This window comes from Nostoc mirabile CHAB5784, from assembly GCF_020829645.1.
Classification (GTDB): Bacteria; Cyanobacteriota; Cyanobacteriia; order Cyanobacteriales; family Nostocaceae; genus Nostoc; species Nostoc mirabile.
Window position 1 is genome coordinate 1,536 of the sequence record NZ_JAIVFS010000068.1, and the last position, 43,825, is coordinate 45,360.

Genomic DNA, 43,825 nt, shown 5'->3' on the forward strand with positions numbered 1-43,825 from the left:
AGGGACAATTACCAAAGCTGATGGATTTGGAACAGACCAAATCTTCCAAATAGAAACAGTTATTGCTGATGCCAGTGTTGCTAACAATACCATAGATGCCTCCGAATCTTTGGCTGGCGTATCTATCACCGCTGACCTAGAAGCCGAAAGTATCTCTGCCAATAACGTTCCCGAACTTGAGACATTGACATTTAATGTACTCAACTTTGTGAATGTCATCGGCACCAATGAAAGTGACATCATTGCTGGCGACGACCAAAATAACCAATTATTCGGTAATGATGGCGATGACTCCATCATTGGTGGACAAGATAACGATATTCTTACAGGTGGCTTTGGTGCAGATAAGTTTATTTTCAACAGTGTTAACGAGGGTCTTGACATCATCAAAGATTACAACTTTGCTGAGAGCGACGTAATCCAAGTTTCTAAAGTAGGGTTTGGTACTACTAACTTTAGCGACTTTTTCTACGACGCCTCTAGCGGTAACTTGTCTTTCTTAGGAAATGAATTCGCCTTCCTTGAAAATCTCTCATCGAATGTGAATATTCAGTTGGTGTAAAATTACTACGAGTCACAACTCCATGACAAGTTAAAGCTTTTTGCAGTTTGTTCCTGGTGTAAAAGTTTTGTTGCAAAAAAACAGGTGGGGCTGATAAAAGTATAAATTATATCAGCTCTTACCAGTTAGCCCTCAAAAAGTTTTTGCAACATAACCATTGAACACAACAATTGCTTTAACTCTCTCGATCAGAGCAACGCACTGCCTAATCCTGGGTATTGAATTATTCTATTTTGATGATATTATTCTACAAAATTAAGGAGTAAACCTTGTGGCATTTACGATCAATCAGTTATTGAAGTTATCTGTTAAGTATTTACCAGCAATTACAGCCATAATAACGGTTCTTTCATTACCAGTTCAAGCAGCTACGTTTTTAGTAAATGAACGCGCTCTTTTAGGAGGTAATGATGAAGTTGATTGGGGAAGTTTAGGTAAAGTATTCAATCCCTCTGCGCCTGACTTTTCTGTTTTTTTACCTAACTCTTTTTTCGCAACATCCCAAGGTGGTTTAGGCTTAGATGTAAATATAACTCCAACTAATAATCCTCAGATTACTCCACCGTTTATCTTTCAAACGTTACCTCCACCTGGCATTCGGACTAACTTCGCCCAAGGAGACTTTATTCTCTTCGGAGGTATAAACCCAACAGGATTTCAACCTCTTCCTCCTGGTTCTCCTGATCCTCGTACTCAGGGTAACGGAGGCCCTTTGAGCATTAGTTTTGCCCAGCCTGTTTATGGCGCTGGTACTCAGATAGCTGTAGATATTAGTAATTTAGAAGTTGAAACTTTTATCAACGCTTTTGATAGTAGCAATAACTTGTTGGGTAGTTTCTCAGTTCTCAGTACTTCGTCGCTAGCATTAGATAACTCAGCAGTATTCTTGGGGGTTCGTAGTGACACTCCAAACATCTCACGACTCGTTTTTAGCAGTTCTAATCCAGAATACGGCTTGGCTATTAATAAGGTAAGTATTGTTGCAGCTCCTGAACCAACTTTTACCCTAGCGATATTAGCTTTTGGTATTTCAGGTGCTGTTTTAAAACTACGCCAACGCTCTTCGCCAAATAATTGCTAATTCGTAATACTCACCTCCAGCGAGAAGCAAGCTAGCTAATTCGTAATTGAAGAGGGTACAGCAGCCCATACATACCAAAATCTCTGAATTGGGTGGTCTGGAAAACGCTCTCTACGACGCTCTGGCTAGCAAGATTGTCGTAGGGGTACGCAAACTTGCTTTTTCGTTAGGCAGGGAGTAGGGAGTAGGGAGTAGGAAATCAGACTTTTCAAGTTGAGGGCGAGTTTTTTTAAGCAATCAAATAAAAATCCTATATCAAATAATTTATTTTCCGGAAATCGCCTAACAGTGATTGTAGTTAACAATTACTTAGCTTGTTTTTCGCCAGAGGCGAGTATTATCACTGACGAATTATTTCGACACCCCCACAGCGAGTGTCGAAATAATTCGTCATTGAATAAATTTGAGGTTTCGGGCATACTCAAACTTCTGTCAAACCTAAGCTCAACATAATTTTTATCTTTAACAATATTAAAGACAATGTCATACAAAGAATTAGAACACATTATAGACACTAAGATACAAAAAGCTATACGGAAACACGAAGTCATAGTTGCTTCTATTAGTAGTATTATTGGCTTGATTTTTATAGTGGGTTTGTTCCATGCTATTTTGCTCAACCACACTCAAATTCAATCATATTGCTTAAGATGATTACTGGTTGCGTTTAATGGGTCTTGATTATCGAGCATTCCCTAATGTCCATAAAATTAATCCAAGTTATACCAATTCTCTAAGAAGCTGCATAAAATCAGGCTTGGTTAGACTTGAGGCTTAAGCTCCTGGTAATCGATATTACATATATTTTGATAAAAGTGAATTGCACTATGGAGAGTAAAAATAATAGTAGGGCTATGTTCGTCTTATTTTTGACTGTATTTATAGACTTGCTCGGCTTCGGAATTATCCTGCCGATACTGCCTTTGTATGCTGAACAATTCGGCGCAAACCCTAATGAAGCGACACTACTTGTAGCTATTTATTCTTTAATGCAGTTCTTATTTGCACCATTATGGGGCAAGTTTAGCGATCGCTACGGTCGTCGTCCAATTTTATTGCTTACTTTATTAGGTTCTGTAATTGCATACGCAGGGTTAGGCTTTGCCAACTCATTATGGATTTTGTTTATTGCTCGTAGTCTTGCTGGGATTATGGCAGGGAATATTAGTACTGCTCAGGCGTACATAGCAGATATTACCACGCCAGCTAATCGAGCTCGTGGCATGGGCATAATCGGAGCAGCTTTTGGTCTTGGCTTCATTCTCGGCCCAGCTATTGGCGGTCTTCTGATCGGGTCTGATCCGAACAATGCTAACTTTCATCTACCGTCATTGTTCGCAGCCGGATTATCTTTATTAGCATTGCTTTGTGCTTTAATGTTACTTCCAGAATCTCTAAATTCTGAGACTAAAGCTAAAATTCAAGTTCATCGCCACCGTCAGCGACGGCTGAACTTGCTACAGCTGTCACAACGTCCACAGTTTTGCTTGCTTGTTGGCATCTACTTTTTTGTTACCTTTGCTGTTGCGGCTATGGACTCTACGTTGGCTTTATGGTCAAAGCAACAATTAAACTGGGGCCCTCAACAAACTAGTTATCTTTTTGCCTTCATGGGGATTGTCAGCACAATCATTCAAGGAGGACTCATCGGATTCCTCAAGAAATATTTCGGTGAAATAAAGTTACTTATTTTGGGGATATTAGGGTTAGGTTTAGGATTACTGCTAATTGGATTGTCACAAAGCTTAATTTTATTGTTGGTTGCCACCACGCTTGTAGCATGGGGAATTAGTGTTAGCCAACCAATATTGAACAGCCTGATTTCCCAAATGACAACCCCAGAAGAACAAGGACAAATATTAGGTATTGCGAGTTCTTGCTCTGCGTTGGCACGCATCGGTGGGCCAACGTGGGCAGGGGTTAGTTTTATGAAATTTGGGAGTTATGCTCCTTTTTTGAGTGGCTCTTTAGTAATGCTAATAGCTTTGACTCTAAGTTTGCGAGTAACTACAAGCGCATCTGAACAAAAGACAGAACGTATCGCCTGACAATCTAAGTCTTCGAGGATCTTTTAAAAGTGATGGCTGATGTATCCAAAACTTTAGATCCTCCGATAAATTGGAGGACTTTGAGAAGGTTATTCCCCCCTTTTTATTACGAATTACGAATTACGAATTACGAATTACGAATTACGAATTACGAATTAATATGACAGGTCGCCGAGTATTGTTTTTAGGCATCTTTGTAAGCATCCTCCTCACCTATGCAATTTGGGTAGGTGGGAGCATTCCTGCAAGCATCATTAAACTTCCTGACCAAGGATTAAACTGGTATTACTGGAAGCTTCCCCAACCAACCTTTTGGAGTCGAGCGACGGCTTGGGGTATGTACCTTGGGCATCAGTTTAGCATTTGGGGGTGTATCTGGTGGGCGCAGCGATCGCAGTTGAAATACAAATCAGCGTTGCACCCGATTAATTACCTCATGCTTGCTATTAATGGTGCATTCATCGCTTTACACTTCCTCCAGACCTATATTTGGTACGATGCTCTAGCTCAAGATACCTCAATTTGGGCTTCTCAAGGTGCGGTTGTCCTCCTACTGGTCTTCGTACTAATTTTGGAAACGCCTCGACGCGGTTTGTTTTTTGGCAATTCTGTTCCATTCCATCAACAGTTTTTGCAAATTATCAAGCTGTACCACGGCTACTTTTTCTCCTTTGCCGCTATCTACACCTTTTGGTATCATCCAATGGAAGCGACTTTGGGGCACTTGATTGGTTTTCTCTATATGTTCTTGCTTCTCCTTCAATCGTCATTGATCTTTAACCGCACCCATGTAAATCGCTGGTGGACATTTACTTTAGAGATTTCAGTGTTATTACATAGTGTTATTGTATCGGTCATGCTAGGACAAAGCAAGTGGCCAACATTTCTCTTTGGTTTTCTTGGCATTTTAGTACTTACTCAACTCCACGGTCTACCTGTGAATATCTTGACTAAACGTACTATCTACGGAGCCTTTTTAGTAAGTGTAATGGCCGTTTATGGACTGACTGAACGCGGTTTGGGCAAAATTTACGAGGTAACCTATATTCCTCTGATTGAGTTTGGCCTAGTTGGCGTAATTTACTTAATCTTCCTGCTCATCTTATGGACAATTTCTCGTTTACCTGTCAAGAGGTAATATCAAGTCCGGGTAATTAATTATGATTCCCACAGTTATTGCATCCCTCCCCGCCTGCGGCTATCCATTACCCACATCTTTCTTAACATGGCTGTAAAGCTTGGCAGGTAGCCAATGCCATATTTATGCGACGAGCAGTTTCCAGTTGTAATTTTTCAATTCCACAACCACTTTTTAAGGCATAGGGATAGCGCTCTATCAACCAACGATATGTGTACCATACGTACAAGGCGCTTGTTTCTCCTCGCATCGCCTAAATCGGCTTGTTTTAAGTAGTAGGACAAAAATATTTACAGTCATTGCGAGCGAACGCAAGTGCGTCTCTAAGAGTTGCGAACGCGAGTGCGTCTCGTTGGCGCTGGCCTAAGAAGAGAAGCAATCGCTTGGGCATCGCTTGGGCTGGGATTGCTTCATTCCGCTTCCCTTCATTCGCAATGACATTGTGTAATTAATTCTGTCTGACTACTTAATTCTGCCTCTGCCCACTTTTGCATGTCCACCATTACTTACAACTATACTTTTCCCTCAAAACTATACCTATCAACCGTTTCAGTCTTATTTTAAGTATTTTGTATATTTGTTAAGAAAGATCCGAGTAATGAATAGCGAAGAGCGGGGTGGGGTTCTTTTATTATGGGTAATTTGGCGGACATGATATTAGTGGTCTTTTCATTCAGCTAATTAGATAGACACCACATCATCCGTCGAATTCATGTTAAATCAGGTTGCAGTCAGCGCCTGAAATAGATATGCGTAATACACATTATGGTTATTTCCTACATTGCGTAAATTCTAAATGTAATATACATTTGAGCAAAAACTTGGGTATTATTACTGAAGATTACTCAGTGTTTTCACTATATTATCTTCAATTACAGAGCCAAATAGATGGATAGTTAAGAAAACATAAAGGTATGGATTAATACGTATAACTTAGATTAAAACATCCATTAAATCAATCAAAATTTAAGAGATACAGAGATATGTCAAATAAAGTTGCTAAAGACTTGGCAGATTTTTTGGTGCAAATAGAACAGCGATCGCAGTTTCATGCAGGCTATCCATATAATTTAAGTTGTGATTACAGTGCGATCGCAAAATTTTTCAATCATCTGTTAAATAATGCTGGAGATCCTTATGTAGAGCCAGATTTTGGTCTTCATTCTCGTAAGTTTGAGCAAGAAGTCTTATCTTTTTTTGCTCACCTCTATAAAATTCCAGAAGATCAGTTTTGGGGTTATGTTACTGCTGGCGGAACTGAAGGTAATTTATATGGAATGTTCTTAGCAAGAGAAATCTACCCTAATGGCATTCTTTACTCTTCACAAGACTCTCATTATTCAATTCCCAAAGCAGCCAAATTATTCCGCATCCAACATAATGTTGTTAATTCGCAAATTAATGGAGAAATAAATTATGAACATTTTGAACAACTAATTAGCGAAAATCGTAGTTATCCAGCCATCATAAATTTAAATATTGGCACTACTGTCAAAGGTGCAATTGATAACTTAGACAAAGTTCTAGAAATTTTAGAGCGCAATCAGATTAAAGATTACTACATTCATTGTGATGCTGCACTTTCAGGATTAATATTACCGTTTTTAGATGGCGCTCCGCAAGTTAACTTTCAAAAACCCATAGATAGTATAGCTATTTCTGCTAAATTCATTGGTTCTCCGTTACCTTGTGGTGTAGTTTTAACTAAGAAAAAATGGGTAAAAGAAGTTGAAACAGAAATTGAATATATTGGTTCATCAGATACAACAATCCTAGGATCTAGAAACGGTCATACTCCTTTGATTCTCTGGTATGCACTGCAAACAAGAGGTTATGATGGATTAGCTAGAGAAGCAAATACCTGTATTGATAACGCCCAATATCTTTTCCAACAACTTCAAATCAGAGAATATCCATGCATGTTAAATAATTTTTCCAATACAGTAGTGTTTCAAAAACCTTCTCAAAGGTTAATTAAAAAGTGGCAGTTAGCAGTTCTTGAAGATTGGGCACACATTATAGTCATGCAGAATATTAATCGGAAGAAAATCGATATTTTTATTAATGAACTTTTGCAACAAGAAGGGTTACTTGATAACGCCGAGGATTTCCAGCTACAGCCAGCACTACACTAATGTAGACTATCAAGTGATAAGCTGTTACGCATTTAACTTGTACATTTACCTGATGACTGTTGACCGTTGACTGATGACCGATAACCGTTAACCGTCAACCGTCAACCGTCAACGATTATAAAGAATATTTATATATTTATATACAGCGTCTCCAATAGTTGGGGCTGACTCCTGTTTTATCTCTTTAAAAAGTTTTTATAACACAAGTTAGCAGCAAGTAGTGTTTCTACTTCTGCACCTTCCATAGCTGGTAAGAAAAAATACCCTTGTCCATAATCACATTGTAAAGCCTTCAGTTGTGCTAATTGCTCTACAGTTTCTATCCCTTCTGCTGTTACAGACATATTTAAATTATGAGCTAATGTTACAATAGCTCGAACAATTTCTAAATTTTCTCCTCGACTACCTATATTGTTGACGAAAGAACGGTCAATCTTAAGGGTTTTGATTGGTAGGCGGTGCAGATAATTCAAGGATGAATAGCCAGTACCAAAATCATCCATGTGCATCTCGACATTCAGCGCTGCTAACTGGGAAAGTACGGTAATAGCTAATTCAAAATTATCCATCAAGAAGGTTTCAGTAATCTCCAATTTCAAACTGCATGGCTTCAGCCCAGTTTCTTGCAAAATATGTTTAACTTGTTTAAACACATCAGGTTGAGTGATTTGTTTCCCAGAAAAATTAACGCTAATTGTCAGAGGTAATGAGCTAGGAAATTGTTTATGCCATTTGTGCATTTGGTGACAGGCTTCATAAAGCACCCATTGCCCGATACTAACAATCATTCCAGTTTCTTCCGCCAGGGGAATAAAATCTTGAGGAGAAATGAGTCCTCGTTCTGGATGATGCCAACGTATTAGTGCCTCAAATCCAATAAGTTTGCCAGTTGTCAGTGAAATAATGGGCTGGTAATCAAGGCGAAATTCTTCTTGTTTGAGCAGTGCATTTCGCAGAGCAGTTTCTAACTCCAAGAGTAAAGATGCACCCTCGTGCATTTTTCGGTCAAAGACCTCATAGCGTGCCTTACCAAGTGATTTGGCGCAGTACATTGCCACATCGGCATCGCGTAGAATCTGCCCTGCTTGCTCATAATCTGCTTTACTTAAAGCGATGCCAATACTAGCATTAGTAAACACCCTATGCTCATTTAATTGAAATGGTAAAGCTAGCACTTTTTTAATTCGCTCGGCTACCTGTATGGCGGTGCTAATATCCTCAATTTCCTCAATTAAGATTGTGAACTCGTCTCCGCCAAAACGGGCAACTATGTCTCCAACTCGCAGAACTGATTTTAGCCGATGAGAAATTTCAATTAAAAGTTGATTTCCCAGTAAATGTCCAAGGCTGTCATTAACAACTTTAAAGCGGTCTAAGTCTAAGAAAAGTACGGCAAATAAATATTTATTTTGCTCTTTAGTACGTTCTATTGCCCCCTGCACTCGCTCCAAAAATAATCGTTGATTAGGTAATCCGGTTAGCCCGTCATGAAGACTATTGTGCAGTAATTGCTCTTGTGCTTGTTGACGCTTGATAATGTCTTGCTCAAGTTGTTGATTCACTCTAATAAGTTCAATGGTGCGTTCTAGAACCATCTGCTCAAGCTGATGACGATACTGAACTAATTCTTTTTCTACTAACTTACGCTTAGTGATGTCACGGATAATAACAATATACTCTCGTAGCTGGGAATTAAATGGCTGTGAAATAGTAGATTCAACAATTCGTACACCTTGGTTTATTTTTAAGGTTTGCTCACTTCTAATAGACCATTGCTCCGGTTTGCCGCGATAGCTGATTAAGAGTTGATTCAACTTTTTCCCAAGTAACTGCTGAACATTTGTTTGAAATAATTCTTCAGCAGCGGTATTTGTCTGGCAAATTTTCCCGTTTTCATCTAAGACTAAAACAGTATCGGGGACAGTATCGAGAGTAGTAATAAATAGGCTTTTTGCTTGTTTGCGTGCGTTATCAATAGCAACGATTTGTGGTAGAGTTGTCCAACAAGCGATCGCAACCCCTGCAAAAGAAAGTGTCACTAACAGAATAGCTAGCAATGAGTTATGAATATTCTGATAATTTGTGTCTAATAAATCGCGGATAACCCAACTACTTGTGGCAGTAATACAAATTAATGATACTAGGACAATCACCTGTAGTACCACAAAATCTTGGTTGTTTTTACCAGACCTAACGTCGTAATTCTGTGTCCACCATTTTAGGTGTAATGGTGAGAATTTTAAGCGACGTAGGGCTACATCTCCTATCATCAGAAGAATGGGTAATAATAAACCCACTAAAAAATCTATCCAATTCCAAGCTAAACCTCCTACTATTAGAACTACCGCTTCTACACAGAAAAAACCAAGTGACCACCAAGGCCATAACACCTGTGGTTTGCCCCGACACAGCCATAATCCCAGATGTAGACCCATAATCGACACAAGATAACAAGTGCCTGCTACCGTGACAAGTTGAGGTACATTTCCCAAATTCAGACAAAGCAGACTGAGTAGAAAGGTAACTAAGATAGCGGGCCCAAGGACACCTTGGGGGGAAACTGATGCAAATAGAGGAGAAAGCTCACCGTCTAAAGCAAGTTGGTATAATATCCGAGGAGAGTTAGAAACTGCCGTAGCAGCACTTAAAAGGCAGGATATAGTAATGAGAAGTGTGACTATAAAAGAGGCAGATTCACCCCAAAAAGGCTTAGAAGCCTCCACCAGATTTAAAAACACATCGTCATCTATTGTTGGATTTGGAGCCGAACACATTAATACCCAAGAACCACCTAAAAACACCGCAGGTATTAGCCAAGCAGCTACGGTTAAGAACCTCAAAGTTTTATGTGGGTGGCGGCTATCAGCAACAAAAGAAGAAGTGGTTTCACAAGCATAAATTGAATAGCTAGCCAGAAAAAACCACTTTGCCCATTCTCCAAAGCTCAGGCTATCTGTGCTAGTTAGGATAAGTTTAAAACTAGTGGTTGAGAAGGCTGACCATACTACGCCTTGAATACAAAACAAAAGTAGTAATAAAATGGCTGGGAATACAAAAAATAAATGCAAGAGCGCTAAAGCACGGGTGCCACTAAAAGCCAAAATAAAAGGAATTGCTGTAAAAAGAACTTTTAAAAAAGTTTCTGGACAAGAAATACCTAATGCTTCAAAATTGACTTTAATTAGGTTTGTAAGAATAATCGCATACAGTGCTGGTGCTGCTGCCCAGCTAAAAAAGTATCCTAAAGCTACGTAACGGCCCAAGCCAGGAAAGTTCTTTAGTAGCCTTGTGGTATAGCTTGGTGTTCCTCCGGCGACATCTGGCCAATGTCTACCTAGACTTTGTACCTGCAAGTTGAGTAGAAAGGAGATGATTGTGCCAAATAACCAAACTAAGATAGCTTTAGACCCTAACGCTGCATGAATAATGGGAGCAGTACCAATCCATCCCACGTGACCCGTTAAGCCAAAGCCCCAGGTTTCGAGATAACTCAGAGTCTGTGGTAGGCGCATTACCAAGCGTTGATTTTTCTCTGCCTGTACAAAATTTTTAGTAAGCATTGTTTCTTAGCGAGATTTACTGGCCTTTTCACTCAATAGCCGAATATTGCTGTACTTAGCTTCAGTATAAACGCTGAACTTATCGGAAAAATCACTTAATTATTACCACCTTTTATCGAGGAAGGCAGGAGGGAGAGGGCAGTTCTTGATGGGGTGATTTCCCCCAAGCTTTTAGCCCCCTTCGCCCTGCCTCTTCGTTGAACTCAACACTTCTGGAGTTATAGCTATAGCTTTTGCAACAACTCCTGAGTTAACTGAAAGAACGCTTTTGAACCAGCTGATTGGGGAGCATTTAAAACAGCTGGCATAAAACTATCAACAGCCTTAGCAACGTTGACATCAACTGGTATTTGTACTTTACAAATTTTTTCTACACCGAAATCTTCAACAACGCGGTGCATCACTTGTTTATAGTATCTGCCAGTAAGAAGATTAGCGCTGGACATGCTAAATACAATTCCCAGCATTTTTATATCTATTTTGGTTTCATGCCCGTGACTGTCTTTTAATTGTGCAATACGTCTTTCAAGCAGTTGAATACCTACTACAGATAAGGGTTCGGGTTTAGCAGGAAGTATGTAAAAATCACTGGCAGCTAAAGCGCTACGAGTCAATAAATTATATCCAGGCGCACAATCCAAGAGGATAAAATCATATTCTTGACGTACAGGTTTTAAAATCTTATTGATCAAGACTCTTTCAAAGCGATTCCAAATTGTTTCAAAGTCCTGTTCACCCAAAGCAGTTGCTTGCTGATGCAACATCTCTGACACAACAAATTCATCATATAAGTCGATATCTCCTGGCAATAAATCCAGTCCGGGAAGATTACAAACCTGGGATTGAATGATATCTTGAAGTGTCAATTTTGCTTCTGGTTCGGGATTGATAACTTGGTCTATCAGATACCTAAATGTCTTACTTTGTTTACGACGCTTGGCAAAATCTAAAGGCGACATCAAACTGAGTGTGGCGCTAATTTGGCTGTCTAAATCAAGAACAAGCACTCGCTTGCCATGATTTTTAGCTAAACAGGTAGCTAAGTTTACGGTGAGGGTGGTTTGTTACCCTAAGCCAATTTGTCACCAAATTGACTCGGCTTCAAAACCGTGCTTGAGACTTTCGCCTCACACGGCTCCTCAACAATGCGGCTCTTGTTACGAGTACCTCTTTCATGGTTATGCACCATGTTTTTGGTCATGGCAGTGTCCGTGGAGTGCTTGTAAATTGGAAGTACGTTTATTATTCCGATTCAAGTCGAAGTGGTCAACTTCGATTAAATCTTCTAATCGGAAATGTAGACCACAGTAAACACATTTACCCTTTTGGGTTTTCAAGAGTTTACCTACTATAGGTCTTGTACCAGGATAGGTAAATATCCTGGTACACCAGTAAATCCAATCTCCATCAAATGGGCTGCGAATATCTTTGACATTAACGTGAATTTCAATAGGTGTGAGTCGATGTTGAGATAAAGATGTCTCCTCATCCGAGAAATCCCATTTATTTTTCTCGTCTACGTGCCAATATTTATTAACAATCCAATTCATTGGCTTCATAGGATGCCTACGTTTAACCCATCTCATTAGCTTTTCCCATAGCCAATGGTCAATATCTCCAAAGATTTCCTTGGAGTTAACTGAACAATAGTAATTTGCCCAACCTTGAATAACCGGGTTAAGTTCCCGAATTAATCTGGATTGAGGGGCAGTTTTTAGCCCATCTACTGTTTGGCTTAGTTTGGTTTTATGCCGGAGTATAGCTTCTTTTGTAGGTGTAATGATGGTCTTAAACTGTTTGTCCCAACTCCACGTTTGTTCATAACGGCTACCTCCTTTCATGGTTCTTCTATTTCGTTTGCCCAGTGGATACTGTCGAATAGAAAAGCCAAGGAAGTCAAAGCCAGGTTCATGTTCTTCATGAGGCATGAATGTATGAACAATTTTGGTTTTTGTGGGACTAAGTTCTAAACCCATTTTGCTCAACCATTCTGCTGCTAGAGCTTGAGCATTTTTGACCACATCTAGGTTGCGGTGCATGATAATGAAGTCATCAGCATATCTAACAATTTGGAGGTTCCAGGCAGTATTTGTACCGTTAACCATCTTTTGTTTTGGTACTGATTTAACTAGGTGTTCCTCAAGTCCGTGTAATGCTATATTCGCCAAAAGCGGCGAAATCACACCACCTTGGGGCGTACCTTCTTTTGTGGGGAATAATTTTCCCCCCTCCATAACACCTGCTTTGAGCCAAGCTTTAATTGCCCTTCTCATCACGGGAAAGGTGCCAAGCTTAGAGAGCAGCATTTTGTGATTGATTTTGTCAAAACATTTTTTGATATCAGCATCCAGGACGTATTTATCCTTTCTACAAATACCGAGAAAAATGTACTTGATTGCGTCATGGGCTGACCTTCCAGGTCTAAAGCCGTATGAATGGGCTTCAAATTTAGCTTCCCATTCTGGCTCAAGAGCAAGCTTTACGAGAGCTTGTGCTGCTCTGTCTCGCATGATAGGTATTCCCAAAGGTCGCTTTTCCTGTTTTCCTGGTTTGGGAATCCAAACCCTTCTTATCGGAGTTGCTTTATTTGGGATAGCCAGGTCTTTGGCTAGGGCTAACCTTTGTTTGGGGGTGAGTGATTTTACCCCGTCAATTCCGGCTGTACGTTTGCCGCGATTATCCTGAGTTACCTTTCTGGCACAGAGCAGTTTTGCTGCCCTGGATTTGATTAGAAGCCTTTGAAGTTTACGCACTCCTTTGACATCACCACGAGCTGAGGCTTGATAAATTCTTTTTTGGAGCTTGAAGACTTGTACCTCTAGCTTACGCCAAGGTATGTCCTTCCATTCATACATCGTCACAGACGTGTTCATGACTTTTTGACTCCTACTGGGTCTTTTATCTTCCGCATTATCGTGCTTCTGTCGGCGTATCCCTGGTATTACCCAGGGCATTAGCTTTTGAAGCAATCCCACCCAACGTGTCCATGCGCCTGACTGGCTGCTCAGTTATCGACTATACCTGAGAGGTACACGTGGGTTACTTCGTTCCTAGCGTTCGTTTGACGGTGGGTTTAGGTTCCTACTATCCTCCGGGCTGTTTGTGGGTGATAAACCCACTCTGGAGTGATTGCAAGAAACAGGAAACTTTCTTGCACCTTCAGCCGTGTCATTTTGACTCAAGCTCGTAAAATCGGGTGAGCTTGTTGGCGGTAACGGAGGTTCAGACGTAGATTTGCTTTCGCTAACCATATCCACCCAGTTGGCGGGGATTTCATACCGATTTTCTGATTACCCGCTTTACATCCCGCTTCACTGTGTGGGTTGTCAAGCCACCCAGTGGGGATGTTACTATCCCCTATCACTTAGGGGGTAGGGAATTGAATTTGTCCTTATAAGGTCATTTTCTCGCCCTACATCGACCGCTAAGTTGTCAAGGTTTGTAAGGTTTACTTACACAAACCTTGCCTCTCGTCCCCCTGGGAGAAGGCTCCCAGGTTTAGAGAGAACGAATCGCACTTCCTACGCCACCTTTCATATTTGCAGTAGCAATTACATATCCCATTGGTTGAGTCCTCTGTTGACGCATTCCCATGTAGGTAGCGTACACCTGTCTCGATCTATTAAATCTTCCATTAAATTTAATATTTTCGGAATCTCAACGAAGAGGCAGAGGACAGGGAGCAGGGAGCAGGGGGAAATGACTTTTGACTTCCCCGAACGCAAATTTATCTCCAAGAGTTGGGGCTGACCTGTTCCTCGTGCAATACGGTTCGGTTAAGGCAAGAGACGCGATTTATCGCGTCTTTGCGATTAGCGGCGTGTCATCAAAAAACCTTATCCGAACCGTATTGCTTCCTCGTAGCGTGGGTGGATTTACGCGGTGCTGTATTAGTAAAATTGCTGTCACTTTGGTTGAAAGCTAGATACCATTAGATTCGGCGTGTTTACTGTTCGGGAGTGCCAAAATGTCTAAACAGCTGGGTCAAAAAATCGCACCTACACCTATATCAAATGATATCAATGTGGTGGATTTGATTGATCAATACTTTACCGCTTACAACTCAGCGCGGTTGCGGGAAATCTGCCAACTACTGAGTCGTGATGTGCTAACGGAAGGTGTTACGGTGGGAGTTAGCCTTTCCGGTGCGATGACGCCAGCAGGATTCGGGGTTTCAGCGCTTGCACCCTTAATTCGCAACGGCTTTATTGATTGGATGATTAGCACTGGTGCAAATCTTTACCACGATATGCACTACGGTTTGGGTTTTGAACTTTTTGCTGGTAATCCGTTTTTGGATGATGTGAAACTGCGCCAGGAAGGCACTATTCGCATTTATGATATTATCTTTGGTTACGATGTGCTACTAGAAACTGATGCATTCATCCGCAAGATTCTGCAAGGGGAAGCGTTTCAGAAGCGGATGGGAACTGCTGAGTTTCACTATTTACTGGGTAAGTATGTTCGAGAAGTAGAAAAGCAACTGGGTGTACAGCATTCCTGCTTGCTTGCTACAGCTTATGAGTATGGCGTGCCTATATATACGTCTTCTCCAGGAGATAGTTCAATTGGGATGAACGTGGCGGCTTTGGCTTTGGAAGGTTCGCAGTTGGTATTAGATCCATCAATTGACGTAAATGAAACGGCTGCGATCGCATATAATGCCCGTGAATCTGGAGGTAAAAGTGCGGCTGTAATTCTGGGTGGCGGTAGTCCCAAAAACTTTTTGCTCCAAACCCAACCGCAACTTCACGAAGTATTGGGGCTAGAAGAACGAGGACACGATTACTTTGTGCAGTTTACCGATGCGCGTCCAGATACAGGCGGTTTGTCTGGAGCAACCCCATCGGAAGCTGTCAGTTGGGGTAAGATTGACCCGGAAGAGTTACCTAACACTATTGTTTGTTATACCGATAGCACGATCGCTCTACCACTGGTAACAGCATACGTCTTGAACAAATGCCAGCCTCGTCCCCTGAAGCGTGTGTACGACAGGCGAGAAGCTATTTTGGATAAACTGCAAAAAGACTATCTAGCAGCCAAAACCCAACCATCTGATCAGGTTCCAGCAGCAGTGGCTGACAGTGCCCAAAAGCAAACAGCGACTTATCCTTGTGGGCGGTTGATTCCGAATATGTAGGGAGTGGGGAGTGGGGAGTGGGGAGTAGGGAGTGGGGAAGAAGCAGGGGAGAAAAATTTTCCCCTCTGCAAGAGCAACACCCCGCCCCTCTGCCCCTCATCTCTTGCGTCCAATCAACAAATAAGTGGTCATTTTCCCTTTGCCTTGAACTTCGATTTCGCCCCGCTTTTCAAATAAAAATTCATCACACAAAGACTTATAAGTATCTTCTGTAACTTGGATTTTACCAACAATACCTTGGGATTCCATGCATCTAGCGATGTTTACCGTGTTTCCCCAGAGATCATAAGTAAATTTGTTGAAGTCAATTACTCCTGCGACTACGGAACCGCGATGGATACCGATACGGATGCTGAAGTTTTGGTTATTCTCAGTATTAAATAGAGCGATCGCAGTTTGCATCTGGAGTGCAATTTGAGCGATCGCTTGAGCATGATCCCGGCGGCGTGTGGGCAAACCACCAATTACTATATAAGCATCGCCAATGGTTTTGATTCTTTGTAAACCATGTTGTTTGGTGAGGCGATCAAAAGTTGAGAAAATCGAGTTGAGTAAGTTTACCAGTTGAATTGCACTTATAGAAGCAGCAATTTCGCTAAAGCCGACAATATCTGCAAATAGAACTGTGACATCAGCAACGTCTTCGACAATGTTAGCTTCTTCTTTCAAGGGTTTGGAGATTGCTGCTGGCAAACTATTTAGCAATAAACGTTCGGTTTCTTCCTGCTGATGGCGCAGCGCTTCTTCTGCTGTTAGTCGCTGGGTGACAGTGCGAAAAATGCCGCGAGTCGCAACTGGATAACCTTCGACAAATTTACAGTTAATATTACCTTCTAGAAAGATTGTTTGACCGTCTTTAGTAACAAATGCAGCTTTGACTTGCCCGATCTTTTCTCCTGACAGCACCCGATAAAACCTTTGCAAACAGTCTTGTTTAAACTCTAAATGTATAATATCAAAAATGTTCATATTCACAATTTCAGCTTCGCTATATCCCAAAGCTTCTCGCCATGCACGATTGACATACAAAAAACGACCATAGGCATTGACGCATAGAATCAAATCATTAGCATTTTCAAATAAATCTCGATATCGTTCTTCACTTTCTACAAGAGCATCTTCTGCTTGTTTGCGTTTGATAAACTGGGCGATTTGACTACCAATAGAACCCACCATTTGCAATAATTCTTTATCCTTTGGTTGTACATCCCGGCTAAAGAAAACCATTACTCCTAAGATTTCACTATCGTCTAAGATGGGGAAGCCAAAAGCTGCGTGCAATCCAGCCTCAGCAGCAGGTTGCGATCGCCTTTGGTCTCCATCTTCTGTGATATCTTGAATCCACAGGGGCAAACGTCTGATCCAAATTCGACCAGGTAAGCCAACACCGGGTGTATAGGTAGTTTGCCAGGTGATTGCTTTAAACTCTCGCGCCGAAATTACTCGACTTGACCAAATTTCTACACACCTTAGTACTGCATTGAGGCTATGTTCCTGTACCGAAGTGCCAATATATTGACTTGGTGTCCAAAGTTCGCCTAAATCCCATCCCAAGTTTTGACAAATCGACTGCAAAATTTGTGGAATTACCTGTTTTACAGTTTGGGATTCTGATAATATACGAGTGATAGCATACTGGGCACTTGTACGTTGTTCCCGTTGCTGCCGAGCAGTAATATCCCGACCAATGTAGACAATCTCTTCTAATCCTTTTATTGTTTTCGGAATTACTGAACAAGAAAAAGCAATCAACCGCTTTTCTCTAGTCTTGGTTCGGCAAACTACCTCTAAATTCTGAAGATTTTTCTGAAAAAAAGAATGCTGGTGAATGGCTTCTATTAAGACTTGCTCATCATCAATTATCAGTGATATTGGTTTATTAATTAATTCTTCTTCACTAAAACCAAATAATTCTTGAGCTGCACGATTTACTTTTTTTATTCTCCCTAAATTACTGGTTATAAACAAAGCATCTGCCATTGCAGTAATTACTTGATCCATGTAGTTTTTGTATTAAATTAAAGCAGAGGAACAGAGAAAATTTCAAGGTATAGTATAGAAACCTTTTAATTTGGTTGCTCAAAATTAAGTAAGTGAGCGTAAATAACATGTATTCTACCTTTTGGAGGATTGACAATTGAATATAATTCTGATTTTTGTTAGCAGATTATACTTAATAGCGCGGTTTATAAACGGTCGCCATTTTAACAAAACCACTTCTCTGCAATCCAGCTCTGAGTAAAGCTGAAAGTTATTTAAAGTTATAGCGCTTCTGGGTTGAGTCTAATAGACCTAACCCCCAGACGTTTTCCTCCTAGCGTTGGGGAGTAAGATGTATATAAATGAAAAGTGCTATATTGTTATGCACTTTATTAAATTATCAGATATTACAAAGCTTTGCCAATTCAAAAAGTAAACTTTTATTAGATGCAAAATTGCATTGCGATCGCCTAAAATTTAATCTTGAGAAAGTCAGTAATTTATAAAGTTAGTCAAAACCCAATGAATCACGAGCGTCCTAATACTCTCAAAGCTGCACGATCAATTTTGTAATGTTGAAGCGTTAGAGGGTGCAGACATGATAAGTTCCTTGGGAAAAGCTCCGACAGACAGAAAATTATGACTGTAAAAATCACGGAAAGTATTACTAGAATCACACGTCAATACATAATGATTCAATAGTTCCCAAAACCGCGATCGCACTTCCTCCCCCGATATACTCCCCCTTTTTGGGAAATCAACCCCATGAATATGGGAAGAAGAACCGTTATCATTAAAACAAACTGATAAAACTTGGAATAATAATAGTAGCTAAGAATAATATTAAAAAAACTATGAACAGCTACGAAATTAAATCAGAATTTGGCGATCGCTATTCCCAAGCTAGCACCTACCACGGTTTAGGAACGCTTGCAGAAGCAGAAGAAAATTACGCAGATATATATTGAGTATAAAAATGAATATTGGGGGGCGATCGCACGGGAGGCGTTAGAGAAATTACCAAAGTGATAGAGTGATAGCATTTAACAGGGGCGCGACCAGATCATACTCATTAGGTAGGTGTAGCAAGTTGGTACAATGGCATTGTCAGCCAAAACAATCGCATTGTCAGCCAAAACAATCGCATTGTTAGTCGAAACAATCGCATTGTCAGTCGAAACAATCGCATTGTCAGTCGAAACAATCGTATTGTTAGTCGAAACAATCAAATTGCAAGAGGTTGCATTGAGATAACACGGCGATGCAAATACTCAACGGCAAGACAGCACTTATTGGCAAGTAGCGCGATCGCATCAATATAATAGCGCTTGTGTGTTGAGTCCAATACAGACCTAACCCCCAACCCCTTCCCTACAAAGGAAGGGGAGTAAGATTTAAAGCCTCTCTCCTAAAAGGAGAGAGGAATGGAAGTGAGGTCAAAGTATATGCCAAAACTACGTCAAAATTTAAATAAACGCGATCGCACTTACCGACAATGCAGATTACCCAAAGTCTCCATACAGCAATTCTCGTGACTGACTTAGAACGCTCCGAACAGTTTTATGGCAAAGTATTAGGATTATCCAAAATAGATCGTTCCCTGAAATACGCTGGTGCATGGTATCAAGTCGGCAACTATCAAATTCACCTGATAGTTGCACCTACTGCCCCCACTGAAAACCCAAACGAAAAATGGGGACGCAACCCCCACGTCGCTTTCTCAGTCGCTAACTTGGACGCCGCTAAACAAGAGTTGCTCAATCATAATTATCCCATTCAACCCAGCGCCTCAGGCCGCCCTGCTTTGTTTACTCAAGATCCAGATGGGAATATTGTTGAGTTGAGTCAGCAATGAAAGGGAGTGGGGAGTGGGGAGTGGGGAGTAGGGGAAGCAGGGGAAGAAGAACTATTTATTGATTATTGACAAATGACAAATGACCAATGACAAATGACCAATGACTAATGACCAATGAAAATAATTGCCTACTCTTACACCAATCCTCTACTAGAATCTGCTCTCGATCAAGCCGATTGGGGATGGGAGGTGGATCGGGTTTATGAAGATTTGGGCAAGCCAGAGTCTTCTGGACACGCTACGCGAACGCAATTACAACAATTATTTACCGATTGCGAAACTGAACCAGCAGATTATCTCTTGATTCGTCGGTTGGAAGAATTAGGGGATACTGTAGAGGAAATTAGCGATCGCTTACATAAACTCGAAGTAATGGGAGTAGCAATAATTGCCACAGAACAACCCTATACTTCCGAAAATTACCCTCTGGGCGCTGACTTGCTGAATTTGCTACACGCAATCCAACGTCAGCAACGTAGCCGTCGCATCCGTCAAGGACACGCCCGTAATCGTCTCGATGTTGCACCGCCACCCGGCAAAGTTCCCTACGGCTATCGCAGAGGTAAGGGAAAATATACCATTGATCGCAGTACTTCACCAGTAGTCAAAGATTTTTTTGAACACTTTTTACTCTATGGTTCCCTGCGGGGTTCAGTTCGTTACTTGGCGAAAAAATACGGCAAAAAAATCTCTGTCACCACAGGAAGACGCTGGCTAACTAATCCAGTTTATCGCGGCAATACAGCTTACCAAAATGGTGAAATTATCTCCAATACCCATATTCCGATAATTTCTAAAGAAGAAGCTGCCCAAGTTGACCGACTTTTACGCCGTAACAGCCGTTTACCATCTCGAACTGCTAGTGCGCCACGTTCTTTAGCTGGGTTGGTTGTCTGTGCTGAGTGTCAGTCACACATGACAGTTACTCGTGTCACCCAACGCAACCAAGATAAGGAGTATCTTTATTTACGTTCTAATAGCTGTCCTCAACGCCCTAAGTGTAAGGCTATTCCCTACCAAGAGGTTTTAGAACATACAATTGAAACGGTTTGCCGTGACTTACCCTTAGCTGTAGCGGGGATGAATTTTCCTCAGTTAGATGCAGTGAAGAATAGTTTAGGACAAGCGATCGCTCGTCAGCAAGAAATACTTGCTCAGTTACCTGCTTTAATCGAAACTGGAATTTTAGATGTTGAAACAGCAAAGTTAAGGGCTTACAAACTCCGCACAGAAATTTCTGCACTCGAAGCAAAGTTGGCGACTCTTCCCCCAGTTAACTTGCGTTCTGTTGCCCAAGCTGTTTCCATACCACAATTTTGGTTAGACTTGTCGGAAACAGAGCGACGATTTTACTTTCGAGAATTTATCAGACAAATTGACATTACTCTTCAAAATAAAGAATTAAAACTCCGAGTTATTTTTATTTTTTAATTGAATGGAAACGCTATTTCTGAGGTGGTTGATCCTTAGTATACGCAACAGGTTTCGGCCCTGCATTTCGCACATTGACAACTTTATTTAGGATATCAAACCAAAAAGGCGCACCCATCGCAATAGCCAAACCACTCACTATCCAACCGCAAATTAATTTGAAAACCTGCGAAGCTCTGATATAAATCCTATTCGATTCTGTACGATCTAATAACTCAAACTGTTGATTAATATTTTGCCATCCAATGGGTACAGAAGCATTTCCTAATAGCTTTTCAATCTCTTTTCTGGCTTCTTGATCATTAATATAATCGATTTTTTGACTTGCACTTTGAGTAATAGTAGAGCGGATAACCGAATCCTGCGACAGCCTTTTAACAAGGTGAAATGTATCAGTATTTGTTAAGAAGGCAACTAATATTCCAATTAAAATAGCAACTCCTTTGGCATTCCGCTTATAAACACCACTAGCTCGATCCATAGAGCGATCAAACCATGTTTCGACTTCATTTTTAAACTGATTTATTTCTTCCGTGAGGTCGCCAACCTTTATCCGACTACGTTGGGCAATCACACCAAGACTCTTGATTAAATTGTCAGGTACTTCATTAGGTATCTCATCATTAACAAAATCTATAAATTTTTGGTCAATATCTCCATAAATTTCTTTAATTTTCTGGTAACTTGCACTCGTTGGATTATTAATACCTTTTTTAAGTTCTTTGTAAGATGCTAATATCATGTGCAAGTTGGTTTTAACTTCTTCACTAGGATGTTTCACATAATTAATTAACTGGGGAATTTTTAATGTATCTAATAAAGTAATCGCAAATGTTTCAGAAGGAAGATAGGAAGGGCCACTTTGTTTTTCTAGTATTTGTTTGTCAGGGTTTTTAGTAATTTCCCGAAAATGCTTTTCTACCTTACCCTTAGCTTGCTGATTCAATGTATTAATCAAAGGATCGTCATAAAGTTTCCGTACCAACTTTATTGCATTAATAATATCTGATTTTCCACTTTCACTACCACCTGCTAAAAGTAATTCAATTGAACTTTTTAAATGTTTAACTCTCCATTGTAATAATGTGGCGATTATTTCCTGGATTTCCGAAGCTAGCAAGCTCAAAATCAAGTAAATAAAAACTAAGCCAAGAGTAATATCTACAACTACAGGTAAATTCATTGACAGTCTCCAATAATCTTTTAGCTGTTTATTGTTATAAAAAGTGCTTAATAAAATTGTATAACATAGATATTGCAATTGAATAGTTGCTTAATTAAATTTAAAACAATAATGTTTACTTATTTAGATAATCTTATTTAACAATAATTTTTGATGATTAATTATTAACTTGTTTTTTAGTTAACAGATAATTATCTTTTTCGTAGAATTACTATTAAAATAAATCACATATATAGGAATCATATTTGATTTCTGAAAAAATCTCGGTAGTCTTGTAATGGACTGTCATGGCTAAAATGATTGCAAAAAAATTGTAGGTTGGGTGGAGGCTTTGCGTAACCCAACATCCTGATATATGTTGGGTTGCGCTCCGCTCCACCCAACCTACGTCTAATGCACTATTTTGCGTAGACAGTCCACTACGTGCATTTCAAAAATCAAATACTAGTCCTATAGTATTGAATTAGTGTAGTAATAACTCACTAATTTTCTGAAACTAACCAGATAAAAATTAAGTAGATAAAAGTTAAAACAAGGTCACATACAAAATAAAATACAAGTTGATTTACGGACTATATAATAGGTAATAAATAATTTATTGCATGTATTATTTTTATCATTTATAGGCTGAAATGTGATTTAAATAACCAATATAAGTTTTTCAAAAAATAGCGCTAATTAGAAAAAATTGAGTTAATCTTGGAAACTAGCAATTGTTAATAACATACGTTGTTACTGGGTGACAACATTGGAGATTCGCTAGATGTCTCTATGTAATCAAACCAGAAAGTAAAATGATTAACATAGAATATGCAAGAAGGAAGCTTTATTTGGAGTCATCTAGAAAAACAGCATCGCACCGTTGACAAATGGATTGATTGGGTATGGCTAATGGTGTTGCTGGTGGCAGCAGTGTTACTGTTTAGCATCAATCTGGGAGGATTGCCACTGCGAGATTGGGATGAAGGGACTGTGGCACAGGTTGCTCGTGAAATTTGGCACGCTCCAGCAGGTTCAATGCGTTGGCTTTACCCAACGTTAGGAGGCGAACCATATCATAACAAGCCGCCTTTAATGCATTTGTTAATAGCTTGGGCTTATTCTCTAGGAGGCGAAAATGAGTTGACAACGCGCCTGCCTGGAGCAATTTTAACAGCCACATCTGTACCTTTACTGTATTGCATTGCTAGAGAGATATTTCGCCAACGTTGGGCTGCTATTTATAGCGCCTTGATTTATCTAACAATGCTACCTGTGGTGCGTCATGGGCGGTTGGCAATGTTGGATGGGGCGATGGTAAGTTTTTTGATGGTGATGATGTTGTGCGTGTTGCGATCGCGCCGGGATTTACGTTATTGCCTTGGTGTTGGTGTTAGTTTTGGGTTGATTTGCCTGACTCAAGGATTGCTAGGTGTATTACTAGGTGCGATCGCGATCGTCTTTCTGTTTTGGGATACGCCACGACTGCTCACTTGTTACTATCTGTGGATAGCAATCTTAATTGGCATTCTGCCTGTAGCTGCTTGGTATGGTGCCCAACTAGTTGAATATGGTTACACTTTTGCCCAAGTCGGGCTTGTAAACCCATCACTAGGCCGAATTGGCTCATTTGTAGAGGGTAATCCTGAACCACCTTGGTACTATGTTATTGAACTTCTCAAATACACATGGCCGTGGCTATTATTCTTACCGCAAACTGTCCGCTTAACCTGGGAAAATCGCAACCTTAGTTGGGCAAAATTAGTAATGGCGTGGAGTGGTGTTTATCTGCTGGTAATTTCTTTCATGATTACCAAAGTACCCTGGTATTTATTCCCGATTTACCCTAGTTTAGCTTTAGCTTTTGGTATCCAATTATCAGATACAGAAAATTCGCCTTTACTTTCATCTTATCCCCGTGCTTGGGTCGCTGGTTTGGCGATACTTGCTGTAGCCGCTTCTGCTGGTAGCATTTATTTTAGTTGGGGTACAACACCAAAAACAGACTTACAACTGATTTTTGCAGCAGTAGCTTTAACTATGACCTTAGCAGCTATTTTGGCAGAACGAGGAGACGGGCAATTTCTGAAGATTTTGTTTTGGGGAAGTTATATTTCGTTGCTACTGTTAATGAAATCTAACTACTGGGTTTGGGAATTATCTGAAGCTTATCCAGTTAAACCAGTCGCCGCGATGATCGTGCGGGCAAATCCAGCTACGAGGAAGATTTACACATCTTTTCCCTATCATCGTCCCTCGTTGGATTTTTATAGCGATCGCACCATCATTCCCGCTTCTGTTGGCGAACTAGAATATTATTGGCACTACAACGGGCAACCCTACTTTCTCCTTCATGCATCTGCTTTCAACAATCTCCAACTAGAGTCAATGAAGCTAGTTGATCAAGCTGAAGGCTGGAAGTTAGTTACAAAAGATACTAATCGTCTGTAAGTTTAGGGCATTGGGCAAGTGGGCATGGGGCAGTGGTTATTAAATATTAACGTGAGTTCGACAAGTCTTATTTGACCTCTCCCCCAGCCCCTCTCCGACACGGAGAGGGGAGCAAAAAGCTTAATTTTTCGTTGCTCCTCCCTTTCCGTTTCGGAGAGGGAGGCAGTCCGGGAGAGGTTCATCGAACTCACGTTAAATATTAGACCTCTTGCAAAAGTCTATCCCCTTTTCCACATCCCGTGAAAAGTCAGGTTGAGCAACCAATACGCTTGGGTTAAGCCAGAAAAATAAATTTGCGTAGGTTGGGGAGCCACTGCGCCCTTGCGGTTTCCCGACTTGAAGCATGTGGCGTTTGAGGAACGAAACCCAACATTTTCGGGCATTTGTTGGGTAACACTAAAGTTCAACCCAACCTACAATTATCCTTAACCCAAGCGTATTGGTTGAGCAACAGCATTTGCTTGTTGAGCAACAGCATTTGCTTGTTGAGCGACAGCATTTGCTTGTTGAGCGACAGCATTTGCTTGTTGAGCGACAGCATTTGCTTGTTGAGCGACAGCATTTGCTTGTTGAGCGACAGCATTTGCTTGTTGAGCAACAGCATTTGCTTGTTGAGCAACAGCATTTGCTTGTTGAGCAACAGCATTTGCTTGTTGAGCAACAGCATTTGCTTGTTGAGTAACAGCATTTGCTTGTTGAGCGCTCGCATTTGCTTGTTGAGCGACAGCATTTGCTTGTTGAGCGACAGCATTTGCTTGTTGAGTAACAGCATTTGCTTGTTTGGAAGTAGGTACGGTACTCTCTCTTTTTTCCAACGTCATCAACAATTGGTCTGACAAGCTTAATTTACCTGGTCGTCCCGCAGGGTAGGACACAAAGAAAGAAGTTAAAAGGGTTTGGCGCAGCCTCACAAAGAAATGGTATTAGTAACTACCTCTGCTGTCTCTTTCGACGGAACGATAGGAATTATCTCGAATTCAACAAGATCCTGCCAGTGGAATATCCACTCCTGAAATAAACGTATATCGTCACATTCCATCAGTTGAAAGCAACGATCAAAATTGACCTCAACCCAGCTATCTAAATACTTCAAACCTTCAGGCATCATGCGCCCTTTCTCTTGAAATCGGCGGTATATCTCTTTAGCCTTGCCATCCTTAAATCGCTCGACCACCATAAATAACATCTTGTCTTCTTCCTCACACTGTAACTAACACGATCTAAGAGGTTGTTTGAAAAGTGTTTCGCTGTGACTTTAGGCACTTTTAGATCCCCCCTAACCCACGCCAGTCGCTCCACTTGGGGAGACCCCAAGACCGCGCTGGCTCCCCTTAAAAAGGGGGGAACCGGAATCAAAGTCCCCCTTAAAAAGGGGGATTTAGGGGGATCTAAAACTTTTGATACCGACAATAGGACTTTTCAAACATCCTCTAAGGAATCATCGCTACCTTAATTACCTGTCGCGCCTTCATCTCACAAAATACCTGTTCTAAATCTTTTAATGGCCGTTGTTCACTAATAAGTAACTCAAAGGGAATTTTGCGACTAGCGATCAGTGCAAGCGCCTCCTGCACATACTTTGGTGTATTATGGAACACGCCTTTGATGGTCAGTTCGCTGTAGTGTAGCTGTTCTGTGTTGACAGTAATGCTGGTATCCCGTGGGCATCCACCGAATAAGTTGACTGTTGCACCAGGACGGGCGCAGGCGATGGCAGTTTCCCAAACACTTGGTACACCAGTTGCTTCAATCACTACATCTGCGCCCCATCCTTGGGTAAGTTCTTTCACTACACTGGGAATATCCGGGATTTGATGATAATTAAAAGTCTGGGCTGCACCCAATTTCTGACCAATTTCTAGCCTGTGGTTATTACCTCCCCATAGCAACACCTCAGATTTCTCACTCAATGCCGCCACAAACATCAGCCCGATCGCCCCATCTCCTAAGACGACTACTTGATCTTTGGATTTGACATTAGAACGGGCTACACCATGCAACACACAAGCTAAGGGTTCCGTCATCGCTGCCAATTCCCACGGCAACTCATCGGGAATCTGCAATAAATTATGCTCTACTATCGGTGCGGGAATTTTCAGGTATTCCGCAAAAGTTCCATTATTCCATGTCAGATTCGGACATAATGAATACTCTTGGCGTTGACAAAAAAAGCATTTTATGCAGGGTGCAGAATTATTAGCGACGATGCGATCGCCTAATTGCCAATTTGTAACACCTGCACCCAAAGCAACAATTCGCCCAGCCGCTTCGTGACCAAACAGGGTTGGCGGTATCAACATCCTGGCATGACCACCACGCCGCCAGACTTTCAAATCTGTACCACAAGTTGTTGCTGCGCCCACTTGGATCACAACTTCGCCAGCCGCCGGAGTAGGGTCAGGAACTTCCTCTAGGCGTAAATTTTCTTGCCCATAAAGTAACGCTGCTAACAAAGCTTTAAACCTATCAATTAGCTCCATCCGATTTTATCAGTTGAAGCTATGTTGATAGGTTTAAAGTAAATTAGTCTTGATTTCTAGTCAGCTTTTATTAATCTAAAAATGGCGAAAAACTAGGTATTCACTGCTGGCTGGGGAACCACTCCGGTGTTCCGGGTTTCCACATTAGGCAAGCGAGTAGCAGTTAATAGCGGTACTTCTTGTCGGCACGACAGGCAAAACCAATATAGTTCACCATGTCGGGCATGGCGCAGGAGGGAACCACCGCAGCATGGGCAGGTGTTGGCTCTCGTACTCATACCAATGTCCTCCTTAAAAAAATTTGTTGTTTAAGCTGGATAAAAAAACAGTTGATTAAAAGTGGACGTTAGCTGCATGAATGCGACCATTCGATTCTATGCGGTCTTTAATAATTTGTCTGTAAACAGCTTCATATCCGTTAACCATTTGGCTAACGCTAAAGTTGTTTTCTACATGTTTGCGACAGGTTTGACGGTTGAGTTCTAAAGCTAGTGGAATCATTGCCGCCATTTCTGCATAGCTTTTACAGATAAAACCTGTTTTACCGTGGGCAATCACTTCAGGTACTGAGCCGAAATTCATGGCAATTACTGGTGTACCAGTTGCCATTGATTCAATCATTACTAAGCCAAAAGGTTCTTGCCAGCTAATGGGGAAGAGAGTTATCGCAGCATTGCCCAGAAGTTCAGTTTTTTGGGCGTGGTTGATTTCGCCTAGATATTCAATTTGCTGACCATCTATGAGGGGGGCAATCTCTTGTTCAAAAAACTTAGAGTCTTGGACATCAACCTTTCCTGCCATCTTCAAGCGCCAACCACTCTGTTTAGCAATGGCGATCGCATGTTGTGGCCCTTTCTCTGGCGAGAAACGACCTAAAAATGTCAAATACGGAGGTTCTGACGGTTGGGCTACGAATGGATAATCTGCTAGCTCAATTCCGTTATAAACCGTGTCAATATAATTGAGATCGATTTGACGCTGCGAGTTACTAATGCTGACATAAGGTTGCTTTTTGTGGTAGCTAAATGCTTTACGCTTATCCGTTGTAAAATCATTGTGCAGAGTATGCACTGTAGAAGTTGCTGTTATCAAACTCGCTAAAGGTAATGCCGAAATCCCTACATGAGAATGGATAATATCGAATTGGGCAGCACTCTGATAAACTTGGCTTAGTTCCAGCATTTCGTACACTGCATACTCTTTGATATTTGGATCTAAGCGCAATGCCCGTGGATAAACTGCTTCTAAATGAGCCAAAGTTTGGGAATCGCCAGAGGCAAATAAAGTTACCTTATGACCGCGACGAACAAGTTCATCAGTCAAGCGACTCACTACCAGTTCTATTCCTCCATAATTGGGAGGTGGAACCCTTTCCCATAAGGGGGCAACTTGAGCGATTTTCATAAGTTTTTTTGGTTCAGTCTATGAAATTGTCCTCAATATAATGAGTTGCATCATTATTGTATGAGGAAAGAGCATTTGTACTTACTATTTTGACATTTAAATTAACCTAACAAGCTACGAAAAGCGCAATAGTGGTTAACCGTGCTATAAATTTTTTACCGACAAATCTAACGGACTATCGGCTAAACTCAACTCTGAGCTATATTTCTAACTTAGAGTAAATCAATTACTTCTTGCATCTGCCTTGGGGATCATAACGAGGTAGAATATTTTGTAGCAGAACTTACAAAAAGGAATATTTTGTAGCTAAAACTACTAAAATATCCAATGGGATCAAGCCATTAAAGCTTGGTTTAAATGTAATTGGGAAATGAAACAGAAATTATAAATATTAAGTAACTGTACAATAATTACATAATTTGTAATTATTAATTTACAAAAAATTCTGATAACTAATGAAAATCGCTACTTGGAATGTCAACTCAATTCGCACTCGTCTAGAACAGGTTACCGATTGGTTAACTATCAATCCCGTTGATGTTCTCTGCTTGCAAGAAACCAAAGTTGTGGATGCCGAGTTTCCGCGATCGCCTTTTGAGCAGTTAGGCTATAACCTTTATATATCAGGACAAAAATCTTATAACGGCGTAGCCCTGATTAGCCGCCAGCCACTTGTAAACGTAAGTAGCGGCTTTAGGGCGATTTTGCCAGATTTACACCACGAATGGGATGAGCAAAAGCGGGTGATTACAGGTGTAATTGATGGTATTCGGATTGTTAACTTATATGTTCCCAATGGTGCAGCAGTCGGAACTGAAAAATATGAATACAAATTGCGTTGGTTGACAGCGCTACACGAGTATTTACGATTGTTGGTGCTGTTACAATCTGCAATTTGTGTGTGCGGTGACTTCAACATCGCCCTAGAAGATAAGGATATTCACGAGCAAGTGAGTACAGAAAATCACATTATGGCAACAGAAGCAGAGCGCCAAGCCTTACGGGATATTCTGAAATTGGGATTTGCTGATGCTTTTCGCAAGTTCACCACAGAAGGCGGAAATTATAGCTGGTGGGATTATCGCGCTGCCGCCTTCCGTCGCAACTTAGGTTGGCGGATTGACCATCACTATCTCACTCCTATCCTGTATGAGCGTGCTACAAGTTGCATTATCGATGTCGGGCCCAGGAAATTAACCCAACCCAGCGACCATACGCCGGTAATTGTGGAATTTTGAATGGAGTATTGGGTAAAACAGTTCCGTTAGCAGATAGCTATGGTTGAGCCATTTCTGAGTTCTGAGCAAAAAAGTGAGATTCCCTACTCAGCACTCGTCATCAATTTAGATTATACATTCTTCAGCCATTTGCCGTACTCTTGGGCGTTTTAAGGACGAAATTCTTCCATCAAGTCTAAGGCTAGGGAAGGTCTACCATAACGCTCGACGTGTAAGTATCCTAGATAGGGATCGAAGCCGACAATATTTAAAGCAATTTGCACATCATGACGTAGTAATGAATACCCAAAACTCAGTAACGCATTAACTGGATCGGTTGGTGGGCGGCGTCTGGCTTCAAATCGAAATTCTGAGGTTTTGATTAGCTGTTGAAAACAACCAAAATAGGCTGCACCACCAGCACCTTCTAAGCCTCTGAGGGAATCAATACTGCTAGTTTTTTCGATTGGTGCGATCGCGTTTTCCAATCGAGTAATGTTATTATTCAGGAACGAGCCTTTAGCGATCGCTAAAAAGTTTGCATAATCTTTTTTCGTTCCTCGTGCATGACCCTCAGCTATATTTGCTGGTACTGATACTGCTGCTCTAGTGATTTGCGAAGTCAATCGATAAGTTTCTGTTACTGGAAATTTAGCAGTTAATTGATATATCTGCACTACCATATCCATTGATTTTTGCCAAACAATCAAATCTCGATGCGACTCTATTTTCATAGGTGATAGGTGACAGGTGATAGATTAATCTTGGTTTTATTTGATACATTATTTATAACCTATCCACTATCCTGTGTCCGGATCTGGTGGCTCCGGCATTGTTTCGATTTATTTACAACCTATCCCCTATCCCCTGTCCCCTGTAACCTACGTGCCATACCCATGCCCATAGTTGTTTTTCTGCCGATACCGCTATATAAAACAAAGTCAGCTAAAGCATTGATTTGCTTAATTTGTATCGGTTCAATTTCTCCCAAAATCTTATAGGTAACTTCTCCAAGGATGCCAATAAATTTGCTGCGGGAGTCAGCTAAGATTTCTGTGTGAATGTTAACGAAGGAAGGAAAAATTGACTCGATCGCAATCTGAGTAAATTCTATGCCACTGTATTTATTCCACCGCGAAAGTAGGGAATTAAACACAGATTCTCTGGTAGGAAGGGTAGTATCATACTGTCCTTGACGGAAGGCGGTGGGTGTGGAGAAGCTAAGGTTAATAGAAGAATTGCGTTCGCTAGCTTCTTCGTATATTTGAGCGTAGGTGCTAGCATTTGCCCAAGGTTGAATAGATTGGGGTGTGCCTTGAATGCTGGTAATATACAAGTCAGCCGGGCCAAGATGCCAAGGGCGATTGGGATTAAGATTTAGCCAAAGTTGAGTAAGTTTGCCAAATAGAGTGTCATCTAATAAAGAGATGCGCCACCAACAAGGAGTTCCGGCGGGAATGGGTTGTTGATGTGAATATTGCAATTTAGATCCCCCTTTACCACCTTTCAAAATGGGAGAGTTTGTATTACTAATTTGTAGAGGGGAAAGGGTGAAAGCTTTGTCTGCAGTGGAATCGTGCAAGCGATCGCCTAATGTGGTATCTACAGAACTAACAAGGGTTAAAAATAGGGCATGAAGATGTCTACCTGTGAGATATTGTGGTGGAATGGGCGATTGAGGTAGCAAATTCAACACTAAACTATGAGGCATACTTTCTATTTTTGGTTGTAGACTGAGTGCTTCTTGACTCTACAGTAAACTCAGGGATTTCCTGGAGTTCAGCATCACTCAAACTATACTGCTCGCAAACTAAACTTAGGCGATTTCCTGGGGTTTTGACAGCGTTAACCGAATGGGTTAAATCACCTTGAAAATAAACTAAAGTATTGAATTGGGGCTTAATTTGCCCAAGTTGGCGTTTGTGCGATCGCAATACCAGTTCTCCCCCTTCCATATCCGCAGGTACTCGCACATAAAGAACACTGACAACCGCAGGCGGTTCAATGGTTTTGGAGTAGGAACGTAAGGAGCGATCGATATGCGGATCGACGCGGGAGCCTTCTTTGAGTTGTAAAGGATTGAGGTAAAAAGCATTACAATTCGGCTGGAGAGCCAAATCTAGGTAAGGTTTGAAGTAGGGAAACTGCTGTTCTACTTTTGGTAATCCAGAACGCTGAAATACTACAGAAAATCCTTTAGTGGCGACAAAATCGCGGTTGAGGTTGTTGATAGCAAAGTAAGGACAAGCTTGGATTTCTCCCCACAAGTTGTTTAGGTAATCGCTGGGGAAGGCGTTGGTTTGTTGTTGATAGTGTTTCACTGGGGATAGAGGAGCGATCGCTGAATGTGGTATCTAAAATTTTAAAAACTGTCGAGTGATGATAGTAGTATTCTTTTAAGTGAGAAAAACTACGTATGGAGAAAGACCAATGAGAATTGATGATTACAATGCAGCAAAGGCACTAACTGAAAAACTTAAAGAGAACTTACCCATTAAAGCACGAGCCGGGAAGGAGTTTTTGAAGACATTAAAGCAAAAAGGAGTAAACGCTGATCCAGACAGAGAGTTTGAAATTGATTTCGTTGGCTATTCAGGAGATGAAGGCGGGATTATGTGCGGACTAAAAGAACCAAATAATCCCGAAATTGAAGAAAAATATGTTTCTTCTATTACTCATCTAAAAATTGATCCTAATCATCCTCTAGCTGCTGAAGTGCAGGCTTATCAACGCCAGCGAATTCGTAAGTTAATGTTGCAAAATTCCAGAGGTTTTAAAGCAGAGCTAATGACACTAGAGCCAGCAAAAAATAAAACCCGTGGTAAAGGTTTTGGGAAGTAATTAACTCCGAAAATGATATTCTATCCGAACTGGAATTTTTAAGTTTTGAATGCCATCAAATTGATAGTATTGCCCTCGCATTTGGACATTCTGAATTAAGCTAACTGGAGGCATATTCACAACATCATAGCTAATCACTTGATTAGTGAACATTATATCTAACGGATTTAATGGATGTGTACAAGTGAATATACCTTCATAAATTTTATGTTTCGGTAATGGTTCAACCGTCACTTCAGCCTTACTCATCCACTTCCCCAAGCGAATCCACCTTGGTAGTTTGAGTTCTTTTTGAGATATGACAAAAAACTCAAATAGACTTTCTGCTGCTATTTCCTTTGCTCTGCCAAAACTGGGGATATTTTTCTGTGTTTTTTCCATTTCAACGTGGTAGTTGTTGTTAGCATACTTCCAGGTGTTGAGGATGGAAGAATGATTGAGCGATCGCGCCGGAGTTACGTAAATTTCCTGTTGATTCAGTGGCGTTAAATGCTGCTCATATTTTGGCACTTGTTCGGGGCAAAAGTAGCGATAAGAATGTTCCTCAGCAACCGTAGTAGAGTAAACTTGGCTATCAACTAAACCTAGTGCATAACAGAGGGCGTAATTGTGAATTATTGGCTCTGTTTCATACAATCGCCCGATTTCACGAGTTGCGTAATAAAGGCTGTCATCAAGTTCTATTTGACAGCGATAAATAAACACCATTTTGCTTACTCCGTTACAGCAGCAGCCTTAGTTATTTAAAAGAATTTACCGCCCTTAGCGGTTGCGCCTGCTAGCTGTCGAATTAAATTAGGTAAGACATAATCGGCAAATTTTTCTAGGATGCGATCGCCTTCATTTCCTTTTGCCTTTTTTACAGCTTCTTGAAATAACCGAATAGTCAGAAGTTCGCGTTTGACAGGTGATTCATCATCTTCATCTTTTCCTGAATCAAAATCTGGTACTTCTTTCGGTAAATCATCATCAAATTCGTTCATTAATTTGCTTCCTCGCTTTCAATAGCTTGATATTCGAGTATTTTTCCTTGTTGAATAATCCATAATTTACCTATCACATCGGCGGATTCTAACCCAGTGATTAATGTTTCAATAGCTTCACGCCAATCAGCAAATGTGTAGCGAGAGGGGTGTGCTAACGGTTTGAGAATAAACAGGTTTGAGATTTATGTTGTAATTTTCGGACATATCCTTGAAAATTCCCTGCAAATGCTTAGTTTATCTAAACTGCTATGTTGAAAGAATGACAAACTGATGAATCCAAGCAATTTCTGCCACCATTGGTGGCAGTTTTATATATGTGCTAAATACCACCCACAAATTTCTGCAACCATTAGTTGCAGTTTTTTAGATGGGTATAAAACATCTTTAGGCTATTTCTCGCACCATTGGTGCGAGTTTTTCACTTTACTTAAAAACTGTCCGTAACTCGTTGTTATTCCCTATAATGCCATGCAAAATAGAAGTTGCCAAGATATACCCGTACAAAAGTGTCCGTATAAAATATGAGTCGAAAAGGTCAATCTATTACACTGTCGATATCAGAACGTGATAAATCCGAGCTAGAAGCGATCGCTCGTGAATTCGGTATGATGTGGGGAGAAGAACCTAATATCTCCAAGTTAATTAAAGCGATCGCTCAACGTAAGTTACTCATCGGTAACAATAACGATTGGAAAGAACCACGCATCAGGGCATTACATACATGTATCAATGCGTTGACAGACATCGGGCAAATTGAACAAGCCCAAATCATTGCAAACTTACTTCTCGAACGCAGCGAATTATCATTACCGTTGCGAGGCGAAATCGAACGTTTTTTAGAGAATTTGCCCCCAGCTTGGCGCTTAGAAATAGACCGCTATATCTTACGCGAACAGCCCTTTCAGCTTTCCTATCAAGATGCAGCAGAGCGTGTGTTTAATTTTACCGTTCGATATGCCAAAGTTACACCCCACGAAAAGCGGCAATATCTTGATTGCTGGTGCGAAGAGACAGAAGGAAACTTTGATATCCCAGAACTGGTTCACAACTGGAGTTTACGATTAGACAGGATTACTGAAGCTGCTGTCATGCCAATTTCTGGTGAGTGGCGTACTAATTTGGATGACATAGAAGTGGAAATGCATCTATTTGCTGGCTTGGCTTTTGCCTATCAAGCTAAACCAGAAGACAATATCAATGAGTGGCTACCAGATAAACCGCGAGTCCGGCGAGTTGTTAGGCGAGTATCGAGTACATTTTGGTTTATGCGGGAAGTCATGCAGTATGCGCCAGATTGTGTAGTGATTTTACCTGAGAATGTGCGCGATCGCCTCAAACAAAAACTCCTCACCCTCTGCAATTTATACGACATCGAAACCAGGTCTTAACTCTTCTCCTCTCCGACTCGGAGAGGGACGGTTTTACGTAGTAAAACCAGGGAGAGGTCTTTTCATCCTTGACAAAAGTACACTTCCATAAGATGCACTCATGTAGCCGTTATCTGCGATCGCCTATAGTCATCTACAATACGTAAGTAAAAAAAATGACGTAATAACAAGGTTTCCAGCCATCAATTCTGAAAATTAAAGAAAAAAATAATTACTAATTGCTTAAAAATTCCGGTTTATTTAGCTTTGGGATGATAAATAAAAATAATAGCGTTGAATGTCATGCTTCCTAACACGAAGGATTACTGAAATTCTTCGCTGCTTTCAGGATGTCTACTCAACATGAAACAACATCTGCCGCCAATCAGTTTTTTGCTGGGGATGCTTCTGCGCTACCAAGCCTTTTGATGCAGCTACATCAATGGGCTTCTACCACAACAATTGCTCTAGATGTATCTAAGTAACTATGCTGACAAAGTGTAAAGATGCCAGGGTATCTAGGAGCGAATTCTAAAGCAATTGTAAAGGAATTGGTGCCATTTTGGCAGGTTTTTCTCCCAAATATGGGATATTAGTAGATTGTAGAAATCTCTATTGTTATTCACTATCTACCGACAACTGCTGAGTACAAGTTTAAGTAATTTAATGAAGTAGGAAATAATACATGGTATTATCACTGTCTTCTCATAACGTTATCCAGTATCTGCAAGAAGCGGGGCTGTGTAGCTCAGAAGATGACGCATCAGATAAATCTGAGTTGCCAGGAAGTAGTAAGAACAATTTCGGTTTACTAGTGACTCTAGCAGATAATCGAAAACTGCTCATTAAACAAGAACGTAACGTTAACAACAAAGACGCCGCGCCTCATGAATTGTTTCAGGAGTGGCTATTTCATCAGTTGCTCCAGCAGTTTCCAGTTCTCGGCAATATTTCCGCCATCGCACCATTGGTAGTGCATTTTGACCAAGAAAATTCTATCCTTGTCCGCAACTACTTAGGTGATTATCTGGAGCTTGCGACATTTTACCACAACAATGGTATTTTTCCACAAGAAATTGCCACTGCGATCGGCACTACTTTAGCGGGACTGCATCGCGCAACCTATAACCGCCGAGAATATAAGGATTTTATGGCAACTGCTCCCCAAGGAGAGTTTCGCTATGGCTTTTACAATCCGGCGCAAGGGGTAGAGTCAATTGGGCCAGAGATTTTTGGAACGGTTCCCACGGATGCGCTGAAATTCTATCTACTATACCAGCAGTCGGAGAGTTTGGAATCTGCGATCGCTGATTTGGCATACGACTGGAATCCTTGCTGCTTGACTCACAACGACCTGAAATTGAACAACATTTTGGTTCATTCCAGGTGGGAAAAACTAGACAATTGCCTAATACGACTAATTGATTGGGAAGCTTGTTCTTGGGGAGATCCCGCCTTTGATTTAGGTACTTTACTAGCAAGCTATTTAGGAATTTGGCTCAAGAGCCTCGTAGTAGATCCTACCATTAAGTTAGAAGAATCTCTACATTTAGCATTCACACCCTTAGAGAGTTTACAACCTTCAATTATTGCCCTAATTAGGGCTTATCTAAATGCTTTCCCCTTGATTTTGGAATACCGCAATGACTTTATTGTGCGAGTTATCCAGTTTGCGGGACTGTCACTGATTCATCAAATTCAGGATATGATTACCTGCCAAAAATCCTTTAATAATGCTGACATTTGTATGCTCCAAGTGGCTAAAAGTTTACTGACTATGCCGCAGCAAGGTGTACTGACTATTTTTGGGATATCAGAGTCAGAAATTCTGAATCCTGTAGCAAAAATCCATAAACTTCCTCAACCTGCAAAAGAGCCACAGTTACTTCACATTTATTACGAAAAAACTCGGCTTCGCGGTTGTTAATCGCAGGGAGTAGAACAATTCTGAATTCTGGCTCCAGAAGGACTGAATTCTGTTTTTTAAAGTTTAAGTTCTAAATGGATTAATGCTAAAATACTCTATCAATCAACCGCTAAATTCTCTATTCGACATTGCTAAAAATATCCAGATTGAGCCAAATTTTTGTATTTATCATCCCAATTATCAACCCTTTGGTCTGCCGAGTAAAATAGCTCAGAGATTTCAGCACAATTCTGTAGATTTACAACATAAATATCTCACTCTACTGCTGCGAAACTTTCTCTATGGGATCTATTACAATGGCTCTCTACAAAGTACTTTAGCAGTCAATACTGATACGCCAAAGCATAATTTAGCAGATAATTCCATTTTGGAAATTGATTGGAACTTTTACGAGCAATTGCACGCCAGTAATCACGGTATAGGTTACTTTGACCCCCGATGGCAGGTGTTGCGTAAAGAACCTGATGGTACTATGGCGGTGACTAAAGGCGGTTTAACACTTTATGTTGAGCCAGACTGCCATCTAAAATCCAGCAATAAATCTACCAAAGTGGGTGACATGGTAGCAATCTGGATGCCCAAAAATAGAATGCAAAATGGCTGTTACTTGGCAGTTAGCAATGTCGGACAGGAACGCCAGAGCAACCCCGATGCTGATTTGGGAGCAGGGCGAATTTACTTTAACTTTACGCCATCTGGTGCGATCGCTCTCATGCAAAGCCTGACACTGCAATTGAATGCAGCCTCGATTCCCTTTAGCTTTCAGGTTCTTCACAATCCCAGTGCATACGGACGTTATGATTCGGGGCTACTCTACTTTGAACTCCCCGACTATCCAGCAATTCGCACAATCCTTCAGGCTGTTTATATAGAAAATCAATCCTATTTCCAGCCGGAAATTCCCTTGTTTACAAAATTTTTAGCACCAGGGTTAGGTTTAGCCGAAGAACCAATCCAAAAATTTGCAGCACAAGAAAGTTTTGGGATGAACCGTTGCCAAATTGTCGCTAATGCTTTATTTGAAGCTTGGCAAAAAGGTAAAAATGCGATGGAGGAGCGCATGAAGACGATTGACGAACACTTTGCGCGACACCTAATAGATTTACAGCGTCCTTATCTTAATCCAAGTTCTGAGGATATATATAAACCTATACGCTTGGGTTAAGGCTAAAACTCTTTGTCAAAGTCAACTTTTTTAACTAGGACTTACGCACAGATAACGGAAAATCGTAGACGCATTCGCAAAGCGTCTCGTAGAGAAGCAGCTTACCGCAGGCTACCGCCATCTCTAGGAGACGCTATGTAAACGCGTAGCGTCTCCTAGAGAAATCCCTGTTATATCATGTCCGGATAATTAGTTATGATTCCCACAGTCATTGCACCCCTCCCCTTAATCCCCTCCCCTTACTAAGGGGAGGCAGGGTGGTTTCATACAACCACAGAAAAACTAAAACTGGGTTTCAAAGCCTCTCTCCGCTTCGGGGAGAGGAATGGAAGTGGGGTAAAAAGCTATGTCACAAAACGAGAAATCAAGACTTATGTATTTTTCTTTTTTCGTATGAAACCACCCTGCTCCCCTTACTAAGGGGAGGGGAGACAAAGCGTAGCTTTGGCGGGGTGGGGTTCTCCGGGTTTAGTAAGTAATCAAGCGGACATGATATTAGGGATTTATATCATCATGTCCGCATAAATAGTTATGCCAACCACAGTCATTACATTATGTATAATAGACCTCTTGCAAAAGTCGAACATCCGCCCGAAAATAAATTTTCGGGCTAATAGCTCAAGTCGGTTTAAACCGACTAATAACAATAATTTTAGTCCGTTTAAACGGACTTTTGCTATAAGAGAGGGACTTGAGTCCCTGGCGGATCAAGGATTTTCGCAAGAGGTTTAATATCAATCATTCATTCCACGCTCGGCTATCGCCTGAGACGTGGGGCTTCTGTTGGGTTAAGCTAAAAAAAGAAAAACCGGGAGAAAAGCCGGTTTTATGCACCCTGAAAAACAGAAATTTTGCATTTTGTTTAATCTAAGTTCCTAAGTTGATGTTTCTGATGAAAGACCCAGGTAATTTTGTACAATCTGCAAAATGCGCTCTGCTGCATGACCATCCCCAAAAGGATTAATTGCATTTGCCATTGCTTCATAAGCATCTGGATCGCTGAGTAACTCAGCAGCATTTGCAAAAATGTTCTCACTCGTAGTGCCTACAAGTTTGGCTGTACCGGCTGCAACAGCCTCTGGCCTTTCGGTGGTATCTCTCAAAACTAATACTGGTTTTCCCAAGCTGGGGGCTTCTTCTTGCAAGCCACCAGAATCAGTGAGCAAAAGATGCGATCGCCCAATTGCACCCACTAGTTCGCCATAATCTAGAGGATCTGTCAAGAAAATTCGGGGATGATTCCCTAAAAGTTCTTGTAACGGAACTCGCACTGTGGGATTGCGGTGTAATGGTAATAGCAAAGCTGTATCAGGAAACTTGTCTAATATCTGTAAAAACCCCTGAGCGATCGCTTGCAGGGGTTCTCCCCAATTCTCCCGACGATGAACTGTTGCTAGCAGAACGCGGTATGAATCCCAGTCTAAGCCTGGTACATTACAAACTGCTTGGGTTGCAGCTACATTCAACAATGCATCAATTACCGTGTTACCCGTCATGTGAATTTCACCCAAAACACCAGAACGGTGCAAATTTTCCACAGCCCAAGGAGTCGGCGCAAAGTGCAACTGAGTAATTTGAGAAATCAACCGCCGATTAGCTTCTTCTGGGTAAGGATTGAAGATATCATCAGTTCGTAACCCTGCTTCTACATGACCCATAGGGATTTTTTGATAAAAAGCTGCCAAAGCTGCGGCAAAAGCCGTGGTAGTATCTCCCTGCACCACCACTAAATCTGGTTTTTTCTCCTTAAATAATGCTTCTAACCCTTGTAAACTACGGCAGGTAATATCATTTAGAGATTGCTGAACCTGCATAATTTCCAAGTCATAATCTGCCTTAATGTTGAACAACTGCATAACTTGCTCAACCATTTCTCGATGCTGTCCAGTTAGAATTACTTGCGACTCAAAACTTGAAGACTTTTGGAAAACCTGAATCACAGGAGCTAGTTTAATCGCTTCTGGACGAGTACCCAAGATAATGCAAACGCGTTTTTGATTAGTCATTAGTTATTAGTCATCTGTCATTTGCCAATGGTTATAGTCAATGGTCTATGGTCAATAGTCAATAGTTAGCAGTCAATCATCACACAAATCATAAATATAAAAGGATAAATCACACAATAAGCATGAAAAAACCCGGCTTAATCGGGTGGATGCACTGTTTATCGAATTTATCGTAATGACTACATCTTGATTTCACAAGTAAAATCACAAACAGCATGAAAAAACCCGGCTTAACCGGGCAGACGTACTGTTTGTCGTATTCACCTGTAATGACTAGATTTTAATCTCACAAGTTAAAGGGCAAGCAGCGTAAACAGTAGCCTGCATTTGGTCTGCCTCTCCATGCAGCCAGCTTAACCATTTGATTTCATTAGGATGAACTCCTTTAACAGTTAGTACACCCGCAGCCAATACAACTGCCATCACATTAAACATGATTAAAGCGCCTGCTACAAGCAAAACAGCACTAACAGGCATCACAGATTGTAAGATAATCGACAACAGACATCCGACCGTAGCCATCAAGACAACTAGTGGAAAACCGACAACCAACAAACAAACTGCTAATGTAAAAGTCCATATTAAAAAGCTTTTAATCATCAACAAGGAGTAGGTCTTTCCTAGATTAGAGCTTTGAGCAGAAACCATGACTTTTCCTCCTAAAATACACAACGAATTTTAATTTTCAGTCATATCTCGCTTTTGACGAGTAAACTGAATTTGTTTCTCAGTGAAATTCAGTATATAAAAACTAATCGGAAAAATGAGCATTTATTTACTAAACTTTACAGTAAATTTTTTGTAATTGTGAATATAAAGTCAAGTTTCTATCTATTAAAAAAACTTCTTTCCTGCATCTACCTTCAGGTACATACCCTAAAAGCTATGAGCTTTTAACCTTGATCCCCAGGACATTACTCTTATTCAACTTAACATTTCTTATAAAAATTAGTATTAGTTCTCATAATTTATAAATCGGCTGAATAAATGAACTGCTGGCATTTGTGTTGTTAATTGCTAGCAATTCGTGTCTATGCGTGGGATAAATTTCTCATCTAAAAAGCTCAGAATATTTATTTTTGACAATAAGCATTATAAATTACCAAATAATGTAAGTAGTTTTCCTGAGGGTTTTTGAGTCCTTCCGTGTGTTAAACCAGTTGAGATAGGTTAAATAATTTATCTAAATAATCTGAGTAGTGGAATTTCAGGAAAAAAAGATACAAATTGAGGTGGATGAAATGGATTGAACGTGGTTCTAGAGTTTTAATCGCCTCCCATCACCATTAGAGCTTGCACGCAAGCACTCTCCAAAAGTCATCGAAGTAAGTGACTTGACTTCTCGTTAATTCAACTTTTAACTGCCAAATGTGAAGATATATGACACAATCACAGTCTCCATCAAATTCTAACTCTGCTGCCGGACGTAACCTGCCACCAATGCCGCCGCCACCACCGCCAACCTCTAGTACCCAGAGGCAGATGACACAAACATTGGATATGTCAGATAGGAGTAGCAACGCGCCTGTTGCAGGTCATCGTCCGGTTAGTCCACCGCCAATACCTAGTTCAGTTCCCCCTAAAAACAGCAGTCCACAACTGACTTTAGCGAAGTTAATCAGAGAAGCTTTCGATCAGGGATATTCTGACATTCACTTGGGTGTAGGTGAAGTACCCCGCTTCCGCAGCCGAGGAGAAATTCAACCAACGGATTATCCAGAAACAGATAAAGAAGCTTTTATGAATTGGTTACGGGAGGTGATGAGTGAGGCGGAAATTCAGCGTTTTGAAGAACACTTAGAATTTGACGGAGCAACTCAATATGACTTTGCTCGCGTGCGGATTAATGTTTTTGGCTCCCTTAAAGGGCCTGCGATGGTGTTGCGGTTGATTCCGCTGAAAATCTTAACTATGGAACAGTTGAGATTACCCCCAGTTTTTCGGGATATTTGCCATCATCACAAAGGTTTAATTTTAGTGACTGGGCCCACTGGTTCTGGTAAGTCCACCACAATGGCGGCGATGGTTGACTACATCAATAAGGAGATGGCCAAGCATATCATCACCATTGAAGACCCGATAGAATTTATCCATCAAAGCCGCAAGTCTTTAGTCAAACAACGGGAAGTGGGAATGCATACCCGGAAATTTGACAACGCTTTGAAAGCAGCTTTGCGGGAAGATCCAGATTTGATTCTGGTGGGGGAAATGCGGGATAAAGAAACAGTTAACACCGCCCTAAAAGCCGCTCAGACTGGTCACTTGGTCATGGGAACCCTGCACACCAATAGCGCTGTCAAAACCATTGAGCGGATTCTCAATCTCTACTCTGGTGACGAACAGGATGCAATGCGGGTGGCAATTTCTGAGTCTTTGGTGGCAGTAATTGCCCAAGGTTTGTGCCGCACAACTGACGGGAAGCGGGCTGCTTTCCACGATGTGCTGATCAATACTGAGGCTATTAAAGAATGGATCAAAGACGGTAAGTATGATGAAATTGGCGAGTTGATGAAACAAGCTGGCTTTGACGGCATGGTCACAATGAATCAGTCGTTGCTCAATCTCTATCAAGACGGCCGCATCACTGAAGAAACTGCTTTAGAAATGTCGCCAACTCCTAACGAAATGGCACAGTTTCTCCGAGGTCGAGTTTAAGATTGGGCATTGGGCATGGGGCATGGGGCATTGGGTATTAGTTATTAATTATTCTCCCCTGCCTCCCCTACTCCCCCTGCCTCCCCCACTCCCCACTCCCCACTCCCCACTCCCCACTCCCAAATATCTTTGTCATCCTGGTTGCGGTTATAGCTAAGGTAAAAGGTAAAAGAGAGAATGTTTTACTTTTAGCTTCCTAGCCTCTGTGAATAACTTGACGACAAACAAACTATCTACACCCCAGTTGTTTAAAGGCATTGCGCTATTTACGCCTGGAGGAGATTTGATTTACTGCATCGACCCTAGCAAGCAAGGTCGATGGCATTTGCATTTGTGTTCGGCTTTGCAAGAAATCCTAGATTTACCAGAGCCACCGCACTTTTTAGTGCCTTGTTATACTGCAACTATTGACCACTGGTTAGATCCGCGCACTCAACAAGTGCGTACTTTTGCTGAAGCTTATCCGGCTGTAATTAGACATCAAGCTTTGCTTAATGCCATTTTTGGCACAGGGGAGTTAGTATGGCAAGCTGCTCCTTGGCAGGAGGGGTTGTGCGATCGCATGGTCTTAACAACTTATCGTTCCTCATTCCCGCAGCTTTGGGAGGATCACGATTTAATTGTCCGTCTAGACCTTTCTGAACCTGTGCCAAAATACCACCAACCAGTAATTGTACAAAAAAAGGAAGCCATCACACAAGGCTATGTTCTGCGATTGTTTGTTGCAGGACATAGCAGTACCACCGAACGCATTCTGCAAAATTTACATGAATTGTTGGAGCGATCGCTTGGACATCCTTATACTCTGAAAGTGATTGATGTTTTAACTCATCCAGAACAAGCAGAACTCAATCACGTTTCTGCAACTCCTACCCTTGTCAAAGTTTGGCCTCACCCAATTCGGCGAATCGTTGGAGAGTTGGATCATGTAGAAAAGATTTTACAAATGTTAGCTGCTAAGGAAAAATTTTAAGTTTTATAACGAATTGAGGGTTAAAAGTGAAATGCAGAGGTTTGATAGGTGGCAATTGTTTTCGCTAGAAATGAAAGAAAGTCTGTACTAAGCTCATGGATAATGAATCGACAGAATCTTATCTGTATCTTTCCCTTGTCAGGGTCGAGGGGAACATTACTGTTCCACCCCTCCCATCCGAAACCGTGCATGAAAGTTGTCCCTTCACACGGCTACTCAATGTGTTTCCCTATTGTCACGGAGGGACTTCTGACTACCATC

34 protein-coding genes and 2 pseudogenes are annotated in these 43,825 nt (G+C 41.1%); 18 read left to right on the forward strand and 18 right to left on the reverse strand.

The features are described 5' to 3' along the window. The 4 genes from LC653_RS30230 to LC653_RS30245 form a co-directional block, all read left to right on the forward strand. On the forward strand, positions 1–562 hold a 562-nt coding region (locus LC653_RS30230; protein WP_372478246.1), incomplete at its 5' end, for a calcium-binding protein. A 271-nt stretch (positions 563–833) separates the two neighbouring features. Beyond that, positions 834–1,643, forward strand: a complete 810-nt coding sequence (locus LC653_RS30235) for a hypothetical protein (protein ID WP_229498334.1) — start codon at positions 834–836, stop codon at positions 1,641–1,643. Positions 1,644–2,470: 827 nt separating this feature from the next. Beyond that, a complete protein-coding gene (locus LC653_RS30240; RefSeq protein WP_229498335.1) occupies positions 2,471–3,691 on the forward strand; it encodes an MFS transporter in 1,221 nt (406 codons plus the stop codon). A gap of 160 nt (positions 3,692–3,851) precedes the next feature. Continuing rightward, positions 3,852–4,829: a hypothetical protein gene (locus LC653_RS30245; protein WP_229498336.1), complete on the forward strand. Its 978-nt coding sequence runs from the start codon at positions 3,852–3,854 to the stop codon at positions 4,827–4,829. A gap of 82 nt (positions 4,830–4,911) precedes the next feature. On the opposite strand, the gene LC653_RS30250 is transcribed toward LC653_RS30245, so the two are convergent. Further along, positions 4,912–5,079 carry a hypothetical protein gene (locus LC653_RS30250; RefSeq protein WP_229498363.1) on the reverse strand — a complete coding sequence of 56 codons (168 nt, stop codon included), beginning with the start codon at positions 5,077–5,079 and terminating at the stop codon, positions 4,912–4,914. Between the two features lie 733 nt (positions 5,080–5,812). Between LC653_RS30250 and LC653_RS30255 the strand changes: the two genes are divergently transcribed. Then, the gene (locus LC653_RS30255; RefSeq protein WP_229498337.1) at positions 5,813–6,964 is read left to right on the forward strand and encodes a histidine decarboxylase; all 1,152 of its coding nucleotides are present in this window, start codon (positions 5,813–5,815) and stop codon (positions 6,962–6,964) included. 176 nt (positions 6,965–7,140) lie between these two features. Here LC653_RS30255 and LC653_RS30260 read toward each other — a convergent pair whose 3' ends face one another. The 3 genes and pseudogenes from LC653_RS30260 to ltrA all read right to left on the reverse strand — a co-directional run bounded on the left by LC653_RS30260 (position 7,141) and on the right by ltrA (position 13,397). Beyond that, positions 7,141–10,524, reverse strand: coding sequence for an amino acid permease (locus tag LC653_RS30260; protein ID WP_229498338.1), 3,384 nt, complete (start codon positions 10,522–10,524; stop codon positions 7,141–7,143). A 224-nt stretch (positions 10,525–10,748) separates the two neighbouring features. Then, positions 10,749–11,588 (reverse strand): annotated as a pseudogene (locus LC653_RS30265) (ParA family protein); the annotation flags it as partial. A gap of 114 nt (positions 11,589–11,702) precedes the next feature. Continuing rightward, positions 11,703–13,397 carry a group II intron reverse transcriptase/maturase gene (gene ltrA, locus LC653_RS30270; RefSeq protein ID WP_372478247.1) on the reverse strand — a complete coding sequence of 565 codons (1,695 nt, stop codon included), beginning with the start codon at positions 13,395–13,397 and terminating at the stop codon, positions 11,703–11,705. A gap of 1,094 nt (positions 13,398–14,491) precedes the next feature. On the opposite strand from ltrA, the gene LC653_RS30275 reads away from it, so the two are divergent. Beyond that, the gene (locus tag LC653_RS30275) at positions 14,492–15,664 is read left to right on the forward strand and encodes a homospermidine biosynthesis protein (RefSeq protein WP_229498339.1); all 1,173 of its coding nucleotides are present in this window, start codon (positions 14,492–14,494) and stop codon (positions 15,662–15,664) included. A gap of 96 nt (positions 15,665–15,760) precedes the next feature. On the opposite strand, the gene LC653_RS30280 is transcribed toward LC653_RS30275, so the two are convergent. After that, a complete protein-coding gene (locus LC653_RS30280; RefSeq protein WP_308189166.1) occupies positions 15,761–17,665 on the reverse strand; it encodes an adenylate/guanylate cyclase domain-containing protein in 1,905 nt (634 codons plus the stop codon). Between the two features lie 1,077 nt (positions 17,666–18,742). Here LC653_RS30280 and LC653_RS30285 point away from each other — a divergent pair. The 3 genes from LC653_RS30285 to LC653_RS30295 all read left to right on the forward strand — a co-directional run bounded on the left by LC653_RS30285 (position 18,743) and on the right by LC653_RS30295 (position 20,930). Continuing rightward, positions 18,743–18,898, forward strand: a complete 156-nt coding sequence (locus LC653_RS30285; RefSeq protein ID WP_229498340.1) for a hypothetical protein — start codon at positions 18,743–18,745, stop codon at positions 18,896–18,898. 241 nt (positions 18,899–19,139) lie between these two features. Further along, the gene (locus tag LC653_RS30290; protein ID WP_229498341.1) at positions 19,140–19,499 is read left to right on the forward strand and encodes a VOC family protein; all 360 of its coding nucleotides are present in this window, start codon (positions 19,140–19,142) and stop codon (positions 19,497–19,499) included. 114 nt (positions 19,500–19,613) lie between these two features. Next, the gene (locus LC653_RS30295) at positions 19,614–20,930 is read left to right on the forward strand and encodes a recombinase family protein (RefSeq protein WP_229498342.1); all 1,317 of its coding nucleotides are present in this window, start codon (positions 19,614–19,616) and stop codon (positions 20,928–20,930) included. 13 nt (positions 20,931–20,943) lie between these two features. On the opposite strand, the gene LC653_RS30300 is transcribed toward LC653_RS30295, so the two are convergent. Continuing rightward, positions 20,944–22,113, reverse strand: coding sequence for a prominin family protein (locus LC653_RS30300; RefSeq protein ID WP_229498343.1), 1,170 nt, complete (start codon positions 22,111–22,113; stop codon positions 20,944–20,946). An 810-nt stretch (positions 22,114–22,923) separates the two neighbouring features. On the opposite strand from LC653_RS30300, the gene LC653_RS30305 reads away from it, so the two are divergent. After that, positions 22,924–24,543 (forward strand): ArnT family glycosyltransferase, encoded by a 1,620-nt coding sequence (locus LC653_RS30305; RefSeq protein ID WP_229498344.1) that lies wholly within the window; start codon positions 22,924–22,926, stop codon positions 24,541–24,543. Between the two features lie 425 nt (positions 24,544–24,968). Here the strand turns inward: LC653_RS30305 and LC653_RS30310 are convergent, their stop codons facing one another. The 5 genes from LC653_RS30310 to LC653_RS30330 form a co-directional block, all read right to left on the reverse strand. Then, on the reverse strand, positions 24,969–25,418 hold the full coding sequence (locus LC653_RS30310; RefSeq protein ID WP_229498345.1) for a hypothetical protein: 450 nt from the start codon (positions 25,416–25,418) through the stop codon (positions 24,969–24,971). Between the two features lie 32 nt (positions 25,419–25,450). Further along, a complete protein-coding gene (locus tag LC653_RS30315) occupies positions 25,451–25,720 on the reverse strand; it encodes a DUF3303 domain-containing protein (protein ID WP_229498346.1) in 270 nt (89 codons plus the stop codon). Between the two features lie 253 nt (positions 25,721–25,973). Then, entirely contained in the window at positions 25,974–26,996 is a 1,023-nt protein-coding gene (locus tag LC653_RS30320) for a zinc-dependent alcohol dehydrogenase (RefSeq protein ID WP_229498362.1), read from the reverse strand. A 119-nt stretch (positions 26,997–27,115) separates the two neighbouring features. Beyond that, positions 27,116–27,301, reverse strand: coding sequence for a hypothetical protein (locus LC653_RS30325; protein WP_104909358.1), 186 nt, complete (start codon positions 27,299–27,301; stop codon positions 27,116–27,118). 55 nt (positions 27,302–27,356) lie between these two features. After that, positions 27,357–28,427: a glycosyltransferase family 4 protein gene (locus LC653_RS30330; protein ID WP_229498347.1), complete on the reverse strand. Its 1,071-nt coding sequence runs from the start codon at positions 28,425–28,427 to the stop codon at positions 27,357–27,359. A gap of 455 nt (positions 28,428–28,882) precedes the next feature. On the opposite strand from LC653_RS30330, the gene xth reads away from it, so the two are divergent. Further along, positions 28,883–29,665, forward strand: coding sequence for an exodeoxyribonuclease III (gene xth / locus LC653_RS30335; protein WP_229498348.1), 783 nt, complete (start codon positions 28,883–28,885; stop codon positions 29,663–29,665). Between the two features lie 152 nt (positions 29,666–29,817). Here xth and cas1 read toward each other — a convergent pair. The 3 genes and pseudogenes from cas1 to LC653_RS30350 form a co-directional block, all read right to left on the reverse strand. Continuing rightward, positions 29,818–30,378: pseudogene (cas1, locus tag LC653_RS30340) on the reverse strand (CRISPR-associated endonuclease Cas1); the annotation flags it as partial. 119 nt (positions 30,379–30,497) lie between these two features. Beyond that, positions 30,498–31,355 (reverse strand): CRISPR-associated endoribonuclease Cas6, encoded by an 858-nt coding sequence (gene cas6, locus LC653_RS30345; protein WP_229498349.1) that lies wholly within the window; start codon positions 31,353–31,355, stop codon positions 30,498–30,500. Continuing rightward, the gene (locus LC653_RS30350) at positions 31,345–31,965 is read right to left on the reverse strand and encodes a 2OG-Fe(II) oxygenase (protein WP_229498350.1); all 621 of its coding nucleotides are present in this window, start codon (positions 31,963–31,965) and stop codon (positions 31,345–31,347) included. Before LC653_RS30350 ends, cas6 begins: the two co-directional genes overlap by 11 nt. 109 nt (positions 31,966–32,074) lie before the next feature. Here LC653_RS30350 and LC653_RS30355 point away from each other — a divergent pair, with 109 nt between their 5' ends. After that, positions 32,075–32,485: a hypothetical protein gene (locus LC653_RS30355; protein ID WP_229498351.1), complete on the forward strand. Its 411-nt coding sequence runs from the start codon at positions 32,075–32,077 to the stop codon at positions 32,483–32,485. Here LC653_RS30355 and cas5d read toward each other — a convergent pair whose 3' ends face one another. Together cas5d and LC653_RS30365 are read right to left on the reverse strand one after the other, a co-directional pair. Then, a complete protein-coding gene (gene cas5d / locus LC653_RS30360) occupies positions 32,486–33,193 on the reverse strand; it encodes a type I-D CRISPR-associated protein Cas5/Csc1 (RefSeq protein ID WP_229498352.1) in 708 nt (235 codons plus the stop codon). Positions 33,194–33,228: 35 nt separating this feature from the next. Then, positions 33,229–33,468, reverse strand: coding sequence for a hypothetical protein (locus LC653_RS30365; protein ID WP_229498353.1), 240 nt, complete (start codon positions 33,466–33,468; stop codon positions 33,229–33,231). Between the two features lie 524 nt (positions 33,469–33,992). Between LC653_RS30365 and LC653_RS30370 the strand changes: the two genes are divergently transcribed. The 4 genes from LC653_RS30370 to LC653_RS30380 all read left to right on the forward strand — a co-directional run bounded on the left by LC653_RS30370 (position 33,993) and on the right by LC653_RS30380 (position 37,930). Next, positions 33,993–34,859 (forward strand): WYL domain-containing protein, encoded by an 867-nt coding sequence (locus tag LC653_RS30370; RefSeq protein ID WP_229498354.1) that lies wholly within the window; start codon positions 33,993–33,995, stop codon positions 34,857–34,859. Between the two features lie 329 nt (positions 34,860–35,188). Further along, entirely contained in the window at positions 35,189–35,323 is a 135-nt protein-coding gene (locus LC653_RS46445; protein WP_267923239.1) for a hypothetical protein, read from the forward strand. 200 nt (positions 35,324–35,523) lie between these two features. Continuing rightward, the gene (locus LC653_RS30375) at positions 35,524–36,765 is read left to right on the forward strand and encodes an aminoglycoside phosphotransferase family protein (protein WP_229498355.1); all 1,242 of its coding nucleotides are present in this window, start codon (positions 35,524–35,526) and stop codon (positions 36,763–36,765) included. A gap of 82 nt (positions 36,766–36,847) precedes the next feature. Then, a complete protein-coding gene (locus LC653_RS30380) occupies positions 36,848–37,930 on the forward strand; it encodes a T3SS effector HopA1 family protein (protein ID WP_229498356.1) in 1,083 nt (360 codons plus the stop codon). A gap of 875 nt (positions 37,931–38,805) precedes the next feature. Here the strand turns inward: LC653_RS30380 and wecB are convergent. After that, complete coding sequence (gene wecB, locus LC653_RS30385) at positions 38,806–39,936, reverse strand: non-hydrolyzing UDP-N-acetylglucosamine 2-epimerase (RefSeq protein WP_229498357.1); 1,131 nt, start codon at positions 39,934–39,936, stop codon at positions 38,806–38,808. Between the two features lie 273 nt (positions 39,937–40,209). Then, positions 40,210–40,584, reverse strand: coding sequence for a hypothetical protein (locus LC653_RS30390; RefSeq protein ID WP_229498358.1), 375 nt, complete (start codon positions 40,582–40,584; stop codon positions 40,210–40,212). Between the two features lie 732 nt (positions 40,585–41,316). Between LC653_RS30390 and LC653_RS30395 the strand changes: the two genes are divergently transcribed. Then, complete coding sequence (locus tag LC653_RS30395) at positions 41,317–42,591, forward strand: type IV pilus twitching motility protein PilT (RefSeq protein ID WP_229498359.1); 1,275 nt, start codon at positions 41,317–41,319, stop codon at positions 42,589–42,591. Positions 42,592–42,796: 205 nt separating this feature from the next. Beyond that, positions 42,797–43,564, forward strand: coding sequence for a circadian clock KaiB family protein (locus LC653_RS30400; protein WP_229498360.1), 768 nt, complete (start codon positions 42,797–42,799; stop codon positions 43,562–43,564). Positions 43,565–43,825 lie beyond the last annotated feature (261 nt).

Coding starts and splice junctions, on each gene's coding strand:
- LC653_RS30240 (WP_229498335.1), top strand. CDS start 2,471: ATGGAGAGTAAAAATAATAGTAGGGCTATGTTCGTCTTATTTTTGACT.
- LC653_RS30245 (WP_229498336.1), top strand. CDS start 3,852: ATGACAGGTCGCCGAGTATTGTTTTTAGGCATCTTTGTAAGCATCCTC.
- LC653_RS30250 (WP_229498363.1), bottom strand. CDS start 5,079: ATGCGAGGAGAAACAAGCGCCTTGTACGTATGGTACACATATCGTTGG.
- LC653_RS30255 (WP_229498337.1), top strand. CDS start 5,813: ATGTCAAATAAAGTTGCTAAAGACTTGGCAGATTTTTTGGTGCAAATA.
- LC653_RS30260 (WP_229498338.1), bottom strand. CDS start 10,524: ATGCTTACTAAAAATTTTGTACAGGCAGAGAAAAATCAACGCTTGGTA.
- ltrA (WP_372478247.1), bottom strand. CDS start 13,397: ATGAACACGTCTGTGACGATGTATGAATGGAAGGACATACCTTGGCGT.
- LC653_RS30275 (WP_229498339.1), top strand. CDS start 14,492: ATGTCTAAACAGCTGGGTCAAAAAATCGCACCTACACCTATATCAAAT.
- LC653_RS30280 (WP_308189166.1), bottom strand. CDS start 17,665: ATGGATCAAGTAATTACTGCAATGGCAGATGCTTTGTTTATAACCAGT.
- LC653_RS30285 (WP_229498340.1), top strand. CDS start 18,743: ATGGCATTGTCAGCCAAAACAATCGCATTGTCAGCCAAAACAATCGCA.
- LC653_RS30290 (WP_229498341.1), top strand. CDS start 19,140: ATGCAGATTACCCAAAGTCTCCATACAGCAATTCTCGTGACTGACTTA.
- LC653_RS30295 (WP_229498342.1), top strand. CDS start 19,614: ATGAAAATAATTGCCTACTCTTACACCAATCCTCTACTAGAATCTGCT.
- LC653_RS30300 (WP_229498343.1), bottom strand. CDS start 22,113: ATGAATTTACCTGTAGTTGTAGATATTACTCTTGGCTTAGTTTTTATT.
- LC653_RS30305 (WP_229498344.1), top strand. CDS start 22,924: ATGCAAGAAGGAAGCTTTATTTGGAGTCATCTAGAAAAACAGCATCGC.
- LC653_RS30315 (WP_229498346.1), bottom strand. CDS start 25,720: ATGGTGGTCGAGCGATTTAAGGATGGCAAGGCTAAAGAGATATACCGC.
- LC653_RS30325 (WP_104909358.1), bottom strand. CDS start 27,301: ATGAGTACGAGAGCCAACACCTGCCCATGCTGCGGTGGTTCCCTCCTG.
- LC653_RS30330 (WP_229498347.1), bottom strand. CDS start 28,427: ATGAAAATCGCTCAAGTTGCCCCCTTATGGGAAAGGGTTCCACCTCCC.
- xth (WP_229498348.1), top strand. CDS start 28,883: ATGAAAATCGCTACTTGGAATGTCAACTCAATTCGCACTCGTCTAGAA.
- cas6 (WP_229498349.1), bottom strand. CDS start 31,355: ATGCCTCATAGTTTAGTGTTGAATTTGCTACCTCAATCGCCCATTCCA.
- LC653_RS30355 (WP_229498351.1), top strand. CDS start 32,075: ATGAGAATTGATGATTACAATGCAGCAAAGGCACTAACTGAAAAACTT.
- cas5d (WP_229498352.1), bottom strand. CDS start 33,193: ATGGTGTTTATTTATCGCTGTCAAATAGAACTTGATGACAGCCTTTAT.
- LC653_RS30365 (WP_229498353.1), bottom strand. CDS start 33,468: ATGAACGAATTTGATGATGATTTACCGAAAGAAGTACCAGATTTTGAT.
- LC653_RS30370 (WP_229498354.1), top strand. CDS start 33,993: ATGAGTCGAAAAGGTCAATCTATTACACTGTCGATATCAGAACGTGAT.
- LC653_RS46445 (WP_267923239.1), top strand. CDS start 35,189: ATGTCTACTCAACATGAAACAACATCTGCCGCCAATCAGTTTTTTGCT.
- LC653_RS30375 (WP_229498355.1), top strand. CDS start 35,524: ATGGTATTATCACTGTCTTCTCATAACGTTATCCAGTATCTGCAAGAA.
- LC653_RS30380 (WP_229498356.1), top strand. CDS start 36,848: ATGCTAAAATACTCTATCAATCAACCGCTAAATTCTCTATTCGACATT.
- wecB (WP_229498357.1), bottom strand. CDS start 39,936: ATGACTAATCAAAAACGCGTTTGCATTATCTTGGGTACTCGTCCAGAA.
- LC653_RS30390 (WP_229498358.1), bottom strand. CDS start 40,584: ATGGTTTCTGCTCAAAGCTCTAATCTAGGAAAGACCTACTCCTTGTTG.
- LC653_RS30395 (WP_229498359.1), top strand. CDS start 41,317: ATGACACAATCACAGTCTCCATCAAATTCTAACTCTGCTGCCGGACGT.